Below are 56,968 nucleotides of genomic sequence, written 5' to 3' on the forward strand. Positions count from 1 at the left end.
TCTGACCTGGCCCGCGCCGGGAGGGGAACCGTCGAGGATCCGGCCGGTCTCCTCCACCAGGTGCCGGGTGGCGTCGGACGCGGCGTTCATCGTCGTACGGACGGCGAACTCGCGGTGGCCCGGCCAGCGCACGGTGTCGTAGCGGCTCCGCCATTCCACGAACAGGGCCCGGACCTCGGTGGCGATCAGGTGCGCCGCCTCCATGTCCGCGCGGGGGACCGTGCGGGTCTCCCGTTCCCGCAGCCGCTCCGCCCGGTTCGGGCTCCGGTCGATCTCGTCCTGCTCCGCCGCGGTGACGCCACGGGCGAGCATCACCGCGTGCTTGTAGGAGGTGAGTGCCTCGGCGACCAGTCCCCAGCGCACCTCCTCGGCCCGGACGGCCACGGTCTCAGGCTCCGCTGCCCAGGTCGGAGCCGATCTCGATGTCGGTGCCCGAGGACGGGGTGTACTCGTTCCACTCGGCGATCAGCGCGCCCTTGGTGCCGGGCTGCAGCACGGTGAACGGGGTCACCGAGCCGTCGTGGGCCCGCTCCAGCCGGGCGACCGTGACGCGGAAGGCGTCGGGGATCGCAGTGATCAGCTGGCTCTCCTGTACCACCCTGCCGTCGGCGGGGTCGGTCCTGTCCGCGGAGTCGATGACGACCTGGGCGCCGACCAGGAAGTCCTTGCTCGAGTCCACCCTGATGGTCACCGGGTTGGCCGACTTGCCGAGGACGTCCTTGGAGGTGGCGTAGACGGCTTCCTCCAGCCGGACCGCGGTGCGGGCCGGGTTGGCCGGCGGGATGCCCGGGTAGTTGCGGTCGTCGTAGGCGGCGATCTCCCGCGCGATGGTGAGGTACTGCGAGTTCGGCGTGGCCGGCGGGGACTTGAAACCGCCCTCGGCGAACCTCACCCAGTCCTCCTCCCAGCCCTTGCGGACCGTCAGGACGACACGCGCGCTGCCGGACCGCAGGAACGCCTGCCGGTTCGCGTCGGGATGCCGGAGCCGGCGGACGAAGTTCCAGCTCTGCGGCACGTCCCAGAAGTACGAGTAGAGGAACGTCACCACGTTCTCCCACTCGATGGCCTGGTTGACGAAGCGGACGACGTCCTCGTGCTCGCGCACCGTGGCCCATGCCGTGGCGTCCAGGCCGAGGCCGTTCTCGTCGAAGCCGATGCCGTGCTCCAGGTCGACGCGGGCCCTGAGGAAGGCGTCGACGACCTCCGGCGGCATGAAGGCGAAGTCCGGGCCGAGCAGGAACCGCAGCACCCCCTTCATGACCTCCTCGCTCTCCTCCCGGCGGAGGGTGAGCGTGTCGACCTGCTCGATCTGCTCCTGGAGCGCCGCGGCCCTGGTGGCGATGTCCTGCTGACGCTCGTAGTACTGGGTCTGCGCGGCGTCGCGCAGCAGGTTCCAGACGTCCGACCGCCACGTGTCCCGGACGCGGTCGCTGTGCGCCGGCTTGTCCGGGTCCGGGTCGGGCTGGGTGGGGATCGGCTCGATCTCGGAGACGACCCTGATCGTCGTGTTCCGGTTGTTGATCATCTCGAACGAGAGGGAGACCTTCCCGGTCGCGTGCAGCATGTACCGGCCATAGGCACCGGAGGTCAGCTCCATCGGGCCGTACTCGCCCTGATCCTGCTCCTTGATGTACAGCGGGGTACCCAGCACCTTGAAGCTGAACTTGTTCTCGCTGCCCGTCTTGCTCGTGGTGGCGAACCACAGGTTCAGGGTCTTGACGCGGTAGCCCTCCGGGATCTCCAGCGGGTCGGGGGTGAAGATGTGCCACCCCTCCTCCTGCGAGGGGGCGCTCACGCTGAACTGCGGGGCCGACGGCACGAGCGGCGGGTCCGGCACCACCGCGCCGTACCGCTCGGCCAGCACCCGGTGGTGCGGCTGGGTCTCGCCCGGCAGGACCGCGTCGGTGATCTCCGAGTGCGGCAGGCCGAACAGGAAGGGGCCCAGCTGTCCCTTGAGGTCGGCGAGTTCCTTGTGCGTCCGGCGCAGCCCGGCCCCGGGCTCCGGGATCACCAGGTCGTAGGTGAGCCGCAGTCCGTGCCGGTACAGCCGCACCCGCCACTTGCGCATCAGGCTGAAGTAGTCGACCCGCATCACCGAGACCTGGCTGGGGTTCTTCAGCACCCGGGTCGAGGTCTCCTCGCTGCCGGTGACCGTGGTCGTGGAGATGGTGACCTTGTGTTCCTGTGTGGCGCGCGCGGAGGCCTTCCGGGTCAGCGACGTGGCGTGCTTGGTGCTGTCCGTCGCGGACTGCGACCTGGAGTCCTGCGAGGAGAAGCCGGACTGGGCGGAGCCGTTGATCACCGGGATCCCGCCGGTGACGGTCGGGGTGACGTTGAACTGGTTGGAGTGCTGCGCCTGCGACGTCGTCGACTGGGACAGCTCGGTGTTGTCGGTCACCCCGGTCTCGCTGACCGTCTCCAGGGCGTCGGTCACGATGGAGGTGAACTCCTTGCTGCGGACCGACCATTCCTTGTGACTGACCGCCGTCTCCTCCAGCGGGGCCAGCGGGACGGTGGCGATCAGCTCGCCCCGCTCCAGTCCGGCGGGCACCATCTCCAGGCGCTCCAGGTTCAGCATGCCGAGGGGGGTCGCCTGTGTGTTGGCCATCAGCCCGCGGACCGCCACGACGGCGTCGCGCACGTCCTGTTCGGCCGGTCCCCGCGGGTCCGGTGACGCCGCCCCGGCGGTCGCGGTCCCGTGGTCCGCGGACAGCCGTACGGCCCGCTGCCGCCGCAGCTCGATCAGCGCGTCGCCGAACGCCTTCAGCGCCGCGACCGGTACGTCCACGAAGGCGCTCGGCGGCGGCAGCAGCGCGGGCTGTGACGGCCGGGCGAACTCGGCCAGCAGCTCGATGAGTTCGTCGGAGGCCTCGCCGGTGTGCCGCAGGTGGTCACGGACGGTGTGGGCCTCGTCCGGTCGCAGCCTGAGCCGGCGGACGTACGCCGACTTGATCAGGGCCTGCCCGGCCGGGGGCGCCGGCAGCCGCAGCTGCACCAGGGTCGCCTTGGGGATCTCCCGGGCGGACCCCGTGAGCGGCTGCGGCGCGGCCGGAGGGGTCGTCGGTCCGATGTGCTCAGCACCCGATGCGTCCAGCTCGCTCAACTCGGCCTCCGTGCAGCGCTAGTCGCGATCTTTCGCTCACTGAGCGTGAGGCACCGGAACGACAAACTCGACATGAGCGGCGAAACATTTACAGAAAACGCTCATTGCGGCATCCGCGAGAAATGTGTACGGAGCACTTCGGCCGCGCTCCTTCGTGGCGGGGGTGCGTGGGGCGGCAGGGTGGACACGGACGCGGCTCAGACACGCAGCCAGGCCGCCGTGTCCCGCGGCAGCCGGCCCGCGGCGTCCAGCGGGCCGCTGCTGAGCAGGAGCCGGGAGTGCGCGGGCAGGTCGGCCGGTGGGTCCGCGAGGTTCACCACGCACAGCGCGCCCTCCGCGCGGGCGAAGGCGAGCACGCCGTCGGGCGCGGGCAGCCAGGTCAGGGGGCCGTCGCCGAACTCCGGGCGCAGGGCGATGGCCTCCCGGTAGAGGGTGAGCACCGAGTGGGGGTCCCGCTGCTGGCGGTCGACGGCGTACGAGGGCCAGTCGGCCGGCTGCGGCAGCCACGGCTCCTTGCGCGAACCGAAGCCCGCGTACGGCAGCCCGGCGGCCCACGGCAGCGGCACCCGGCACCCGTCGCGGCCGGGGTCGGCGCCCTGCGAGCGGAAGTACATCGGGTCCTGGACGTGCTCCGCCGGGATGTCGGCCTCGGGCAGCCCCAGCTCCTCCCCCTGGTAGACGTACACCGCGCCGGGCAGCGCCAGGGACAGCAGGGCGGCGGCGCGGGCCCGGCGGGTGCCGAGCGCGAGGTCGGCCGGGGTGCCGAAGGCCTTGGTGGCGAAGTCGAAGGCGGTGTCCTCGCGGCCGTACCGGGTGACGGTGCGGGTGACGTCGTGGTTGCACAGCACCCAGGTGGCCGGGGCGCCGACCGGCGCGTGCTCGGCGAGGGTGGTGTCGATCGAGGCGCGCAGCCGGCCGGCGTCCCAGGGGCAGGCCAGGAAGGAGAAGTTGAAGGCGGTGTGCAGCTCGTCGGGGCGCAGGTAGCGGGCGAAGCGCTCGGCGTCGGGCAGCCAGACCTCGCCGACGAAGACGCCGTCGTACTCGTCCGCCACGCGCCGCCAGGCACGGTAGACGTCGTGGAGTTCGTCGCGGTCGATGAAGGGGTGCGGACCAGGGTGCCCGGCGAGGTCGGGCAGGCCCGGGTCCTTGGCGAGCAGGGCCGCCGAGTCGATGCGGACGCCGGCGACGCCCCGCTCGAACCAGAACCGCAGGATGTCCTCGTGTTCCTGGCGGACGGCGGGGTGCGCCCAGTTGAGGTCGGGCTGTTCGGGTGTGAACAGGTGAAGGTACCAGTCTCCGTCGGGCAGGCGGGTCCACACCGGTTCGGTGGAGCCGGCGAACTGCGAGGGCCAGTCGTTGGGCGGGAGTTCGCCGTCCGGGCCGCGGCCGGGCCGGAAGTGGAACAGCTCGCGCTCCGGGCTGCCCGGTCCGGCGGCGAGCGCGGCCCGGAACCAGGGGTGCTGGTCGGAGACGTGGTTGGGCACGATGTCGACGATGGTGCGGATGCCCAGTTCCCGTGCCTCCGCGATGAGTTTCCCGGCTTCGGCGAGGGTGCCGAAGGCGGGATCGACGGCACGGTAGTCGGCGACGTCGTAGCCGCCGTCCTTCAGCGGAGACAGGTACCACGGGGTGAACCACAGGGCGTTGACGCCGAGTTCGGACAGGTACGGCAGTCGGGCGCGGACGCCCGCGAGGTCGCCGGTGCCGTCGCCGTCGCCGTCCGCGAAACTGCGGACGTAGACCTGGTAGATGACGGCGGAGCGCCACCAGTCGGAGTCCTTCTGGGCAGGGGTGGGCTGTCCCACGGAGCGTGCCTTTCTGTAGACGGGGCGTCGGCGTCAGCCCTTGGTGCTGCCCGCGGTGATCCCGGCGATGATGTGCCGCTGGAAGACGAGGAACAGCAGGACCATCGGGATGCTGGCGATCACCATCGCGGCGATGAGCACGGTGAGCTGGATGTTCTGCGACAGCTGGACCAGGGCCACGCTGATCGGCTGTCTGCCGGTGTCGGAGAAGACCATCAGCGGCCACAGGAAGTCCTGCCAGACCGCGACCAGCGCGAAGATCGACACCACGCCGAGCACCGGCCTGGACATGGGCAGGACGACGGACCACAGGGTCCGCAGCCGGCCGGCGCCGTCGATCTCGGCGGCTTCCAGCACATCGCGCGGCAGCTGGTCGAAGAATCGTTTGAGCAGATAGAGGTTGAAGGCGTTGGCGACCGCCGGCAGCCAGATGGCGAGGGGGTCGTTGAGCAGGCTGGTGTGGATGAGCGGCAGGTCGGCGACGGTCAGGTACCTGGGCACGACCAGCGCCTGCGCGGGGACCATCAGGGTGGCCAGGATGCCTCCGAGGATCACCTTGCCGAAGGCGGGCCTCAGCCTGGACAGGGCGTAGGCCGCCGCGGTGCAGAAGACCAGCTGCAAGGCCCAGGCGCCGGCCGCCTGGACGACCGTGTTCAGCAGGTGCTGCGGGAGCTGCATCAGGTCCCAGGCGTCGGTGTAGCCGTCGGTGCGCCACTGCTCGGGCACCGGTGTCGGTGGGGTCCGGGCCACTTCGTCCGGGGACTTCAGCGCGCCGGTCACCATCCAGTACACCGGGAAGAGGAAGGCGAGCGTGAAGAGGAGGACGACGGCCGTGAACACCGTCCAGTAGGCGGCTTTTCCGCGCGGGCGGGCGAGGGTGGCCGGGGAGATCAGGGTGCGGGTGGCGCTCATGCGTCCCCCTCCGAGCGGGTGAGCCGCAGATAGACCGCGGAGAAGGCGCCGAGCAGGAGCAGGAGCATCACGCTGAGGGCGCACGCGCCGCCGAAGTCGTTGTAGAGGAAGGCGTACTTGTAGATGAGGTAGAGGACGGTGACGGTGGCGTTCTCCGGTCCGCCGCCGGTGATGACGAACGGTTCGGTGAACACCTGCATGGTGGCGACGATCTGAAGCAGCATCAGCATCAGGATCACGAACCGGGTCTGCGGGACCGTGACGTGCCGGACGCGCTGGAGCAGGTTCGCGCCGTCCAGTTCGGCCGCCTCGTACAGCTCGCCGGGGATGGACTGGAGGGCCGCCAGGTAGACGAGGACGGTGCCGCCCATGTTGGCCCAGGTCGCGACGACGACCAGGGAGACGAGGGCGGTGTCGGCACCGTTGGACCAGTTGGACGTGGGCAGGTGCAGGAAGCGCAGGGCTTCGTTGGCCAGGCCGGCGCCCGGATCGTAGAACCACTTCCACAGCAGGGCGCTGACCACCGGCGGGATCATCACCGGCAGATAGACCACGACCCGGAAGAACGCCTTGGCGTGCCGCAGTTCGTTGAGCACGAGGGCGAGCACGAAGGGGACCGCGAAGCCGATGAGCAGGGCCAGCAGCGTGAAGGTGAGGGTGTTGCGCCAGGCGGCGGAGAACTCGGGGTCGTGCCAGACGCGGGTGAAGTTGGCGGTGCCGACCCACTCCGGATCCGAGCCGGGCGTGTACTTCTGGAAGGCGATGACGACCGCGCGGATCGCCGGGTACCAGGAGAAAAGCGCGAAGCAGAGCAGGCCGCCGAGGAGGAAGCCGTAGGCGCGGGCCTGGTCGGCCAGGCGGCGCCGCCTGAGGTCCCCGGCCGGGGGCGGCGCGGGGAGCGGATGGGCGGCGGCCTTCGTCACGGGCCGCCGCTCGGCCGTCTTCGTCATCGTGGTCAGCTCCGGGCCAGAATGCCGTCGATCTTTCCGGACGCGTCCTTCAGCAGCTGGTCGATGTCGGCGTCCTTCTCGGTCAGGACCGCGGAGACGACGGAGTCGAGGACGGAGTAGATCTGCTGCGCGTTCGGCGGCTCGATCTTCAGCCGGAGCTGCCCGTTGCCGTCGAGGAACGCCTGGTAGTTCTCCACCGGCACGTTGGCGTTGGCCTTCTTGGCCTGCTGGTCCGTGGTGTCGGCGGCGCCGGTGAACAGGCGCGGCTCGGGCAGGCCTACGGGGGCGTCGTTCTTCTTGGCGCGGGCGTAGTCGCCGAGGAAGCCCTTGCCGGGGGTGAGGAACATGTGGTCGAGCCACTTCAGGCCGGCGCGGATCTGGGCGGGCGTGTCGTGCCTGTTGAACATGTAGCCGTCGCCGCCGATGAGGGTGCCTTCGCCGCCGGGCATGGGGGCCAGGGCGAGGTCCTTGTAGTCACCGCCCTTCTCCTTGACCAGGATGGGGATGTTGTCGGGGGCGGCGAGGTACATGCCGAGCTTGCCCGAACCCATCAGCTGCTGCACGTCGTTGATGACGAGGAGCTGCTTGCTGCCCATGGAGTCGTCGGTCCACCGCATGTCGTGCAGGTTCTGGAGGACGGCGTGTGCCTCGGGGGTGTCGACGGTGGCCTTCTCGCCGTCCGCGTCGACGACGTCGCCGCCCTGGGAGTACAGCTCGGCCGTGAAGTGCCAGCCGCCCTGGTTCTGCGCGCTGTAGTCGGCGTATCCGACCGTGCCGTCGCCGAGGGCGGCGATCCTCTTCGCGGCGGCGCGGACCTCGTCCCAGGTCGCCGGGGGCTTGTCGGGGTCCAGGCCGGCCTTCCGGAAGAGGCCGCGGTTGTAGATCAGCCCCATCGAGTATCCGGTGCGCGGGATGCCGTAGACCTTGCCGTCCGCGGTGTAGATGTCCCGCAGCTGCTTCTGGATGGTGCCGTAGCTCTTCAGTTCCTTCAGGTACGGCGTCAGGTCGGCGGCCTGGTTCACGTCGACCACATGCTTCGCGTCCGTGAAGTACGTGTAGAACACGTCCTCCATCTGGCCGCCGGCGAGTTTGGCGTCGAAGGTCTTCGGGTCCTGGCAGGGGAAGGCGTCGTGCGCGACGACGTCGATGTCCGGGTTCTGCCGCTCGAAGGAGGCGACGTCCTCCTCGAAGAACCCGCGGTCGACCTTGGCGCTCCTGGGCGGCTCGCAGTTGACGGTGATGCGCGTCCTGCCGCTCGCCGTTCCGTCGTCACCGGACCCGCAGGCGGCGGCGGCGAGGGCGAGGGAGGAACAGACGCCGATCGTGACGACGGTACGGCGGAACCCGGTGTGTCTCATCGGTGGACCCCTATGGCACTCATGGCAGGAGCGGTGGGCGAGGCACACTCAAGCACCGCCGACATCGGGACCGCAAGATGTCGCGCAGAATCTGTAATTATTCGACAGGCGACTGAATGCTCCGACGTTCAGTCGCGCGGAGCTTGCGCGGTGGAGCCGCGCACCACCAGTTCCGGCTCGAACAGCAGCTCCTCGGCGGGTACGGCGGTGCCGCCGATCTGCGCGTTCAGCAGTTCCACGGCCGCGCGGCCCATGGCCTCGATCGGCTGGCGGACGGTGGTCAGCGGGGGTTCGGTGCAGTTCATGAACGCCGAGTCGTCGTAGCCGACGACCGAGATCCGGCCCGGCACGTCGTGCCCCTTGCGGCGGGCCGCCCGGATCGCGCCGAGCGCCAGCGGGTCGGAGGCGCAGATGATGCCGGTGACACCCCGGTCGATCAGCCGGGAGGCGGCGGCGTGACCACCCTCGATGGAGAACATGGCGCGCGCGACGAACTCGTCCGGCAGGTCGCCGGCGACGGCCCGGGCCGCGGCCAGTTTGCGGGCCGAGGGCACGTGGTCGCCGGGGCCGAGGACCAGGCCGATGCGCTCGTGGCCGAGGGAGGCAAGGTGCCGCCAGGCCTGCTCGACGGCGACGACGTCGTCGCAGGAGACGGCCGGAAAGCCGAGGTGTTCGATGGCCGCGTTGACCAGCACGACCGGGATGTTGCGCTCGGCGAGCAGCCGGTAGTGGTCGTGCGGCGCGTCGGCCTGGGCGTACAGGCCGCCGGCGAAGACGACGCCGGAGACCTGCTGGTGGAGCAGCAGCTCGACGTAGTCCGCCTCCGACACCCCGCCCTTGGTCTGTGTGCACAGCACCGGGGTCAGCCCGAGCTGGGCCAGGGCGCCGCCGATGACCTCGGCGAACGCCGGGAAGATGGGGTTCTGCAGCTCGGGCAGGACGAGGCCGACCAGGCGCGCGCGTTCGCCGCGCAGCTGGGTGGGGCGCTCGTAGCCGAGGACGTCGAGGGCGGTCAGGACCGCCTGCCGGGTGGCGTCGGAGACTCCCGGCTTGCCGTTGAGCACCCGGCTGACCGTGGCCTCGCTGACCCCGACCTTCTTAGCCACTTCCGCAAGTCGTCGCGTCATGACCGCAAGCGTAGCGCAAGTTACGCAAGCTGCTTGCATAAAGGGAGGCGGGCCGGGGCCGCGGCAGCCGGCCCGGCGCCGTCGGCGACCTGAACGCCGACGGTGCCGGGTCAGTTCTCGGACGCCGGGACGACCGAGAGGTGGGAGACCGTGCCCCGCGAGCGGCGCGGGCGGCGCACCGCCGCGGCGGGCCGGCGGGGATCGCGCAGCACCATCGTCAGATGCCGGTAGCCGAGCTCCCGCAGCGGCCGCGGCGCGTCCTCGACGATCCGGCACTCGGTGCGCCCGCGGCGCTGGTCCGGGTGGTGCAGGAGGCGTACGGCGCCGTCGAGGCGGGTTCCGGCCTCGCCGACGGCCCGGATCCAGTGCGGCAGGCCCTGCCGGTAGGCGGCCTCCATGAGCGGGTCCTGGGCGATGTCCCGGCGGACCGCCTGGAGCTCGGGGTCGTGCCCGAAGGACTCCAGGGCGGACCGGAGCTGGGCCAGCATCGGCAGGCACCAGCCGGGCTCGTGCTCGCCGAGGACCTCCCCCGCGTCGGGGTGGAACAGCACGAACCGCAGGAAGTTCTCCCCCGGCATGGCCGTCGGATGGGGGCGCACGCCGCGGAAGAGCGTCTCGAACGCGTGGTTCGCCATGACCACGTTCCACTGGCGGTCGACGACCAGGGACGGGCAGGACAGGTACTCCAGCAGCGCACCGTAGTCCTGAAGGTATGCCTGGTTCTCGCAGGTGTCGGGGACGGGCCGCGGTGCCGGCCGCTGCCCTCCTGCCTGATGTGCCATCGGGAGGTCACCCCTCTTGCCTCTGCGGCCTTTCACGCGGCGATGCGATCCTGCTGCCCAGGCCGGAGTCGTGTCAACTATCGTGGCATTTCATGCCGGTTGACGGCCGAAATTCGCCACAGTTGTGGCGACACCTGGATGTGGGTTCGAGACACCGGCTACTCTCCGGGAAGTTCACGGCGATCGCTCGTGAGAAGCACGGACGCATCTGAAGCCCTCTCAAGACGTAGGAGTTCTGTCGGTGACGGATGGCTACGAGGATCCGGGCGCCTCGGCGACCGCCCAGCTGCCGGCCGTCGTCGCCCGCGTCACCGCGCTCGCCGACCGCCTCGGCGTCCCGTTCGCCGAGGTCTTCGACGTCGGGCGGCTCTCCATCGCCTGCGGCGTGCCTGAGCCGGTGGTCAGAGCCCTGCTCAGCGGCCGGCCCGCGGGCGAGCCGGACGTCCAGGCCCGCTTTCTGCAGCGCCTGGACCTGCTGCGCCGCACCCGGCTGAAGCCGGGCGGGCGCCGCTACACCCAGCAGGAGATCGCCGACGGCGCGGGCATGTCCCGGCAGCAGGCCGGCGCCCTCATCAACGGCGACCGGCGGCCCACCATGGAGCACTGCGACGCCCTCCAGCGTTTCTTCCGGGTGCACGCCGGCTTCCTCACCGCGGAGGACCCCGAGGCGCTGGCGGGCGCGCTGCAGCGCACCGAGCAGGAACTGCTGCAGAAGCTCGCCGACCGGGAACGGGCCGCCGCCGAGACCGCGCAGGATCCGCTGGAGCGGCTGCTGCAGGACCACGGAGTGCGCGGAATCGCCTGGCGGGCCGCGCAGTTGCCCACGGACCAGCACCGGGACAAGGTCGCGGAGTGGCTCGACATGCTCCTGGAGAGCGTCAAGCGGCCCGAGTCGTGATCCGGGGGAGGACGGTGGGCATCGGCAGGGACATGCGCCGGCTGTGCAACGAGCTGGTGAGCGGCCTGACCCTCCCCGTGCCCGCGCCGCCGGACGAGCTGTGCCGGGCACTGTGCGAGGTGATGAGCCGCCGCCGGGGCCGTCCGGTGCGCTTCCGCACGGCCGTCTTCCCGCCCGGCACGGCCAGCGGTCTGTGGCTGGGCCTGACCGACCGGGACGTGGTCGTGGTGGAGGAACGCACCGCGCCCGACCACCAGTTGGTGATACTCGGTCACGAACTGTGGCACATGCACGCCGACCACTGCGGGCTCCGCCTGGAGGGGGCCGACGCCGCCACCCGGCTGCTGCCGGACAGCACCGCCCAGGCGGCGCTGCAGGCGACGGTGCGGCGGGTCGCGGCCCGTACCCGCTTCGACCTCGCCGAGGAACGGGACGCCGAGACCTTCGGGCTGCTTCTCGCCAGCAAGTGCCGTACCTGGCTGCCTCGTTCGGCACGACCGGTGCCGGTGCAGCGGGACGGCGTGGCCGGCCGCATCGAGGCCTCCCTGGGGTATCCGGGACCGCAGGGCTGAACCGGGGTCGCCGTCCGCCGGTGCGCCGGGAAGGCGCCCGGGCACCCGTGCCGTCCCGGCGGCGAGTCCCCGTCCCTTTCCGCGCACCCGGCCGGACCAGGCGTTTCGGGTGCGCCGGTGTCTCGGCCAAGCGGGCGAACCGGGGCCGAGCCGGACGGCGTTGTCAGTGGTGGGCGGCAAGCTGGGGGTGTGCGCCGTGCGACGCGGTGCACGGCGCCGCAGGGCGCGTGACCGTGACGCCTACTCGGGGAGAGCCGACCGATGCCCACCGCCGTACTGACCGACCGTGAGCGCACCGCCGTACAGGCCTACCTGCGGCTGCTGCATACGGTGCGCGCCGCCTTCGACGGCCCACCGGACGACGGCCGGCCCGTCCTCGTCCCGCCCGCCGTGCTCGCCGAGGCGGAACAGGCACTGGACCGGGCGGGACTCGCCGGTAACGAGGAGGAGTTCTTCCGGCTGCTGCGCGACTGGTGCCCGCCCGCCTGAGCGTCCCCACGGGTCCGCGCCACCGCCGCCCCCGGGCGGGGGGGGCGGGGCGGCGGGGGGGGCCGGGAGAAGCGGCGCCGGGAGACGCCGGCTCCGGACGGGGCACGCCGGTGGGTGGCCGGCCGCGCGCCGCGGCGGGCCGCCGCCGGGCCGTCAGGGGGCGGGCGCCGGGCCGTCAGGGAGCGGGCGCCGCGGCGGGGATGTGCGGTATGACGACGGACGTGGCCACCACTCCGTCGCGTACGACCCACCGTCCCTCGAAGACCTGGAGCCGGTGACCGCCGACCAGGGGGCCGGGGACGAGCAGCTCGGCGCGCAGGGTGCCGCGCGAGGCGCCGTCGGTGTCCGGCCGCAGGGTGATGTCGGCCTCGGAGAAGTCCAGCCATTTGCGGGTGAGCGGGAACCACGCCTTGTAGACCGACTCCTTGGCGCTGAACAGCAGCCGGTCCCAGTGCAGGGCGGGCCACCGCGCGGCCATGCCGTCGAGCCGCGTGGACTCGGCGGGCAGGAAGACGGAGGCGCCGACGCCCTCGGGGAGCGGCCCGTGCGGCTCGGCGTCGATGCCGATGGAGGCGAGGTCTGCGGCGCGGACCAGCGCGGCGGCGCAGTAGCCCTCGCAGTGGGTCATGCTGCCGACGAGCCCGGCCGGCCACTGCGGGGCGCCCCGCTCGCCGCTGACCACGGCCTGCGGGGGCACGCCGAGCTTCTCCATGGCGCTCCGGGCGCAGCCGCGGACGGCGGCGAACTCGCGGCGCCGCTTGGCGACGGCGCGCTCGACGAGCGGCGCCTCCGCCGGATAGAGCGGGGCGTCCCACAGCGGGTCGTCAGCGTGCGCCTCCACGGCCACGACCGACTCCGGGAGCAGCTCCTCGATCACCTGCTTCGACCTCCATCGGCAGAACGCGGCGCAGCCTTCCCGGGGGATCCGGGCGCTTGCCCCACTCGCGGGGATATCCCACGGAGACCTCCATGAAGCGGACTCCGTCGTGCCAGGTGGTACGGGGGATGTGGAGATGACCGTAGACCATGGTGGCGACCCGGAACCGGCGGTGCCAGTCGGCGGTCAGCCCGGTGCCGCACCACATGGCGAACTCGGGGTACCAGAGGATCTCCATGGGGTGCCGGTCCAGCGGGTAGTGGCCGGCCAGCACGGTCGGGAGGTCCTCGGGCAGCTCGGCGAGCCTGCGCTCCGTCTCGGCGACCCGCGCCCGGCACCAGTCCTCACGGGTCGGGTAGGGGTCGGGGTGCAGCAGGAACTCGTCGTTGCAGACGACGCCCGTGCCGTGCGCGTAGGCCAGGCCCTCCGCCTTGGTGGCGCAGCCGGCCGGCAGGAACGAGTAGTCGTACAGCAGGAACAGCGGGGCGACGACGGCCGGGCCGCCGGCGCCGCGCCACACGGGGTAGGGGTCCTCGGGGGTGACGACGCCCAGCTCCCGGCACATCTCGACCAGGTGCTCGTAGCGGGCGACACCGCGCAGGGTGACCGGGTCGCTCGGGTGGGTCCACAGCTCGTGGTTGCCCGGTGCCCACAGGACCTTGCGGAAGCGGCTCGCGAGCGTGCCGAGGGCCCAGCGCACATCGGCGACGGTCTCCGCGACGTCGCCGGCCACGATCAGCCAGTCGTCGTCGCTCTCCGGTCGCATGTCCTCGACCAGTGCGCGGTTCTCCGGGTAGCTGATGTGCAGGTCGCTGATGGCCAGCAGCTGTCCGGCCCCGGCCGTCGACTCCACTTCGGCGCACCCCTTCCGATCATCCGATGCCACCACAAGAACACATCCATGCGGTCCGGGACAAGAGTCATCTGGCCGAGTGTCAGCTTCCGGCGTAAGCGGAGTGGTTGCCCCCGCCGTGCCCCCCGGAGGCGGCCCCGGCTCGGCCGCCCCGCCCCGGTTTCGCCGGCCGGCCGGACCGAGCGCTCGCTCACGCCCCGTCCGCGGTCGTGCACGCCCGGTCCGCGCTTCCGCACGCCCGGTTCACGCTCGTGCGCGTCCGATTCGCGGTCGCGCACACCCGGCTCACCGCGCCCCGGCCGTCCGGCCGGCGTGGGCATGGCCGAAACGCTACGGCCCCGCTTCCTCGAAGTTCGACAGTACGCAAACATACGAACTATCGAACCGATCCGGGCACGCGTGGGGCGGGGCCGGGGCCGGCGGGGTGAGCGTCGGCGCGCTGCCGGGCGGCGTGCTCACCCAGACCTTCGGCCAGCCGCCCGTGTGCTTCGTCAATGTGCCGCCGGCCGGCATCGTCGCCCTGGCCGTCCTCACCGCGCTCGCCGACGCGGCACCGACGGCAGGACCGGCCCGGCGCTGCGGCCGCCACCGCGGACGGGGAGTTCCGCGTCGTCCTGCCCACCGCCCTCGGCATGGCCGCCGGCCTGCTCATCGCGCTCCGCCTGCCCCGCGGACAGGCCCGGCCCGCCCCCGTCACCGGCTCGCCGGACGCGCCACGGGCCTCCTCGGCGGGGCGGGGAGAACCCGGCGTCCCGGACCGGGCGGGGTCCGGAAATCCGTAACACCCGCGTTGCACGAGGCGGTCTCCGATAGCCGTATGATCGCCCCGACACCGGCGCCCAGACTCCCCCTTGAACAGGGCCGCTTGGTGACCCTTCCTCCCTCCTGCCCGGGCACGGGCCGCTCCGCCCTGCCCGCACACCGTGAAAGGCGGCCTGCATGGTCTCTCGCGTACGCGTCTGGCTCAACCGCACGTACGCGGAGAACGTGTTCTTCATGGATCAGCTGCGGAGAAATCCCGGCGACCGCGCGGTCGAGATCCATGCGACGCACGGCGACCCCGACTCCCCCGTACTGGCCGCCGCCGACACCTCCGAGCTGGAGCCGGAGGGCCTGTCCCCGGCGGCGTACGTCGAGTACGCCCTCGACCAGTGCGTCCGGCGCGGCATCGACGTGTTCGTGCCCCGGCTGCACCAGGCGGCCGTCGTGGCGCACCGGGCCGAGTTCGCGGCGGCCGGTACGGCACTGCTCGCGCCGACGCCCGAGGCGGTCGCCGTGTTCGAGGACAAGGCGGTCGCGTACGAGGCGGTGCGCTCGGTGGGCGTTCCGGTGCCGCCGTGGCACCGGGTCCGGAACGCGGACGAACTCGTCGATGCCGTGGAGGAGTTGGAGGCGGCCGGGCACCTGGCCTGCTTCAAGCCGGCCGTGGGCGCGGGCGGGGCGGGCTTCCGGGTGATCACCCGGTCGCCCTTCTCACTCCTGCACCTGACCGGCTTCCCGGGCCCGCACGTCCAGCTGGACGTGGTCGTCGAAGCGCTGCGGCGGGCCGAGGAGCCCGTGGACTGGCTGGTGATGCCGCGCCTGGAGCAGCCCGAGGTGTCCGTGGACTGCCTGACGGGACCGGACAACCGGGTGCGGCTCGCGGTGGGCCGCACCAAGCACGGCCGGCGCCGGGGTTTCACCCTGGACGAGCGGTGGCTGGCGCCGGCCCGGCTGATCGCGGAGGGCTTCGGGCTGCACTACCTGTCCAACATCCAGTTCCGGATGCTCGGCGACCGTCCGGTGCTGCTGGATGTCAACTCCCGGCCCGCCGGCGGCCTGCACCAGCTGTCGCTCTGTGGGGTGAACGCGCCCTGGGCGGCCGTGCGGCTGGCTCTGGGCGAGGACCCCGGGGTGATCGAGCCGCCGTTCCTCGGTCAGGACTACACGGTGGTGTCGGGGCCGCGCCCGCTCGTGGCCGCGGCGCTCCCCCGGCAACGGACGGACTCGGCCGAGGCGTTGCTCCCTGCCGTGCCCTCGCCCGCGCAGCCGGCTCCGGCCCAGGTCCTGCCGCTGTAGGCGGTGTGCCGGGTGCGGGGGCCGGTGGCCGCCCGCACCCGGCGGTGAACCCGTTACGGATGAACTCCGCCTTTCTTCTTGACAGTCGTATTGGTCCATACCAAATTCGATGGCGCACCAGGTTCCGCACTCCCCTGCACGGCCCGACACCCCCGTCCCCACAGGGAGATCGCGTGCGCTTCACATTCGGGCGTTCCAGACGCCGGCTCCTCGCTCTTCTCGGTTCCGCGGCCCTCGCCCTCGGCGGGGCCGTCGCCCTTCCCGGTACGGCCCACGCGGCCAACCTCCTGACCAACCCCGGCTTCGAGTCGGGCGGTCTGTCCCCCTGGACCTGCACCGGGAACCTCGGTTCGGTCGTCGCCTCCCCCGTGCACGGCGGCGCCCAGGCGCTGCAGGGCGCGGTGACATCGAGCGACAACGCGCAGTGCGGCCAGACGGTCGCCGTCCAGCCGAACACCGCGTACACGCTCAGCGGCTGGGTGCGCGGCAGTTACGTGTACCTCGGCGTGAACGGCGGTGCCTCCACCTGGACGTCGTCCCCGTCGGCGTACACGAGGCTCAGCGTCTCCTTCACCACCGGCGCCGCGCAGACCAGCGCCACGATCTATGTGCACGGCTGGTACGCCCAGGGCACCTACCACGCCGACGACATCAGCCTGGACGGCCCGGGCGGCCCAGGCGGCGGCGACACCCGGGCGCCGACCGCGCCCGGCGGGCTGACCTCCACCGGCAAGACCTCGACGAGCGTGTCGCTGAAGTGGAACGCCGCCTCGGACGACGTGGGTGTGACGGCGTACGACGTCTACAGCGCCGGCAGCCGGGTACTGAGCGTCTCCGGCACCTCGGCCACCGTCGGCGGGCTGTCGCCGGGCACGGCCTACACCTTCACCGTGAAGGCGCGGGACGCGGCCGGGAACACCTCACCCGCCTCCGGCTCCGTGACCGTGACGACCGACACGGGCGGCGGTGGCGGCACCGGCTTCAAGCAGGCGGCGCCGTACCTGTACGAGGGCTGGGGAGATCCCCCGGATCCGGGCACGGTGATGAGCGCGACCGGGGTCAAGTGGTTCACGATGGCGTTCGTGCTGGACTCCGGCGGCTGCACCCCGGCCTGGGACGGCAGCCGGGCGCTGACCGGCGGGGTGGACCAGACGGCGATCAGCCGGATCCGGTCCGCCGGCGGTGACGTCGTCCCGTCGTTCGGCGGCTGGCAGGGCAGCAAGCTCGGCGCCAACTGCTCCTCCGCGAGCGCGCTCGCCGGGGCGATCCAGAAGGTGGTCGACGCCTACGGCCTGAAGGCCGTCGACTTCGACATCGAGAACACCGACGAGTTCGAGAACGAGGCCGTCCAGGCGAGGATCCTCACCGCCCTGAAGACGGTCAGGGCGGCCAACCCCGGCCTGCGGACCATCGTCACCTTCGGCACGTCCACCACCGGGCCGACGTACTACGGCAACCGGCTCATCGAGCAGGCGCAGTCGCTCGGCGCGAACATCGACGTGTTCACCATCATGCCGTTCGACTTCGGCGGCGGCCCGGACATGTACGGCAACACGGTGAACGCGGCCGAGGGGCTGAAGAACAAGCTGAAGTCCACCTTCGGCTGGGACGACGCGACCGCCTACGCCCATATCGGCATCTCGGGCATGAACGGCCTGTCCGACCAGCAGGAGACGACGACCCCGGCGATCTGGACGCAGATCCGCGACTGGTCGAACGCGCACCACATCGCGCGGCTCGCCTTCTGGGCGGTCAACCGGGACCGGCCGTGCGCGGGCGGCGGCGTGGTGAGCAACTGCTCCGGGATCGACCAGAGCACCTGGCAGTTCACCTCGATCACGGCCGGGTTCACCGGCTGACCCGCCGCGCCGGGTCACGGCGGAGGGCCGCTCGGCGGAGCGGCCCTTTCGTTCTCACCTCAGATAGGCCAGGCCGGGGTGGACCCCGGTGTAGCCCTCGACGAGCCTGCGGGCCACGGTGACCGAGTCGACCAGCGGATGCAGCGCGAAGGCCGTCACGGCTCTCGCCCGGGAACCCGACTCGGCGGCGGCGAGCACCTCGCGCTCCACGGCCTTGACCGAGCACACCAGGCCGGTGGCGTGGCCGGGCAGCGGATCGGCGGCGAGCGGGTGGGCGCCGCTCGCGTCGACCAGACACGGCACCTCGACGACCGCGTCGGCGTCGAGGACGGACAGGGTGGAGCGGTTGCGGACGTTGAGGATCAGGGTGGTGCGTTCGTCGCGGGCGATGGCCCGCATCAGGGCGAGGGCGACCTTCTCGTAGCCGCCGGACAGATCGTCGGCCTCGCGTTCGCCGGCGCCGGCGCTCTCCCGGTTCTCGGCCATGTAGGTCGCCTCCCGCTCCGCGCGGGTGCGGTCCCAGGCGAGCAGTGCGGACCCGCCGGGGCCGGCGGCCTCCTGGTAGAAGCCGGCCTGCTGGTCCCGCAGGAAGGCGCCGCGGGTCCGGGCGGCGGACCGGTACGCCTGGACCGTCTCCCGGTTGTAGTAGTAGTAGTGCAGGTACTCGTTGGGGATCGCGCCGAGCGACCGCAGCCAGTCGGCGCCGAACAGCCTGCCCTCCTCGAAGGAGCCGAGCAGCGCGGGGTCGGCGAGCAGCCGGGGCAGTTCGTCGCGTCCGGCGACCCGCAGGCCGCGCACCCAGCCGAGGTGGTTGAGGCCGACGTAGTCGACGAAGGCCGCCTTCGGGTCGGCGCCGAGGACCCGGGCGACTCGGCGGCCGAGGCCGACCGGCGAGTCGCAGATGCCGATGACCCGGTCGCCCAGGTGACGGGACATGGCCTCGGTGACCAGGCCGGCCGGGTTGGTGAAGTTGATGACCCAGGCGTCCGGGGCGAGCCGGGCCACGCGCCGGGCGATCCCGGCCGCGACGGGGACCGTGCGCAGACCGTAGGCGATCCCGCCCGCGCCGACGGTCTCCTGGCCGAGTACGCCTTCGGCGAGGGCCACCCGCTCGTCGTCCGCCCGCCCCTCCAGGCCGCCGACGCGGATCGCGGAGAAGACGAAGTCGGCGCCGCGCAGCGCCGCGTCGAGGTCGGTGGTGGCGGAGACCCGGGGCGCGTCGGGGATCCCGGCGGCCTGTTCGGCCAGCACCCGGGACACCGCGCGCAGCCGGCGGTCGTCCACATCGTGCAGCACGACCTCGGTGACCCGCCCCTCGGCGCGGTCGGCCAGCAGCGCGCCGTACACCAGCGGCACCCGGAACCCGCCGCCGCCCAGAATCGTCAGCCTCACGCCCGCACCCCTTCCCGCGACTCCCGCCACGACCACCTCGGCGAAGGGCCGGTCGCCCGCCTCCGCGACGCCGGCCCGACTGGGACCTTACTCGTCGACGTCCCACCGCCTCCCGCGCAGCGGCACGACGGGCCCCGGCCGCGTCGCGACGGCAGCGCACGGACCGCCGGGCGCCCCCGCCGTGGCAACGGCGGCACGCGTATCGCTACGGCAGCACGCGCATCCCGACGGCGGCACGCGCATCGCGACGGCGGCACGCGAACCGCCGGGCGCCCCCGCCGTCGCAGGGGCGGCACGCGAACCACCGCGCGGTCATCGAGTCCTCGTCCGCGCTTCAGAGCGGCTTCATCCGGGGCTCGCGCCGCCACGGAATCGTGCGGGGGGTGAGCGAGGGAAGCCCGGCCCCGGGGCCGGACCGGAACCAGCGGCGGCGGACCACGCCGGCGGTCGGCATCCGCTGCCACCGGCACGAGGGGATGGTGGTCGCCAACCACCAGCGCGTCCGTGGCCTCGCCTGGCTGGCGGCCGCCTGGGAGCCGGCCCTGGCCGACGGCCGTATCCTCACCGCCCCGGCTGAGCTGCCCGATCTGCGGCCCGGCGAGACCGCGGCCGTGCCGCTGGGGTTCCCGCTGCCGGCGGACGGCGGTGAGGCCTGGCTGACGCTGCGCGTGACGGCGGCCGAGAAGCAGCCGTGGGCGCCGCCCGGCAGCGCGGTGTGCGCCCCGCGGATCCGGCTCCGGGCGGACACGGACACCCCACGGCCCGCCGGAGACCTCGGGTCCGCCGAGCCCGGCCGCCGGGGGACCCGGACCGCCGTCGCCCCCGGCCGTACCGGTTCACACCTTGCCGCCGAAGAAGACCCGCACCTCCCGGATGAGGCCGTCCCGCACGGTGACGGCCTCGACGTTGCGGTACCGGCCGCCGGAGGCCGGCTCGTACTCGTAGTGGACGAGGACCAGTTCCTCGTCCACGGCGACGAGGTGCAGGACCCGCTGTTCGGTGAAGCGGCCGGCGGTCGGGAAGCAGCGCTCGAAGAAGGCCGCCCTGTCGATGTGCTCGTCCTGGGGACTGGTGAAGGTGAAGTCGTCGGCGTAGAGGGGAAGGGCCGCCTCGCGGTCCTGTGACCGGTAGTGGCGGATGGCCGCCTCGACGACGCCGGCCGGAGAGCCGTTCATACGCTGTCCTCGGTCGGAGGGGGTGACCGTACCCCCGCCACGATACGACCGGGCCCGGGCCCCGGCGCGGTCGGCGCCGGTACGGGCGGCTTCAGTCCCTGAACTTCCGTTCGCCGTATGGACTTTGCTTGTTTCAAGTCTTGACGGCCGCGCGAGCGGGGAGCACATTGGCCGCACCGTGAGAGCGCTCTCAGACTTCCATGGGAGCGCTCTCACGATCCCCGCGTCCCTCCCGTACCGAGAGGCTCCCCATGAGCGCAACCTCCGGCATGCCCAGACCCCGCCCCCTGCGGCGCGCACTCGTCGCCGTCGCCGCCACGCTCGGCCTGGCGGCGGCCGCCGCCACGGCCGCCACCGTACCCGCGGACGCCTCCGCGCCCGCCCCTCCCTCGGGCTGGACCCAGGTCTTCGCGGACGACTTCGACGGCCCGGCCGGCTCCGGCGTCGACACCGCCGACTGGCAGTACGACACCGGTACGTCGTATCCCGGCGGCGCCGCCAACTGGGGCACCGGCGAGGTCGAGACGATGACGTCCGGCACCGGCAACGTCTCGCTGGACGGGAACGGCAACCTGCTCATCACCCCGCGCCGCGACGCGTCCGGCAACTGGACCTCGGGCCGGATCGAGACCAGGCGCACCGACTTCCAGCCCCCGGCCGGCGGGAAGCTGCGCGTCCAGGCGCGGATCCAGATGCCCAACGTCACCGGCGGCGCCGCCAAGGGCTACTGGCCGGCGTTCTGGATGCTCGGCGCCCCGTTCCGCGGCAACTACTGGAACTGGCCGGGCGTCGGCGAGCTGGACATCATGGAGAACGTCCAGGGCCTGAACACCGACTGGGCCACCCTGCACTGCGGCACCAGCCCGGGCGGCCCGTGCAACGAGACCTCCGGCATCGGCGGCAACACCACCTGCACCGGGAGCACCTGTCAGGCCGGCTTCCACACCTACGCGATGGAGTGGGACCGCTCGACCGGCACCGAGGAGATCCGCTTCTACCTGGACGGGGTCAACTTCCACACCGTCAGGGCGAACCAGGTCGACGCGACGACGTGGGCGAACGCGACGAACCACGGCTACTTCATCATCTTCGACGTCGCGATGGGCGGCGGCTTCCCGGCCGCGTTCGGCGGCGGCCCCGACGGCGGGACCGAGCCGGGCCACCCGATGACCGTGGACTACGTACAGGTCCTGCAGACCTCCGGCGGCGGCACCACTCCCCCGCCGTCCGGCAACCGGGACGCCTACAGCGCCATCCAGGCCGAGTCCTACGACAGCCAGTCCGGGACCGGCACCGAGACCACCACGGACACCGGCGGCGGGCAGGACATCGGGTACCTCGCGAACGGTGACTGGGCGCTGTACAAGGGCGTGAACTTCGGCTCGACGGCGGCGAGGCAGTTCTACGCCCGGGTCGCCAGCGGCGCGGCGAACGGGGTCAGCGGACTGGTGGAGGTGCGCCTGGACAGCCGGGGCAACGCGCCCGTCGGCAGCTTCGCCGTCGGTGACACCGGGGGCTGGCAGTCCTGGCGGACGGTCCCCGCCAACGTCGGCGCGATCACCGGCACCCACGACGTCTACCTCACCTTCACCAGCGGCCAGCCGGCCGACTTCGTGAACGTGAACTGGTTCGACTTCGGACACTGAGCCCGGACCGGGCGACGCCGGCGGCCGGCCCGACGGGGCCGTCCGCGCCCCCCTGCCCCCCCCACCACTCGACGGCGGGGCCGCCCCCAGGGGCGCGGGGAACTGCGCGACCGGCCAGGACGGCGCCGCACCGGCACCGCGACCGCACCCCGCGCCCCGCACCCCGCACCCCGCACCCCGCACCCCGCACCGGCGGTCTGACGGCGCGTCGGCCGGGCCGGTCAGCGCAGTTCCGCCCGGAAGGCCACCGGGGACCGGCCGGTGTGCAGATGGAAGAACTTGGAGAAGTTCGCCGCGTCGGGAAAGCCCACGGCCGCCCCGACGCGGCCGATCGTCAGGTCCGTATGGGCGAGGAGGCGTTTGGCCTCCAGGACGACGCGTCTGTCGATGAAGCCCTTCGGTGTCCCGCCGGTGGCCGCGCGGACGGCGCGGACCAGGGTGCGGCGGGAGTAGCCGAGGGCGTCGGCGTAGGCGCTGACGCTGTGGTTGGTGGCGAAGCCCCGCTCGACGGCGTCCCGGTAGCGGGTGAAGGTGCTGTCGGTCTGCTGCCGCGAGGCCGGTGCCGAACTGGCGGCGAGATGGGCGAGGCGCAGCAGGAACGCGGTCAGCGTGTGCCTGAGCACGGCCGTGTGCAGGGTGAGCGGGAGCGTGGCGGTGTCCTCGTACTCGCGCCGGAGCTGGTCGAGGGCCGCCTGGAGCGCGGTGAGCCGGTCCGGGCCGGGGCGCAGCAGGGGCGGCAGGTCGTAGCGGTACAGGCCGGTCGCCTCGACGGTGGAGCGGGGCAGGAAGCCGGGCTGCATGGTCAGGACGGTTCCGCGGTACACGGAGTCCCGGGAGAAACGGTGGACCTGTCCGGGGCGGATCCACAGCAGGTCGCCGGCGGTGGCCTCGTACTCGGCGAAGTCGATCATGTGCCGCACGGGGCCGCCGGTGAAGAGCATGACCACGTGGAAGTCGATGCGGTGGACGCGGTGCAGCGGGGCGTCGGCGTGCCAGGTGCGGTCGCCGCCCATGGGGCCGATCTGCATGCCGACGCCGCCGACGGCCAGTTCGGCCGGGAAGGGGAAGGTTCTGATCCTGTCGCGGTCCGCGTTCCCGTCGCCGCCGGAGTCACCGGTGCCGGTCCCGGCGTCCGCTCCGGTGCCGGTTCGGGTGGCGCCGGTGGCGTCGTCCGCGGCGCCACCGGCGGCTCGCTGCGTTCTGTCGGTCATGTCCTTTTCGTGCCGCCCCTGTCGCGTGATCGCTGTCCCAGATTCACCACAGGCTGACACACCCCGACCTTTCCTTGAAAAAGTCAGACTTTTAAGTTTGAACGCGTCAGGCCAGCCAACCGCACTGAACGAGGACTTCTTGAAGATGACTCCGAGGACTTCCGACGGCTTCGAGTGGACCGACCTCGACCGGCGCGCTGTGGACACTGCCCGACTTCTGGCGGCCGACGCGGTGCAGAAGGTGGGCAACGGACACCCGGGCACGGCGATGAGCCTGGCGCCTGTCGCGTACACGATCTTTCAGAAGGTGATGCGACACGACCCGGCGGACCCCGAGTGGGCCGGCCGTGACCGTTTCGTCCTCTCCCCCGGACACACCTCGCTGACCCTCTACACGCAGCTCTACCTCGCCGGGTACGAGCTGGAGCTGGACGATCTGAGGGCCTTCCGCACGCACGGCTCGAAGACGCCGGGCCACCCCGAGTACGGGCACACCGCGGGCGTGGAGACCACCACCGGCCCCCTCGGCCAGGGCGCCGCCAACGCCGTCGGCATGGCCATGGCCGCCCGTTACGAGCGCGGCCTGTTCGACCCGGACGCCCCCGCGGGCACCTCCCCGTTCGACCACACGATCTGGGCGATCGTCTCCGACGGCGACCTGGAGGAGGGCGTCTCCGCCGAGGCGTCCTCGCTGGCCGGCCACCAGAAGCTCGGCAACCTGGTCTTTCTCTACGACGACAACCACATCTCCATCGAGGGCGACACCGCGACCGCCTTCTCCGAGGACGTGCTGAAGCGGTACGAGGCGTACGGCTGGCACACCCGGCGCGTCGAGCCCACCGCCGACGGCGACGTCGACGTCCCCGCCCTGTACGCGGCGCTGAAGGCCGCCCGGGCCGAGACCGGGCGTCCCTCGCTCATCGCGCTGCGCACGGTCATCGCGTGGCCCGCCCCGAACGCGCGGAACACCGAGGCCTCCCACGGCTCCGCGCTCGGCGAGGCGGAGATCGCCGCCACCAAGCGCCTCCTCGGCTTCGACCCGGAGCAGACCTTCGAGGTCGCCGACGACGTCCTGGCCCACACCCGCGGGGCCCTGGACCGGGGCGCCGAGGCCCACGCGGCCTGGGACAAGCGGATCGCCGAGTGGCGCGCGGACCGGCCGGAGCGCGCCGAGCTGTTCGATCGCGTCAGCAGGGGCGAGCTGCCCGAGGGCTGGCAGGACGCGCTGCCCGTCTTCGAGGAGGGCGGGCCGGTCGCCACCCGTGCCGCCTCCGGCAAGGTGCTGCAGGCGCTCGGCCCGGTGATCCCCGAGCTGTGGGGCGGCTCCGCCGACCTCGCCGGCTCCAACAACACCACCATCGACGGGTCCGCCTCCTTCCTGCCGGAGGGCAACCCGCTGCCCGGGGCCGACCCGTACGGCCGTACCGTCCACTTCGGCATCCGCGAGTTCTCCATGGCCGCGGAGATGAACGGCATCGCCCTGCACGGCAACACCCGGATCTACGGCGGCACCTTCCTGGTGTTCTCCGACTACATGCGCAACGCCGTGCGGATGTCGGCCCTGATGCAGCTGCCGGTGACGTACGTGTGGACGCACGACTCCATCGGCCTCGGCGAGGACGGTCCCACTCACCAGCCGGTCGAGCACCTGGCCTCGCTGCGCGCGATCCCGGGCCTGAACGTCGTCCGCCCGGCGGACGCCAACGAGACCGCGATCGCCTGGGCCGAGATCCTGAAGAGGCACGCCACGCACCCCGCCCCCCACGGGCTCGCGCTGACCCGCCAGGGCGTGCCGGTGTACGCGCCGAACGAGGACGCGGCCAAGGGCGGCTACGTACTGCGCGAGTCGTCGACGGAGGTCCCGGAGGTGGTCATCATCGCGACGGGCTCCGAGGTGCGGCTGGCCGTGGCCGCGCGGGAGCGGCTGGAGGCCGAGGGCATCGGCACGCGCGTGGTGTCGATGCCGTCCGTGGAGTGGTTCGAGGAGCAGCCCCGCGCGTACCGCGAGCGGGTGCTGCCGCCGGCCGTGCGGGCCCGGGTCGCCGTCGAGGCCGGCATCGGCCTGACCTGGTACCGGTACGTGGGCGACGCCGGACGCGTCGTCTCGCTCGAACACTTCGGCGCCTCCGCCGACGCCCAGACCCTGTTCGCCGAGTTCGGCTTCACCCCCGAGAACGTCGCCGCGGCGGCCCGCGACTCGCTCGCCGCCGCCCGCGCCTGACACCCGACGCACCACCGACGCACGATACCGACGCAAGAGGAAAGACTGATCACTGTGACCGAAGCAATCGCGACCCCGGGAGCCCTCAAGCGCCTCGCCGACGAGGGCGTGTCGATCTGGCTCGACGACCTGTCGCGCGGGCGGATCACCTCGGGCGGCCTCGCCGAGCTGGTGGCGAGCGGAACCGCCGTCGGTGTCACGACGAACCCGTCCATCTTCCAGGCCGCCATAGGCTCCGGGGAGGGCTACGAGGAGCAGCTGGCCGACCTCGCCGTACGCGGTGTCACGGTCGACGAGGCCGTACGGATGATGACGACCGCCGACGTGCGCGACGCCGCGGACATCCTGCGCCCCGTGTACGACACCACGGGCGGCCGCGACGGCCGGGTCTCCATCGAGGTCGACCCGCGCCTGGCGCACGACACCAAGGCCACCGTCGCCGAGGCCAGGCAGCTGGCCTGGCTGGTGGACCGGCCGAACGTGATGATCAAGATCCCGGCGACCAGGGCGGGCCTCCCGGCGATCACCGAGGTCATCGGCCTCGGCATCAGCGTCAACGTGACCCTGGTCTTCTCCCTGGACCGCTACCGCGAGGTCATGGCCGCCTACCTGGCCGGCCTGGAGAAGGCCCGCGAGCGCGGCGTCGACCTCTCCACCGTCCACTCGGTGGCCTCCTTCTTCGTCTCCCGGGTGGACTCCGAGATCGACAAGCGGCTGACCGCCCTCGGCACCGACGAGGCCCTCGCCCTCAAGGGCCGCGCGGCCCTCGCCAACGCCCGCCTCGCTTACGAGGCGTACGAGGAGGTCTTCGCCTCCGGCCGCTGGCAGGCGCTGGCCGGGGACGAGGCGAACGAGCAGCGCCCGCTATGGGCGTCCACCGGGGTGAAGGATCCCGCGTACAAGGACACCCTGTACGTGGACGAGCTGGTCGCGCCCGGCACCGTCAACACCATGCCGGAGGGCACCCTGAACGCCGTCGCCGACCACGGCGAGATCACCGGCGACACCGTGACCGGCGGCTACCCGCAAGCCCGCGCCGACCTGGCCGCCGTCGAGCGGCTCGGCATCTCCTACGACGAGGTCGTCCAGCAGTTGGAGGACGAGGGCGTCGCCAAGTTCGAGGCGGCCTGGCAGGACCTGCTGGACGCCGTCGCCACGTCCCTGAAGAGCAAGGGAGTTGACGCCTGATGACCGAGAACGCCCCCGCCCAGGCACCCGCACCCGAGGTGGTGCGGGTCCCGGTGGCCCCGGCCGCCGACTGGGTGAACCCGCTGCGGGACACCCGCGACCGCCGGCTGCCCCGCATCGCCGGGCCCTCGGGCCTGGTCATCTTCGGGGTGACCGGTGACCTGTCCCGCAAGAAGCTGATGCCGGCCGTCTACGACCTGGCCAACCGGGGTCTGCTGCCGCCGGGCTTCTCCCTCGTCGGGTTCGCTCGCCGGGACTGGGAGGACCAGGACTTCGCGCAGGTCGTGCACGACGCGGTGCGCGAGCACTCCCGCACCCCGTTCCGCGAGGAGGTGTGGCAGCAGCTCGCCGAGGGCATGCGGTTCATCCCCGGCGACTTCGACGACGACACCGCCTTCAAACAGCTGAAGGACGCCGTCGACGAGCTGGACGCCTCCCGCGGCACCGGCGGCAACTTCGCCTTCTACCTCTCGGTGCCGCCGAAGTTCTTCCCCAAGGTCGTGCAGCAGCTGAAGAAGCACGGCCTGGCGAGCCCACCGGAGGGCTCCTGGCGGCGCGCGGTCATCGAGAAGCCGTTCGGGCACGACCTGGACAGCGCGCGCGAGCTGAACGCGATCGTGCACGAGGTGTTCGAGCCGGACCAGGTGTTCCGCATCGACCACTACCTCGGCAAGGAGACCGTCCAGAACATCCTGGCGCTGCGCTTCGCCAACCAGATGTACGAGCCGATCTGGAACCGGTCGTACGTCGACCACGTGCAGATCACCATGGCCGAGGACATCGGCATCGGCGGCCGGGCCGGCTACTACGACGGCATCGGCGCCGCCCGTGACGTCATCCAGAACCACCTGCTCCAGCTCATGGCCCTCACCGCCATGGAGGAGCCCATCGCGTTCGACGCGGAGGCGCTGCTCACCGAGAAGCTGAAGGTGCTGAAGTCGGTCCGGCTGCCGCACGACCTGGGCCAGAGCACCGTGCTCGGGCAGTACTCGGAGGGCTGGCAGGGCGGCGAGAAGGTCGTCGGCTATCTGGAGGAGGACGGCATCGACCCCAAGTCGAAGACCGACACCTTCGCCGCGATCAAGCTGGGCATCGACAACCGCCGCTGGGCGGGCATCCCGTTCTACCTGCGCGCCGGCAAGCGGCTCGGCCGCCGGGTCACCGAGATCGCGGTGGTCTTCAAGCGGGCCCCGCACTCACCGTTCGACTCCACCGCCACCGAGGAACTGGGCCAGAACGCGATCGTCATCCGCGTCCAGCCGGACGAGGGCATGACCGTGCGGTTCGGGTCGAAGGTGCCGGGCACCTCGATGGAGATCCGGGACGTGTCCATGGACTTCGCCTACGGCGAGTCGTTCACCGAGTCGAGCCCGGAGGCGTACGAGCGGCTCATCCTGGACGTACTGCTCGGCGACGCCAACCTGTTCCCCCGTCACCAGGAAGTGGAAGAGTCCTGGAAGATCCTCGACCCGATCGAGGAGTACTGGGCGGCGCACGGCAGGCCGGCGCAGTACGCGTCGGGCAGCTGGGGACCGAGGGAAGCCGACGAGATGCTCGCACGAGACGGACGGAGCTGGCGCAGGCCATGAAGATCGACCTGACCGACACCACGGCAAGCAAGATCAACAAGGCGCTGGTGCGGGGCCGCCGCGCCATCGGCACCCCGGCCGTGGGCATGGTCCTGACGATGATCATCGTCACGGACGAGGAGAACGCCTACGACTCGATCAAGGCCGCCGAGGACGCCTCGCGCGAGCACCCCTCGCGGACCCTGGTCGTCATCAAGCGGCACGCCCGCACCCTGCGCGACCGCACCCACTCGCGGCTGGACGCCGAGGTACGGGTCGGCTCCGAGGCCGGCACCGGCGAGACGGTCGTGCTGCGCACCTACGGCGAGGTCTCCGACCACGCCGACTCGGTCGTCCTGCCGCTGCTGCTGCCGGACGCCCCGGTGGTCGTGTGGTGGCCGGTGGACGCCCCCGAGACCCCCTCCAAGGACCCCCTGGGCGCGCTCGCCCAGCGCCGGATCACCGACCTGTACGCCGTCGAGCGGCCCCTGGAGGTCCTCGACACCCGCGCCCGCAACTACGCGCCCGGCGACACCGACCTCGCCTGGACCCGGCTGACGCTGTGGCGTTCGATGCTGGCCGCGGCCCTGGACCAGGCCCGCGCGCAGGTGACCTCGGCGGCCGTCGAGGCCGAGGCCGACAACCCCAGCGCCGAGCTCCTCGCGCGCTGGCTGGAGGCCCGTCTGAACGTCCCGGTGGAGCGGGTGCACAGCGCCGGCCCGTTCGTGACGGCCGTGCGCCTCGGCACCGCGAACGGCGAGGTCGTCGTCGACCGGCCCGAGGGCCCGCTCGCCACGCTGACCCTGCCCGGCCAGCCGCCGCGCACCCTCGCCCTGAAGGTCCGCCCCACCTCCGAACTCATCGCCGAGGAGCTGCGCCGCCTCGACGCCGACGAGATGTACGCCATCGCCCTCCAGGGCGAGGCCCCCAAGGAGAACGCCTGAGATGGCCCAGTTCCCGAAGCTCACCGACCGGCCCGAGTGGGCGGCCCTCGCCGACCACCGCGACCGGGGAAGGCCGCACCTGCGCGAGCTGTTCGCCAAGGACCCCGGGCGCGCCGAACGGTACGTCGTGCGGGTCGGCGACCTGCACATCGACTACAGCAAGCAGCTGGTCACCGACGAGACGCTGGCCCTGCTCCGGCAACTCGCCGCCGCCACCGGCGTGTCCGCCCTGCGGGACGCCATGTTCCGCGGCGAGAGGATCAACGTCACCGAGAAGCGGGCGGTCCTGCACACCGCGCTGCGCGCCCCGCGGGACGCGGTGGTCGAGGTCGACGGCGAGAACGTCGTGCCGAAGGTGCACGCGGTGCTGGACCAGATGGCCGGCTTCGCCGAGCGGGTCCGCTCGGGCGAGTGGACCGGCCACACCGGCAAGCGGATCCGCAACGTCGTCAACGTCGGCATCGGCGGCTCCGACCTGGGCCCCGCGATGGCCTACGAGGCCCTGCGCCCCTTCACCGCACGAGACCTGACGTTCCGCTTCGTGTCGAACGTGGACGGCGCCGACCTGCACGAGGCCACCCGGGACCTGGACCCGGCGGAGACCCTGTTCATCGTGGCGTCCAAGACGTTCACCACGATCGAGACGATCACCAACGCGACCTCGGCCCGGTCCTGGCTGCTGAAGGCGTTCGACGGCGACCACAAGGCGGTGGCCAGGCACTTCGTGGCGCTGTCCACGAACGCGGAGAAGGTCACCGAGTTCGGCATCGACCCGGACAACATGTTCGCGTTCTGGGACTGGGTCGGCGGCCGGTACTCGTACGACTCCGCGATCGGCCTGTCCCTGATGATCGCCATCGGCCCGGACCGCTTCCGGGAGATGCTCGACGGCTTCCGGCTGGTCGACGACCACTTCCGCACCGCGCCCGCCGAGGCCAACGCGCCCCTGCTGCTGGGCCTGCTGGGCATCTGGTACGACAACTTCCTGGACGCCCAGACCCACGCGGTGCTGCCGTACTCCCACTATCTGTCGAAGTTCACCGCGTACCTCCAGCAGCTGGACATGGAGTCCAACGGCAAGTCGGTGCAGCGGGACGGCAATCCGGTGGAGTGGCAGACCGGACCGGTGGTGTGGGGCACGCCCGGCACCAACGGCCAGCACGCCTACTACCAGTTGATTCACCAGGGCACCAAGCTGATCCCGGCGGACTTCATCGGCTTCGCCCGCCCGGTCGCCGAGCTGAGCGGGGAACTCAAGGCCCAGCACGACCTGTTGATGGCCAACTTCTTCGCCCAGACCCAGGCGCTCGCCTTCGGCAAGACGGCGGAGGAGGTCCGAGCGGAGGGCGTGCCCGAGGAGCAGGTGGCGCACCGCACCTTCCACGGCGACCACCCCACGACCACGATCCTCGCCACGGAGCTGACGCCGTCCGTCCTCGGCCAGCTGGTCGCCCTCTACGAGCACAAGGTGTTCGTGCAGGGCGCGGTGTGGAACATCGACTCCTTCGACCAGTGGGGCGTGGAGCTCGGCAAGGTCCTCGCCAAGCGCGTCGAACCGGCCCTCACCGAGGGGGCGGACGTGCCCGGTCTGGACCCGTCCACCACGGCCCTCGTCGCCGCCTACCGCACTCTCAAGAACGCATCGGAGAACTGATCATGCAGCTCGGTCTCATCGGTCTCGGCAAGATGGGCGGCAACATGCGCGAGCGGATCCGCCGCGCCGGCCACACCGTCATCGGCTACGACCGCAACCCGGAGGTCTCCGACGTCAAGAGCCTCGCCGAACTGGTCGAGAAGCTGGACGCGCCCCGCCAGGTGTGGGTGATGGTCCCGGCCGGTACGGCCACGCAGGGGGTCATCGACGAGCTCAAGGACCTGCTGTCCGAGGGCGACACGGTGATCGACGGCGGCAACTCCCGCTGGACGGACGACGAGAAGCACGCCGCCGAACTCGGCATCAAGGGCATCGGCTTCGTCGATGCCGGTGTCTCCGGCGGCGTGTGGGGCCTGCAGAACGGCTACGCGCTCATGGTCGGCGGCGACAAGGAGCACGTGGACCGGCTCCGTCCCGTCTTCGAGGCGCTCAAGCCGGAGGGCCCGTACGGCTACGTGCACGCGGGCCGGGTCGGCGCGGGGCACTTCTCGAAGATGGTCCACAACGGCATCGAGTACGCCATGATGCAGGCGTACGCCGAGGGCTGGGAACTGCTGGAGAAGGTCAAGTCCGTGGACAACGTCCGCGAGGTGTTCCGCTCCTGGCAGGAGGGCACCGTCATCCGGTCCTGGCTGCTCGACCTCGCGGTCAACGCGCTGGACGACGACGAGCACCTGGAGAAGCTGCGCGGTTACGCGGAGGACTCCGGCGAGGGCCGCTGGACCGTGGAGGCGGCCATCGACAACGCGGTGCCGCTGCCCGCGATCACCGCCTCCCTCTTCGCGCGGTTCGCCTCCCGCCAGGACGACTCGCCGCAGATGAAGATGGTCGCCGCGCTGCGCAACCAGTTCGGCGGCCACGCGGTCGAGAAGAAGGGCTGACCCGCCGTGGGGGACCTCCTGCTGGTCCGCCACGGTGAGACGGAGTGGAGCAGGTCGGGACAGCACACCAGCTGGACCGACCTGCCCCTGACCGGGAACGGCGAGGAACAGGCCAAGTCCCTCGCCCCGCTCCTCACCGGCCGGACCTACGCCCTCGCCCTGGCCAGCCCGCTCGGCCGCGCGCTGCGCACCGCCGAACTGGCGGGCATACCCGGGGTCGTGCCCGATCCCGACCTGCACGAGTGGGACTACGGCGGCTACGAGGGCATCACCACCGTCGAGATCCATCGCACCCGGCCGGACTGGGACCTGTGGACCGACGGCGTGCCGCCCGGCCCCGAGGGGCACCCGGGCGAGTCACCGCGGCAGACCGGCGCCCGCGCGGACCGGGTCCTGGCCCGCGTCGACGCGGCCCTCACCGAGGACGCGGGCGACGTGATCCTCGTCGCCCACGCCCACTTCCTGCGGGTCCTCACCGCCCGCCGCCTGGGCCTGCCGCCCGCCGAGGGCCGGCTGTTCCAGCTGGCCACGGGCACCATGAGCCGGCTGTCCATGGAACACGGCCGCCCGGTGATCGCGGAGTGGAACGTCCGGCCCTAGGGTTCCCCGGGCCGACGCCCGGCACGATCGGCGGGACACCTCCCGCGGCGCGTTGCCGGGGCCCGCGCAGCGGGTGGCGAGGGCGGCGGCGCGGTCGCGCAGGAAGGTGCGCGGCCACCGCGGGGACAGGGCGCGGTCCGCGCCGGACCGGGTGGCCGGCAGGTGGCCCCGGCCGGCCGATCCCGGTTCCGGGGCCCGGTGGTGGATTGACAGCGTCTTCCGCCTCGGGTCAGAGTCGCGCTGGTGGAGATCAACGAGCTGACGGCGGCCGAGGAGCGGGTGTGGCGGGCGTTTCCGCGGGGGCGGGCCGTGGACTTCCGGGAGGGCTCCGATGACGATCCCGCCGCGGGCGGCGACTGGGGCCCCGAACGGACCGTGCGGGCCGAGGTGTTGCGGGCGCTGCTGCTCGACGGGCCCCGGCAGGAGGGGGAGATAGCGTCCCTCGATCTGGCGGGCGCCCGGATCACGGGCCGCCTCGATCTGCAGTACGCGACGATCGACCACCCGCTGCGGCTGCGGAACTGCCACTTCGACGAGGCCCCGCGCTGCTACGCCGCCCGGCTGCGCGAACTCAACCTCAGCGAGTCGGTCCTGCCCGGGTTCACCGGCCACGCCATGCACGTCGACGGCGTCGTGCGGCTCACCCGCACCCGGTGCCGCGGGGTGCTGCGGCTGGGCGGGGCCCGGATCGGCGGCAGTCTGTACCTGGAGAGCGCGGAGGTGACCGCGCCCGCCGCCGGGGTTCCGGTGCTCCAGCTCAACCAGGTGGACGTCGGCGACGATCTGCGGGCGCCCGGGCTGCGCACGCACGGGCAGACACGGCTCAACGGCGCCACCGTCGCCGGGTCGGTCAACCTCAACGAGGCGCGGCTCAGCCACCCGGAAGGCGCCGCGCTGGACGCCGAGACGTTCGCCGTCCAGGGTGACATGCTGCTCCGGCACGCCGAGGTACGCGGCTGGATGGGCCTGCGCGGCGCCCGCGTCGGAGGGCGGCTCGACCTGTCGTACACCCTGCTGTCGCATCCGGGCAGTTCGGCGCTCCGGGCGGCCAGCGCGACCATCGGTGAGCTGTGGCTGCGCCGCAGCCTGCCCCTGGAGGGCGCCCTCAACCTGCGCCGCGCCCAGCTCGAAGTCCTCTTCGTGGAGCCGGGGTCGGTGCCCGAGGAGGTGCTGCTCGGCGACCTGACGTACACCTCGCTCATCCCGCACGAGCCGGCCGAGCGCCGCCTGCCCATGCTGGAGCGCGAGCGCGACGGCTATGTCCCGCACGCCTACGAGCAGTTGACGGCCGCCTACCGCCGCGTCGGCGACGACCACGCGGCCCGGCTGGTGCAGCTGGCCAAGCAGCGCCGGCACCGCCGCACCCTGCCCTGGTACGGCCGGGTGTGGGGCCTGGTCCAGGACGTCACCGTCGGCTACGGCTTCCGCCCCCTGCGCGCCGCCGGCTGGCTGCTGTCGCTGCTCGCGGTGGGTTCCGTCACCTACGCGCTGCACCACCCGCAGCCGCTGAAGGCGGGCGAGGCACCGCCCTTCGACCCGGTGTTCTACACGCTCGACCTGCTGCTGCCGGTGATCTCCTTCGGGCAGGACTCCGCGTTCGCCCCGCACGGCGGGTACCAGCTGCTCGCCCACGTCCTCGTCCTCACCGGCTGGATCCTGGCCACCACCGTGATCGCGGGCGTCACCCGCACGGTCAGCCGTTCCTAGCCGCGGCCCGCATCCCGGCCGCCGCCGCACCGGCGCCGCGGCAGCCGTCCGGGATGTGACGAACATCCCGGCTGCGCCCGGCGGCCCTGCTTCTACAATCACCGGCACGCGAACGAGCGCGCCGTCCAGGCGCCTCACGGGCCCGAAGGACACCGATGACGAGCGTCGAAGAACCGGCACGAGCCGGCGCGCGCCTGCGTGACGCCGCCCGCACCAGGGCCGAGATCCTCGACGTGGCCACGCAGGAGTTCGCCCGGGCCGGCTACGACGGGGCCCGCGTCGACGAGATAGCCGCCCGGACCCGCACCACGAAGCGGATGATCTACTACTACTTCGGCGGCAAGGAACAGCTGTTCACGGCCGTGCTGGAGCGGGCGTACGGCGTGATCCGGGACGCCGAGCAGCAGCTGGACGTCGAGCACCTGGACCCGGTGGCGGCCATCCGGCGGCTGGCCGAGCTGACCTTCGACCACCATGAGCGGCACCCGGACTTCATCCGCCTGGTCAGCATCGAGAACATCCACGGCGCCGAGCACATAGCGGCCTCCGAGAAGCTCGGCCGGATCGGCTCCCCGGCGCTGGACGTGATCCGCCGCATCCTCGCCACGGGGCAGGAGTCGGGGCTGTTCACGGCCGACGTGGACGCGGTCGACCTGCACGCGATGATCAGCTCGTTCTGCTTCTTCCGGGTCGCCAACCGGCACACCTTCGGCGCACTGTTCGGCCGGGACCTGGTGGACCCGGCCCGGCGGGAGCGCTACCGGGCCATGCTCGGGGACATGGTGATCGCCTACCTGACGGCGGAGCGGGCCGGGGGCTGAGGGGGTCACGCACGGGCCGGTGCCCGCCGCTCCCCCCTCTCAGCCGCTCACGAGCAGGTCCGTCCAGGCCGCCGCCACGCGGTCCAGCGCGTACGACTCCCGCACCTGGGCGCGGGCCGTGTCCGCGGCGGACCGCCAGGTCCCCTCGCTCTCGCCGAGCCCGGTGATCGCCTCGGCCATGGCCGGCGGGCCGTCGTGGATCCACCGCCGGTCGTAGATCTCGTCCGCGCCGGGCCACGGCAGCAGCGCCGGAACGGCACCGGAGGCCATGCCCTCGGCCGGGGCGAGGTGGAAGCTCTCGTCGTCGCTGGTGGACAGGACGTGCCCGATGCGGCGCAGCCAGCTCGCCACGTCGGCGCCGAAGTCGTCGAAGACGACCGCCCCCTGGAGCAGCGGGGAGGTCTGGACACGGCGCAGGATCGTCTCGTAGTGCGCGCGCTCCTCCGGCTTGTTCCAGATCCACCAGTACTCCCACGGCGGCTTGGACTTGACCGACAGGTGCCAGCGCCGGTCCCGGGCGCGCAGGGCTTCGAGCACGTCCAGGCCGAGGTCGAGGCGTTTGCGGCTGGGCGCGATGCCGATCATGCCGAGGCGGTGACGGGCACCGGGTGCCTTGGGCCGGTCGAGCTGGTCGGCGTCCACCCAGTTCGGGACGACGACGACCTTGTGCCGCGGCCAGCCCGTGTGCTCCAGGGTGCGGCGGGCGTAGTAGGGGCTGACGCAGATCACCCGGTCGACGGCGTCGATGTCGACCTGCCCCGGCCACTCGGCGTCCAGCTCGAACCGGTGCAGCCGGATCACGAGCCGGCTGCCGCGCCGCTTGTGGCGGCTGTACCAGACGGCGGCCGGGCCGCACCACTCGACGACCACCACATCGGCCCAGTCGGCGAGTTCACGGCTCGCGCCCGGGTCGTGCCGGGCCAGCGCGGGCCAGGCGTCGACGCGGACGTCGAGTCCGGGCACGGCGCGGAAGTGGTCCAGGAGCCGGGTGAGGAACTTCAGGTCGTGCCCCGCGACGCCGACCCGCAGCGGACGGGCGCGGTGGACGACACCGGCGGGTGCGGGCGGGAAGACCCGGTCGAGGTGGCCGCGCCAGCGGTCGGCGGCGGCCCGGAGGGTGTACCGGCGGGCGGCGTCGCGGCAGCGGGCGGCCGCGAGCCGGCGGGCCTCGGGGGCGCGGGCGGCGTGGGCCACGGCCTCGGCGGCGTCCTCGGGTTCGGCGCGGCCGGGGACGTAGAGGGGGTAGTCGGCGCCCAGCAGTGCCTCGTGCGCGGGTGTGCGGTTGAGCACGACGGGCAGCCCGAGGGCGCCGAACTCCATTACCTTGGTGGACAGTTCGAGGCTCGCGTCGAGTCCGGGGGCGCGCCAGCCCAGGCCGAGGTCGCAGTCGGCGGCGATGCGCATGGCCTCCTCGCGGGGCTGTCCGCCGTGGTGGTGGACGCCGAGGGTGCCGCCGTTGAGGGCCCGGAACATCGCGTCGTGGAACCCGGGGTGGGCGGGGTCGTCGTGGATCTTGTCGCCGACGGTGTGGAGTTCGGCCGCAACGCCCCGCTCGGCCAGCAGCGAGGGCAGCCGGGTCATGGGCAGCGTGTTCCACAGCGGCGCGAACTTGCCGGTGTAGACGAGCCGGAGCGGATCGTGCGGCCGGTCGTGGTCCGGCACCGGGAAGTCGGGTTCCGGCACGGAGGGCGGGCAGAGCACGCTGCGGCCGCAGGCCTCGGGCACCCAGGCCTCCAGGAAGCAGCGCAACTCCTCGGTCTGGCACAGCAGGCGCCGGGAGGCGGCGGCGATGCGGCCGAGTTCCGCGCGGGCCTGCTCGGTCATCGCGGCGGCGGACTGCGGGATGTCGGTGAGGTAGGCCCAGATCCGCCCGTCGAACCGGCCGTCGGCGACGACCCGGCCGACGAGCCGGCGCCCGCGCAGGACGAGCAGGTCGCAGGGCTCGTCCCGGTCGAGCCGGGCGAGCAGCCGGGAGGCCTGCACCGGGGACAGGGGCCGGTCGCCCTGTCCGGGGACCAGCCGTTCCTCGGCGGGCCGCACGAGGGTCACCCCGGGCAGCCCGGCCAGCGGATCGGTCAGCCGCCCGGTCAGCACCGGGGCCTTCAGCACCAGCCGGGTCTCGCACCCGGCCAGGGACAGCGCCTGCACGGTCGACTGGGCCCAGACGGCGGAGCCGTCGATGAGGTTGAGGTCCACGTCGCCGTAGACCAGTGCCCGTATCACGCGGCTCATGACGGCTCCTTCCCGCGCACGGCGAACAGTCGGTACCCGCGGCCGCACCAGCTCTCGGGCGGCGCGCCCGCGAGGTGCAGGGACCGGCGGACCAGCAGCGGACGCCGCAGCGCCGGCACGAACGTGTAGTCCTCGCCGGCCGCCGCGTGGCCCAGCGCGTCCGCGCCCGAGTACTCCTGGGCGCACATCAGGTCGAGCAGCAGGGTGTCCGGGCGGTCCTCGGTGAGGTCGGTCCAGTCGGCGACCCAGGCCGCGGTGGGCGGCCCGGTGCGGACGGCGACGCCCGCGGCGTCGAGTTCGTCGAGGCCGGCCGGGTCGGGGACGACCACCTCGGCGGGGCGGTGCTGCTGGCCCAGCACCTGCGCGGCCAGCCGGGCCACGTCGTGCCGGCCGCGGGGGGCGGCGAGGACGGCGACCCGGCGTCCGTCCAAGGGGTCCGGGGCGCCGGCCAGCCGGGCGAGTTCGGCCAGCCGGACGCGGGTGCTGTCCCACTGGAACGCCTCCCGCAACCGCTCCCTGCCGTCCCCGGCCGGGTCGAGCCGGGACAGCCGTACACCGGTGTCGGCGTCGAGGACGGCGTCCCAGGCCAGCTGGGCGAGGCCGGGTGCGGCGGACGGCGGGGCGTCCCGCCACAGTACGGCGGCCCGGCCCGACGCGCGGGCCTCGGTGAGGAGTTCGGCCAGCCTCCGGTCCAGGTCCGGTGCCAGGCCGGTGCCGGCGAGCGACCAGGGGCCGTCCTCCGTGCACGCGCTCACTTGCACCACGACCGCGTCGGGGTCGGTGCGCCGTACGAGCAGCGCGCCGTCGTGCGGGAGCGGCCGGTTCACGACGGCGTCCGCCGCGAAGTCCTCGGCGGTGTGGTCGGTGAGCACGCCGGCGATCACGAGCCGGTCGCGGGGTGTGCAGGAGAACGCGCGGTGCAGCAGGTGGAGGCGCTCGTCGGCGGCCATGGATGGGGCCCCGGCGGCGGCGGACTGGGAGGCGGGCGCCGCCCGCCGCTCGGCCCGCCCGCGCCACAGCCCGTACAGCTCCCGCGGCAGACGCGGCATCCGGTGCCGCGGCGACCGGGCCGCCGACACCAGTGCCTTGCCCACCCTCAGCGAGGTCGAGCCCTCCAGCATGGCCACCCGCGCCTGGAGCAGCTCGACCCGGCCGCGGGCCCCGCGCAGCGCGGACGCCAGCTGTTCCTTCTCCCGTACGGCGGCGGCCAGCCGGTCGGCGAGTCCGTCCTCGCGGACGTCGTCCCGGGCGCGTTCGGCCTCCTCGGCGCGGCGCGTCAGGTCCAGGTGGCGGGCGCGCAGGGAGCGGGAGACGAGGTCGCCGAGGACGTACTCGCCGGCCATCCGCAGGGCGGTGGTGAAGCCGCCGGGGGGCACCGCGCGCCCGAACCAGTCGTGCGGGGGCAGGAGTTCGTCCGAGGTGAGGCGGGTGAACACCGCGCCCGCGCGCAGGTGCACATAGTCGAGCGGGGTGGCGCGCAGCACCTGGCAGCCCTGGGCCACCAGGCCGTCCAGGAGCCGGTGATAGGGCGGTTCGGGCCCCGGGTGGCCGAACAGGAGCAGGCCGCGGCCGCCGGGCCGGACGCGTTCCAGCACCGCGAGGCAGTCGTCCTCGCCGCCGTGCAGGGCCGGGTCGGGGCCGTAGGACAGGAGCACCAGCTCTCCTTCTCCGACCGGCCGTTCGCCGTCGTCGCGGAGCAGGCGGACACCGTCGGGGAGGTGGAGGTAGGGGGCGAGGCGCAGGCCGCGGCCGGCCGCGTCCACGACCGTGGTGACGCCGTCCAGGTGCGGGTGGAGCAGATCGGTCAGACGCATCAGCGGATCCTCGTGAAGACGTGGAAGCCGACCTCGATCTCCCGGAAGCCGTACGGCCGGAACTCCGTGTGGCGCAGTCCGAGGGGTTCGAGTACGGCGCGGTAGGCGGCCGTGGGCCGGTGCAGGATGTAGTCGCCGCGTGCCCGGGGCCGGGCCGTGTCCTCGTCGGTGACGATCAGGCGGCCGGTGAGGCGGACCAGGGAGGCCAGGTTGCGCAGGGCCGCCGACCACTCCGCGTCGTCCAGGAGGTGGAAGAGCACGTCGACGCAGAGCACGATGTCGTACGGCCACGGGCTGCGCCACGCGTCGAGCCGGGACCGGCCGTAGCGGGGGCCGCCGCCGGCGGCGTGGGCCCGGTCGAGGGCCTCCTCGCTGGCGTCGAAGGCGTCCACGCGGTGGCCGCAGCGGGCCAGGGCGCGCGCGAAGTACCCCTTGCCGCAGCCCGCGTCGAGCACGAACAGCGGGGCCGCGGGGCTGGTGAGGTCGCCGACGAGGCCGAGCAGGGTGCCGAGCCGGAGCGCGTAGAAGAGTTCGTTGCCCGCCCGGTCGAGGCCGATGTGTCCGCCGGAGGCCAGCTCGTCCTGGTCGCGGTGGCGGGCGTCCCAGTAGTCGAAGGCGCCGTCGCCGCCGGCGGTGTCGTCGGGGGCGGGGGCGGGGCCGCCGTCGGGGGCGAGGGTGCCGTCAGCCATGGTGTTCCAGCCACCGGGTGACCACGCGGGCCGTCCGGATGCCCGCCTTGCCGTCCCACAGCGGCGGACCCTCCGCGGGCGCCCCCGGGCCGCCGTCGAGTGCCTTGCGCAGGGCGGGGACCAGCTCGTTGTGGGTGACCAGGCGGTTGGTGCCGTGGGTGACGGTGACGGGGCGTTCGGTGGTGGTGCGCAGCGTCAGACAGGGCACGCCGAGCACGGTGGTCTCCTCCTGCACCCCGCCGGAGTCGGTGATCACGGCGGCGGCGCCGCGCACCAGGCTCATGAACTCGACGTAGCCGAGCGGTTCGAGGAGGTGCACTCCGGGCGCGCCGTCCAGGCCGGCCGCGCGCAGGGCGTCCCGGCCGCGCGGGTGCAGCGGCACGGCGAGGTCCAGATGGCGGGCCGCCTCGGTGAGCGCGCGGGCGGCGGCGCGGGCGGCCTCGGGGTCGTCGACGTTGGCGGGGCGGTGCAGGGTGACGACGCCGTAGCGCTCGGGCAGCCCGTGGGCGGTGCGTGCCGCGGCCGGGTCGAAGAGGTCGAGGTGGGTGAGCAGGGTGTCGATCATCGGGTTGCCGACGAAGTGCACCCGGGCGGGGTCGGCGCCCTCGCGGGCGAGGTGGCCGACGGCCTCCGGGCTGGTCGCGAACAGCAGCACGGCCAGCTGGTCGACCAGGCGCCGGTTGACCTCCTCCGGCATCGTCATGTCGAAGCTGCGCAGGCCGGCCTCCACGTGCGCGACCGGGAGGCCCAGCTTGGCGGCGGCCAGGGCGGCGGCCAGCGTGGAGTTGACGTCGCCGTAGACCACGACGAGGGCCGGGTCGCGGGCGGTCAGCTCGGCCTCCAGCGCCACCAGCAGGTCGGCGGTCTGCCGGGCGTGGCCGCCGGAGCCGACGCCGAGGTCGGTGTCCGGCCGGGGCAGGCCCAGCTGGCGGAAGAACACGTCCGACATCCGGGCGTCGTAGTGCTGGCCGGTGTGGACCAGGGTCTGGTCGCAGCCGGCCACTCCGAGCGCGGCGACGACCGGTGCCGCCTTCACGAAGTTGGGCCGGGTGCCGACCACATGGAGTACTCGGCCGTTCATGTCCTCGCCTTCCGTCGGCGGTCGAACAAGGGGCAGCGCACAGGGAGACGAGGAGGAACGCCGTGCCCTCCCGGCACCGGCGCCCGGCGACGGCCGAGGCGTCCCGCGCCCGGTCGTCCTACCGTGACGGCATGTCCCGTCGTATTCCCCGCGCCGTCAGTCTGGCCGTATCCGTGGCCTGGGGCGAGTTGCGGCACGATCCCGCCCGGGCCGCGCTGCTGGGTGTACGGCTGCTGCCCGCGCCGGTACGGCGCCGGGTGCGGCCGGTGGAGGGGTGGCTGTCCGCCCGGGCCCGGGCGGCGGGGCCGGGTGCGACCCCGTCCGCCGTTCGGGTGAGCGCCCCCGCCGGGCGGCCGGTGCGGCCGGTGCCCGGGCGGGTGCTGCATCTGGTGACCAACTCCCTGCCGTTCGCCCACGCCGGCTACACCGTGCGCACGCAGAAGCTGGCCGAGGCCCAGCGGGCCGCCGGGCTCGATCCGCACGTCGTGACCCGGATCGGGTTCCCGGTGGCGCGCGGGGTGCTGGACGCCGGCCCGCTCCAGGTCGTGGGCGGAGTGCCGCAGCACCGGCTGCTGCCCGCCTGGCTGCCGTACGGGCAGGGGGCTCAGCTGGCCCGCAACGCCGAGCTGGCCGGGCGGCTGGTGGAGCGGTTGCGGCCGGCGGTGCTGCACGCGGCGACCGACCACGGCAACGGGCGGGTGGCCCTCGCCCTGCGGGAGGCGTACGGACTGCCGGTGGTCTACGAGGTACGGGGGTTCCTGGAGGAGACCTGGCTGAGCCAGGATGCGGCCCGCAGCCCGCGGGACCCCGTCTACCGAGTGCGCCGGGAGCTGGAGACCCACTGCATGCGGGAGGCCGACCTGGTGCTGACGCTGGGCGCCGCGATGAAGGCCGAGATCGTGGCGCGCGGGGTGCCGCGGGAACGGGTGCTGATCGTGCCGAACGCCGTGGACGGGATGTTCCTGGCGCCGCCGCCGGACGGGGCGCCGGTGCGCGCCCGCCTCGGCATCGGTCCGGACGAGTACGTGGTGGGCACGGTCGGCAGCCTCACCCCGCACGAGGGGATCGGCACATTGCTCCATGCGGGTGTAGAGCTGCGACGGCGCGGAGTGCCGCTGCGGCTGCTGATCGTCGGTGACGGTCCGGAGCGGGACCGGCTGCAGCGGCTGGCCGCCCGGCTGGGCCTGGACGACGGCACCGCCTTGTTCACCGGCCGGGTGCCGCACGCCCAAGTACGCGACTACTACGCGGCGTTGGATGTGTTCGCGGTGCCGCGCACCGACGAGCGGGTCTGCCGTCTGGTGGCCCCCCTCAAACCGGTCGAGGCGATGGCGAGCGGCCTTCCGGTCACCGCCAGTGACCTCACGGCGATGAGAGAACTGGTCGAACCCGAGGTGAACGGGCGGCTAATTCCAGTCGAGTCGCCACTTTCCTGGGCAGATGAACTCGAAATGGTGCTTTACAGTCATAAGCGGCGACTCGAATGGGGAGCCGCCGCCCGTGCGATGGTCGCGCGGGAACGCACCTGGGACCGGGTCGCCGCGACGACGCACGAGGCGTATCGATCGCTCGGCTGCGTCTGAGATCCCGCGGACCCCCCACCAGTCCAGCCGTGTAAGGCCGGGTGAATCCCTATGCAGGTCGAACGGACCCAACCGCTCGATGACAAGGTTCAACCGCTCGGGGACAACGAAGGGCGGGATCCGGCCGGTGAGGTCGAACTCGCCGTGATCGGTCTCGGATACGTCGGGCTGCCGCTGGCCCGGGAGGCGGCCTCGGTCGGCCTGCGCGTCGTCGGCCTGGACCGCGACCCGCGGGTCGTCGACGGACTCAACTCCGGCCGCTCGCACGTCGACGACGTGTCCGACGACGACGTGCGCCGGATGCGGGCCGCCGGTTTCACCGCGTTCACCGACGACGCCTGTCTGGCGCGCGCCCAGACCGTGGTGATCTGCGTGCCGACGCCGCTGAGCGAAGACGGCGGACCCGATCTGGGCGCGGTCGTCTCGGCCGCCCGCTCGGTGGCCGGCCGGCTGCGGAGCGGCCAGCTCGTGGTGCTGGAGTCGACCACCTACCCGGGCACCACCGAGGAGGTCGTACGGCCGCTGCTGGAGGAGTCCGGGCTGCGCGCGGGCGAGGACTTCGCCCTGGCCTTCTCCCCCGAACGGATCGATCCCGGCTCCACCGGGCACGGACTGCGCGAGACCCCGAAGGTGGTCGGCGGCTGCACCCCGTCCTGCGCGGTGCACGCGGTGGCCTTCTACGGCAAGTTCGTGAACACGGTCGTACAGGCGAAGGGCACCCGCGAGGCCGAGATGGCCAAACTGCTGGAGAACACCTACCGGCACGTGAACATCGCCCTGGTCAACGAACTGGCGGTCATCAGCCACGAGTTGCACGTGGACGTCTGGGACGCGATCCGCTGCGCGGGGACGAAGCCCTTCGGCTTCCAGGCCTTCCGCCCGAGCCCCGGAGTGGGCGGCCACTGCATCCCCATCGACCCCAACTACCTTTCCTACAAGGTGCGTTCGTCACTGGGCTACGAGTTCCGGTTCGTCGGGCTGGCCCAGGAGATCAACCGGCGGATGCCCGAGTACGTGGTGCGCCGCGCCCAGGACCTGCTCAACACCGCCGGCCGGCCGCTGCAGGGCTCCCGGGTGCTGCTGCTCGGGGTCACCTACAAGCCGGACGTCGCCGACCTGCGCGAGACGCCGGCGGAGCCGCTGGCCCGGCTGCTGCGGGAGCGCGGGGCCGAGATCGCTTTCCACGATCCGCACGTGCCGGCCTGGTCGGTCGAGGGGACGGCCGTCCCGCGCGTCGGCGACCTGACGGCCGCGCTGCGCGAGCACGACCTGACGATCCTGCTCCAGGACCACTCCGCCTACGACCTGCCGGCCCTCGCGGACACCGCACGGCTGCTGTTCGACACCCGCGGGCGGATCTTCAAGCCGGGCGTCGAGGTCCTGTAGGCCCACCCGCTCCGGCAACAGCCGGTGCTCCGCGCGGAGTTGAAAGGCACTGCCATGCGGATACTCGTCGTCACCGTCGTCCACCACCCGGAGGACGCGCGCATACTGCACCGGGAGATCGCCGCACTGCGGGACCGCGGCCACCACGTGGTGTACGCGGCCCCGTTCGCGGCCCGGGACAGCACGCCCCGGCCGTACGTCGAGGGCGTGGACCTGCCCCGCGCGGCGGGCCGGGACCGGGGCGCGGCGCTGCGCGCGGCGCGGGCGCTGCTGGCCGAGCGCGGACCGGAGGTGGACGTGGTCCTGCTGCACGATCCGGAACTGCTGCTGGCCCTCCCCGGCACCCTGCGCCGGCTGCGCCGGACCGGACCGGTCCCGGTGACCGTGTGGGACGTCCACGAGGACACGGCGGCGGCGCTGGTCATGAAGTGCTGGGTGCCGCGGCTGCTGCGGGCGCCGCTGCGTACGGCGGTGCGGGCGGCGGAGCGGCTGGCCGAGCGCCGGCTGCGGCTGCTGCTCGCCGAGTACGCCTACCAGGACCGCTTCCGCCGCGACCACCCGGTCATCCCCAACCTCGCCAGCCCGCCCGTCGATCCGCCCTCGCCGCCGGGCGACGACCGGGTGGTCTATCTGGGCCAGCTGTCCCGTGCACGCGGCGCGCTCGACCTGATCGCCATGGCGCGGCTGCTGGCCCCCGGCATCCGCGTCGAGGCGATCGGCACGGCGGACCCCGACGTGCGCGAGGCCCTCACGGCGGCCGACCGGGACGGGGTCCTGCGCTGGTACGGCTTCCTGCCCAACGACCGGGCCCTCGGCCGGCTCACCGGCGCCCTGGCCGGTCTGTCGCTCCTCCACGACCAGCCCAACTACCGGCACTCCCGGCCCACCAAGGTCGTGGAGTACATGGCCCACGGCGTTCCCGTCGTCACCACGCCCACCCCGCTCTCCGCGGAGCTGGTCGAACGGTACGGCTGCGGTCTCGTGGTGCCCTACGAGGATCCGCCGGCGGCGGCGGCCGCGGTCCGGCGGCTGGCCGGCGACACCGGACTGCGGCTGCGCGTCGCCCGGCTGGGCCGGGAGGCGGCCGTGTCGGAGCTCGACTGGCGGCAGTGGGCGGCCGCGTTCGTGGACCAGCTGGAGGCGTGGGTCAAGGAGGAGTCGGGCGGAGCCGTCTCGGTCGACGCGGAGATGACGGACTGATCCCGCCGGCCGGGGCGTACGACGGCGGTGCCGGTCAGGGGTGCACGGCGGTGCCGCTCAGGAGTGCACGGCGGCGTCGAGCAGGGGGCCGAGTTCGCGCACCACCGTGGTGAGGGGGCGTACGTCCCGTTCGGCCCGGGCCATCAGGATGGCGCCCTCCAGGGTGCTGATCATGAGGGTGGCCAGCGGCTCGGCGCGAGCGGCGGGCACGCCCATCCCCCTCAGGGCCTCGGCGAGGGGCGCCCGCCAGGTCGCGAACGCCGCTGCCGCCGCCTGCCGGGTCGAGTCGCCGGTGGAGGCGCAGTCGACCGTGGCGGCGGCGACCGGGCACCCCGTGGCGAAGCCCCCGTCCGCGTACTCGTCGGTCCACTGTGCCGCCATGGCGGCGAACAGACCGCTCGGCGTCGGCTGTTCGAGCCCCTCCAGGAACCGGCCGATCCGCCGGCCGGCGTACCGGCCGGCCCACTCGACCGCCTCGTTGACCAGCTGTTCCTTGCCGCCCGGGAAGTAGTGCTGGAGGGAGCCGCGCGGGGCCTGCGCGTGTTCGGCGACCTCGCGCATGCCGGTCGCGGTGACCCCGCCCCGCCGGATGAGCTGGGCCGCGCTGAAGACCATCCGCTCCCGCGGACCGCGCCGCGCCTCGGTCATCGTCGACCTCCGTTCCTCGCCCTCACCCTATGACCGCTGTCATAGCCGGCGCTACTATGACCACTGTCATAGTCGGCTCCTGACGCGAAGGGCGGCCCCGCCGTGCACGTCGGATTCATCGGTCTCGGAGTGATGGGCCGGCCCATGGCTCTGCGCCTGGCGTCGGCCGGCATCCCGCTGGTGGTCTGGAACCGGACCCCGGAACGCGCCCTCCCGCTGCGCGCGGCCGGGGCGGAGGTGGCGGCGGACGCCGGCGAGGTGTTCGCGCGGGCGGAGGTGGTGCTGCTGATGCTCGCCGACGAGGCCGCGGTGGACGCGGTGCTCGGCCGGGGCACACCCGGGCTGGCCGCGCGGGTCGCGGGCCGGACCGTCGTGCACATGGGCACGACCTCCCCGGAGTACTCCCGCACCCTGGAGGCCGACGTCCGGGCGGCCGGAGGCCGGTACGCCGAGGCGCCCGTCTCCGGGTCCCGGGTGCCGGCCGAGCAGGGGCAGCTGGTCGCCATGCTCGCCGGTGAGGAGGAGGCGGTGGCCGCCGTACGGCCGCTGCTCGCGCCGATGTGCCGGGAGACGTTCGTGTGCGGGCCCGCGCCGGGGGCACTGCTGATGAAGCTGTCGGTGAACCTCTTCCTGATCACCCTGGTGACCGGGCTGGCCGAGGCGTTCCACTTCGCCGAGCGGCAGGGCCTGGACCGGCGGCTGTTCCTGGACGTCCTGGACGCGGGCCCGATGGCCAGCGGCGTGTCCCGGATGAAGGCGCCCAAGCTGCGCGAGCGGGACTTCGCGGTGCAGGCGGCGGCGCTGGACGTGCTGAAGAACAACCGGCTGATCGCCGAGGCGGCCCGCGGGGCCCGGCTCGCCTCGCCGCTCCTCGACGTCTGCCACTCCCTGTTCGAGGAGACGGTGGCACAGGGGTTCGGCGGCGAGGACATGGTCGCCGTGCTCCGGGCCATCGAGACCCGCACCGCCGGGACGCCGTAGGCGGGACACGGGCCGCCGGGGCGCCCGGGCGCGGGAACGCGTCGCCGGTCAGCTCTTCGGGACGCCGTACGCCCGCTCGACGTGCAGCCGCAGCACCAGGCGCCGGTCGCGGACCATGGCGGCCCGGTACTCGTCCCAGTCGGGGTGTTCGCCGAGGACGTCGCGGTAGAGCCGGATCAGCTCCTCGACGGTCTCGTCGTGCGGGCCGGCGGCGACCGGGGTCAGCTCGGCGGTGCCCTCGGCGACGGTGTAGGCCCAGCGGTCGGCGCTGGTGACGTGGTACGAGGCGCGCGGGTCCCGGCGGAGGTTGCGGGTCTTGGCGCGGTCGTCGGTGACGGAGACGCGGATGATCCGCGCGTCCGGGTCGTAGGCGTGGCTGACGTTGGACAGCTGGGGGCGGCCGTCGCGCCGGAGGGTGACCAGTACGCCGCCGTGGCCTTCGGAGAGCAGCCCGAGCAGCGCGTCCTGCGTGGAGTCCTGAGTCATGACCGGATCAACCCCCTTCGCCCTCCGGCGCATTCCCCCGCCGGCCATCCGTCCGTAGACACTGTCTACGAACGAGTGGTAGACAGTGTCTATGAACGAGTCCGACACCAGCCTGCGCGACCGCCTCGTCGACGCCGGTGTGGCACTGCTGGCCGCCGAAGGCCCGGGGGCGCTGACCCTGCGGGAGATCGCCCGGCGCACCGGCGTCTCCCACGGGGCGCCGCGCCGCTACTTCCCCACCCACCTGGAGCTGCTCTCCGCCATCGCCGGGCGCGGCTTCGCCGACCTGGCCGGCCGGGTGCACGGCGCGCTGGAGCGGGAGACCGGCGGGCCCCGCGCGCAGGTGGCCGCGCTGGCACGGACCTATCTGGAGTTCGCGCTGGAACACGCAGGCATGTACGAACTGATGTTCCGTCACGATCTGCTGGAGAGCGGCCGGCTGGGGCTGCGGGACACGAGCCTTCCGCTGTTCTCGCTGTTCGCGGACCTGATCGGCGACGCGGTCCCCGGTGCCGACGCCCGGCGGGCGGCGGGCGCCCTGTGGGCCGCTCTGCACGGCGTGGCCCAGCTGTGGCGCTGGCGCAGTCTCCAGCTCGCCACCGGGGACGAGGACTTCGGACCCCTGCTCGACACCGTCCTGGCCGCGCACCTGGGCCCCGAGGGCGCCCGGTGAACCGGCCCTGGACGCTGGCGGGCAGCGTGGCGGGCGCGGTGGTCGTCGCGCTGGACGGCACGGTCCTCACCGTCGCGCAGCCGCGCCTGCAAAGGGAGTTGCACGCGTCCTTCGCCGAGGTGCAGTGGACCAGCACCGCCTACCTCGTCGCGGTGGCGAGTCTGCTGGTGTTCGCGGGGCGGCTCGGCGACCGCTACGGGCAGCGGCGGGTGTTCGGGCTCGGCATGCTCGGGTTCGGCGCCGCCTCGGCGGCCGTCGCCCTCGCGCCCGGGGTGGGGTGGGTGATCGGACTGCGCGCGGTGCAGGGCGTGTTCGGGGCGCTGCTGCAGCCGGCCACGCTGGGCATGCTGCGGGCCGCCTATCCGCCGGACCGGCTCGCGTCCCCCCTGGCCGTGCGGACCGCCGCGATCGGGCTCGCGGCGGCGGCGGGCCCACTGCTGGGCGGAGCGCTGGTGACCGGCCTGGGCTGGCGGGCGGTGTTCCTCGTCAACGTGCCGGCCGCGCTCGCCTTCGGCCTGCCGGCGCTGCTGCGGCCCGGCCGGCGTCCGGCGCCCGCCCGGGCCCCGCTGGACCTGCCCGGGGCCGTCCTGCTCGCCGTCACGCTCGCCTGCCTGGTGTACGCGCTCACGGCCCGGCCCGTCTCCGGCGCGGGCCTCGCCGTCGCCGTGCTCACGGCCGCCATCCTGGTCCGGCACGAGCGGCGCACGGCGAGCCCGCTGCTGCCGCCGGAGGTGATCGGCTCCCGCTCGGCAGGGGCCGCGCTCGGCATCCTGGTCGCCGTCTCCGCCTCCCTGTTCGGCACCCTGTTCCTGGCCACCTACGTCCTCCAGCGCCACCTCGGCCTCGACCCGTTCGACAGCGCACTGTGCAGCCTGCCGCTCGCCGTGCTGATGGTCGCGTCCGCGGCCCTGAGCCCCGCGCTGCTGCGCCGGTACGGTGCGCGCGCCACGACGGCGGGGGCGACGGCGGCGCTCACGCTCGGCGTCCTGCTGCCGGCCCGGACCACCTCCCTGCCGGGTCTCGGCTGCGGGTTCGCGCTGCTCGGCGCCGGTTTCGGCACGGTGATGGTGGCGGCCACCCAGGTGATCGTGCGGCGCGCGGAGGTGACGACCGCCGGGGTGGCGGGCGGCCTGCAGCAGACCGCGCTGAACATCGGCCCCGCCATGGGCGTGGCCGCTGCCGCCGCGCTGCTGGGCGCGGGCACCGGCCCGGCGCTGCTCGCCCTGGCGGCCGTGGCCGCGCTCGCGCTGCCCGCGGCCCGCGCGCTGCCGGGACCGGCCGCCGCCGAGCCGGACCCACACATCCCGGACGAGCCGGTGCCGGCCGGTGCTCCTGCGCGACGATGAGAAGCGGACACGGGCGGGCGGGGCGGGCCCGCGGCGACGCGACCGGAGGAGAGCGATGGCACAGCTGCGACAGGACGTCGAGGCGGCGGAGGCGGGGCTGGACGCCGAGGCGCTGCACCGCCTCGACCGGCACTTCGCGCGGCACGTGGACGAGGGGCGCCTGCCCGGCTACCTGGTGGCGGTGGCCCGCGGCGGCCGTGTCGCCCATCTGACCGCCTACGGCCTGCGGGACGTCGCGGCCGGGCTGCCGGTCGAGCCGGACACGCTGTGGCGGATCTACTCGATGACCAAGCCGGTCACCGCGGTCGCGGTGCTGCTGCTCGCGCAGGAGGGGAGGCTGTCCCTGGACGACCCGGTCGGCCGCCATCTGCCCGCGTTCGCGCACCCCCGGGTGTACGAGGGCGGATCCGGTACCGGCGTGCGCACCCGGCCGGCCGCCGGCCCGGTGCTGGTCCGGCACCTGCTCACCCACACCGCGGGCCTGACCTTCGGCTTCTACCACCGCCACCCCGTGGACGCCCTCTACCGCGAGGCGGGCCTGGAGTACTCGGTGCCGCCCGGCAAGGACCTCGCCGAGACCGTGGACCTCTACGCGCGGCTGCCGTTGCAGTTCGACCCGGGCACCCGGTGGAACTACTCGGTCGCCTCCAACGTGCTCGGGCGGCTGATCGAGGTGGTCTCCGGGCAGCCGCTGGACGTGTTCTTCGCGGAGCGGATCCTCGGCCCGCTCGGCATGACCGACACCGGCTTCCACGTCACCGCCGGGCAGGAGGACAGGCTGGCCGAGTTGTACGGCGAGACGGACGAGGGCGGGATCGAGCCGGTACCGGGGCTGCCGGTGCGCGGCCGGCCGCGGTTCCTGTCCGGCAGCGGCGGCCTGGTCTCCAGCCCCCACGACTTCCACCGCTTCATGGAGCTGCTGCGCCGGGGCGGCGAGCTGGACGGCGTACGGCTCCTGACGCCGCGGGCGCACGCCGCGATGACCCGCAACCAGCTGCCCGGCGGAGCCACCCTGCGCTCCTTCGGCGCCCCGGTCCACCAGGAGCCCGCCATGGACGGCCTCGGCTTCGGCTTCAACGTCTCCGTGGTCACCGACCCCGCCCGTACCCCGGCGCCGTCCCACACCGGCACCTACGGCTGGACCGGTGTGGCCACCACCGCCTTCTGGGTCGACCCCGGCCACGATCTGACCGTGCAGTTCATGACCCAGGTGCGGCCGAAGAGGCTGAAGGTCTTCCCCGAGCTGCGACGGCTGGTGCACGCGGCCCTGCCGGACTGACCGCCGGCCCGCTACTGGCCCAGCGTCAGCGTGAACTCCAGTCCGTCGTCCGCCAGTTCCGCGAGCCACCGGTCCGACCGCTGGGCGGTCCGCGCCGCCCGGTGCAGGCCCGCGGGCAGGCCCCCGTCCAGGATGTGGCGGACGCCGAGGGCGAGCGGGCGGGAGACGCAGCGGGCCATCGCGGACTCCCCGGCGTCACCGGTCAGGTCCAGCAGGTACGCGCCGGTCCAGGTACGGCCTTCACCCGCGTCGACGTCCAGGGAGACGGAGAGCACCACCCGGTCGCGGTCCGCCTCCGTGGTCGGGTGGGCCGCCGCCAGCTCCCGGGCCAGCGCGGCGATCCGCTCGTCGTCGCCCGTCGTCAGCTCCTCGAACACCGGCTGCCAGGCCTTCAGCCAGCCGTCCAGCCGGAGGGTGCCCCGTACGAAGGTGCGCGGGGTCCAGGCCGCGGGCAGCTCGTACTGGTCGATGAAAGGGATGCTGTCGCGGTTGGGGTAGGCCTCGAAGGTCTCGCCGCCGAGGACCAGCGGCCGGGTCGCCTCCCAGGGGCGGCCGGCGACGGTCTCGGCGCCGTCCTCCAGATAACGCGCGGGCGAGCGCAGGGCGCCCAGGACGCCCAGCGGGGCCCAGCTGAAGCGGTACCGGAAGTCGTTCGGCACGGCCGGGACGCCCCCGCAGTACGAGGTGAGCCGGTAGGAGGCCGGGGTGTGCCCGCCGATCCGCGCCCGGGCCCGGCCGATCAGGCTGTGCGCGAAGAGGTGGTCGAGGCCCGGGTCCAGGCCCGCCTCGGTGAGCACCACGAGACCGGCGGCCCGCGCCCGCTCCGCCTCGGCCGACAGCTCCGGCGACACATAGCTGGAGCAGGCGAAATGCGCCCCGGCGCGTACGCAGGCGGCGAGCAGCCCGGCGTGCCGCGGTGCCGGCAGCATCGACACCACGACGTCCCCGGGCGCCGGCGCGGCGTCGAGGGCGCCCGCACCGGTGAGGGCGCGGGGCTCGGCGCGTCCCGTCAGCCCCAGGCCGGCCAGGGCCTCGGCCGCGCGGTCCTCGGTGCGGTGCCACAGCAGGACCCGGTCGGCCGTGGCGCACAGGGCGGCCAGGCCGCTGCCGGTGGACAGTCCGGCGCCCACCCAGTGGACGGTACCGCTCGCCGGGACACGGTCAGTCATGACGGAACTCCCCTTCCGCGATGCCGTGTTCACGGCATGCCTGGTGGAACCGGTCGAGACAGCGGCCCCAGGCGCCGGTGCCGAAGGCGAGCAGCTGCGGCAGCAGGGCCGCCGAGAAGTCGGCGCTGGACTCCCGGGGCAGCAGGGACGGCAGGTTGTCGATGGCGATCAGGTCCAGCGGGGGCTCTTCGCGCAGCCGGCGCACGGGCTCCGTCCAGCCGGTGGTGCGGTCGTAGACCGGCAGCACGTTGAACGGGGAGCCGACGTCGCAGGTGACGTCGCACAGGGTGCGCAGCCGGCGGGCCGGCGAGTCCAGGTCCTCCTCGCGCAGGAAGGGCGGGGCCGGGGCGGTCGCGAGGACCGCGTTCACCAGCACGTCGTGTCCGAGCAGGGCCGGCCGGTCCAGGTCGCGGGTCTCGGCCAGGTCCCAGCGGGTCGCGTCGACGCCCGCCGTGCGGAAGGCGGTTCCGGCGCCGCGTCCGCTGCGGCCCAGGGCGCCGATCACCAGCGCCGTGAACTCCCCCTCGCCCGCGGCCGGCCGGAGCGCGGCGTCCAGTTCGTCCTTCGTGGTGGGCGCCAGCGGTGCCGGAAGCCGGCCCCGGTGCCGGAGCACGGCGAGCGCGGCGCCCAGATAGCCCGCCCAGAAACCGAAGGCTGCGAGCCGGCGGCCCGCGTCGTCCACCAGGTACTCCAGGTCGAGCAGGGCCCCGCCGCCGGCCGCGAACCGGCCGAGCAGCCCGGCGGCGCCCGGCTGCTGCCGGTAGGCGTGCGCGAAGAAGACATGGCGGTGCGACAACGCGACCGGTTCGTCGGGGAGTTCCTTGAGGCCGAGGACCACCGTGTCCGGGGACGCCGACGCCCAGGAGCCCGCCGGGGCACGGCGGCAGCCCGCCGCCTCGTACTCCTCCACCGGGAAGATCCGCTGCGGGGACTCCTCGACGGTCAGGACCACCCCGCTGTCGACCAGGCGGCGGGCGTCGGAGGGGACCACCGGCGTACGCCGTTCGGTCGTACGGGGCTCGTGGCGCAGGCACAGGCGGAGCGCGGTCATACCAGGTTGGCCTCCGGGCGCGGGGCGTCGGCCGCGAACCGGCCGGCGCTCAGCGGGCTGATGTCCAGGAAGGGTACGCGGCCGAGGTACAGATCACGGACGACCTCGCCGACGGCCGGTCCTTGCAGGAAGCCGTGCCCGGAGAAGCCGGTCGCGTACAGAAACCGGGACACCGTCGGCGCCTCGCCGATCAGGGCGTTGTGGTCCGGGGTGTTCTCGTAGAGGCCGGCCCAGCCGCCGGTGCGGCGCAGGTCGAGCAGGGCGGGCGCGCGCCGCGTCATCGCCTCGGCGAGCCGCGGGATCCAGCGGTCGTGGGTGCCGGTGTCGAATCCCGGTCTCTCGTCCGGGTCGGACATGCCGAGCAGCAGGCCGGGGCCCTCGCCGTGGAAGTAGAGGCTGGTGGTGAAGTCGATGGTCATGGGCAGGGTGGGCGGCAGGCCCGGCACCGGCTCGGTGACGGCGATCTGCCGGCGCAGCGGCCGTACCGGCAGCTCCACGCCCGCCATCGCGCCGACCGCCCGGGACCAGGCGCCGGCCGCGCAGATCACCGTGTCCGTCTCGATCCGGCCCGAGGTGGTGGTGACGGCGGTGATGGTGTCGCCGTCCAGTTCGATGCCGGTGACCTCGGTGTGGCGCAGGATGCGGGCGCCGTGGGCGCGGGCGGCGCTCGCGTAGCCGTGGACGACGGCCTCGGGGGCGCAGTGGCCGTCGTCCGGGGAGTACGCGGCGGCCAGCAGGCCGTCGGTGGTGATCAGCGGGGAGAGGTCGCGGGCCTCCCGCGGGGTGATGGGGCGGCTGGGAACCCCGAGGGTGTTCTGCAGCCGCACGCCCGCCTCGAAGGAGGCCACCTGCTCCGGTGTGGAGAGAAGGAAGAGATAGCCGACCCGGTGCAGCCCGATGTCCTGGCCGACCTCCTGTCCGAAGCGGCCGAACGCCTCCAGGCTGCGCGCGCCGAGCCGGATGTTCAGTTCGTCCGAGAACTGCGCCCGCACTCCGCCGGCGGCCCTGGAGGTGGAGCCGGCGGCGAGTTCGTCCCGTTCGACGAGGACGACGTCCCGCACTCCGGCGCGGGCCAGGTGCCAGGCGATGCTCGTGCCCATCACCCCGCCGCCGACGATGACCACCCGGGCCCTGAGGTTCACGCCGCCGCCTCCTTCGCCGCTCCACCGTCTCACCGCGCGGACCGGATCGCCTTCTGATCCTGTCCACCCGGCCGCCCGCCGAACCGGGGATCCGGCGTCAGGAGCCGTGGGCGACGGCGTCCAGATGCGGCAGGTGGTGGTCCATCCGCTCCCGCTTGGTCCGCAGATACGTGATGTTGCTCTCGCACGGCTCGATCAGCAGCGGCACCTGCTCGGCGACCTGTACACCGTGCCGGACCAGCGCCTCCCGCTTGCGCGGGTTGTTGGACATCAGCCGGACCGAGCGCACCCCGAGGTCGCGCAGCATCTCGGCGGCGACCCCGTAGTCGCGGGCGTCGACCGGCAGGCCCAGGGCGAGGTTCGCCTCCACCGTGTCCAGGCCCTCCGCCTGCAGGGCCATCGCGCGCAGCTTGGCGAGCAGTCCGATGCCGCGGCCCTCGTGCCCCCTCAAGTAGACGACGACGCCGCTGCCTTCGGCGACCACCGCGCGCATGGCGGCCTCCAGCTGGTCGCCGCACTCGCAGTGCCGGGAGCCGAACGCGTCCCCGGTCAGGCACTCCGAGTGCAGCCGGACGAGCACGTTCTCGGAGCCGATCTCGCCGTACACCAGGGCCACTTGTTCGTCACCGCGGTCATGGTCCAGGTATCCGACCGCCTGGAATTGACCGTACACGGTGGGCAGCGGTGTATTCACGACGCGTTCCGCACCCGAACGCCGCGGGGACTTCTTGCCGAGTACGCCGATGTTGACGCCGGTGTTTTCTGTCATGATCTGATTCCTAAGCAGAGACGAAAGGCCGTGAAGAGATGAGTGGTTCGGGCGCGCGGATGGCGGCAGACGCGGTGGCGAGCGGCGTGGTGCCGACGGACACCACGGAAGACGTACGGACGCGGGGGGCGGGCGTTTCAGCACAGGTGGCCGTCCTTCCCGTCGGGAGCTTCGAACAGCACGGTCCGTACCTTCCGCTGGCGACCGACACGCTGGTGGCCTGCGCCGTGGCGCGGGAGATCGCCGCCGCGTACCCGGTGCACCTCCTCCCTCCGGTGACGGTCTCCTGCTCGCACGAGCACGCGGCCTGGCCGGGGACCGTCAGCATCTCCGCCGTGACCCTCCACGCGGTGGTCTCGGACATCGCGGCGTCGCTGCGCCGCTCGGGCGTCGAGGCGCTGGTCGTGGTCAACGGGCACGGCGGCAACTACGTGCTGGGCAACGTCGTCCAGGAGGCGTCCGCGCGCGGCGAGCGGATGGCGCTGTTCCCGGCCGCCGAGGACTGGGAGGCCGCGCGGGAGCGGGCCGGGGTGGTCACCTCGCTGCTCACCGACATGCACGCGGGAGAAATCGAGACCTCGATTCTGCTGCACGCTCACCCCGAATTCGTCCGCCCTGGTAACGAGTCCGCCGATTTCACCGCCGACGACCGCCGGCATCTGCTCACCGTGGGAATGTCCGCCTATACCGAATCGGGCGTCATCGGCCGTCCTTCCCTGGGTTCGGCGGAAAAGGGAAAGAAACTGCTGGCGAGCCTGGCGGAATCCTTCGAGCCGTATTTCGCGCTGCTCGGCCCGGCGGCGGGCGAGGAGTAGCCCGAAGCGCCCTGCCGGCCGGGACCCGTGGGGGCGGCCCCGGCCGGCGGGGCGTCACCGGGCGGCTGGTGGGGGGCGGGCACGGCCGGCAGGTCCGCACCCGACGGCCGGTGGGGGGCGGGCGCGGGGCCGGGGGGCGGTGCGGGGGACGTGGTGCTCGGGGTCGCGTACCAGCGCCGGACCAGGACGGCGGCGCCGGGCAGGCTCGCCACGAGGCTCAGGACGCCGTACACGACGGCGACCGCGACGCCGGTGTCCGCGCCGAGCCCGGCCGCGCCGAACGCCCACGCGGTGACGCCCTCGCGGGGGCCGAAGCCGCCGACGTTCAGCGGCAGGCCCATGGCCACCAGGGCGAGCACGGCAAGCGGCAGCAGCACCGCCACCGGGGCGGCGGAGCCGGCGACCCGGGCCGCCACGACGAACGTGGCCAGATGCCCGGCCAGGACGATCGCGGAGGAGAGCGCGACACCGGGGCCGCTCTGCCGGGACGCCAGGCCCTGGCGGGCCTCGCCCAGGGTCCGGCGCAGTGCGCCGCCGCGGCGGGCGGGGCGGTTCATCCGTACGGCGAGTACGACGGCGAGCGCCCCCGCGGCGGCCAGTGCCACCAGCGGCGCGAAGCCGCGGACCTGGGCGCGCACCGGGGACGGCAGGGTGAGCAGCAGTACCGCCCCGGCCACGGTCAGCGCGATCTGTCCCGCGACCCGCTCCAGGACGACGGCCTTGACCCCGCGCCGGACGTCGCCGGCGCTCTGCCCGTGCCGGACCGCGCGGTGCACATCGCCGAGGATGCCGCCGGGCAGGGCCGCGTTCAGGAAGAGCGCGCGGTAGTAGTCGGCGACGGCCGGTCCCAGCGGCAGCCGCAGCCGCAGGCCACGGGCGACCAACTGCCAGCGCCACGCGCTGAACGCCGTGGTGACCGCGCCGATTCCCAGCGCGGCCAGCACCGTCCCGGCGTCGATCCGCCGCAGCCCGTCGAGCAGCACACCGGTGCCGAGCCGCCACAGGAGGGCACCGAGGATGACGACACCGGCGAGCGTGCCGAGGTGGGTGCGCAGGGCGCGCGAGTCCGGGCGCCGGGTGGCGGAGGGCTGCGCGGGACCGGCGGTGGGGAGCGTGCCGGCGCTCGGCACGGGGGCGGGGGGTGCCTCGGCGGAAGGTGCCGGCCCGGTGGAAGGTGCCTCGGTGGCGGGCGCTTCATCGGCGGGCGCCCGCGTGTGGCTCCCGGGCGCGGGCGTCACGCGTGTCCGGTGCGCTTCCGCCTCGGTGCCGCGCGGACGGACCACGCCCCCCGGCGCGACCCGCACGCGCGCGGGGCCGGGCCCCGGTGCCGCCTCGGCGCGTGACGGGTCCGTCGGGTTCGTGCGGGAGGGTGTGCCGGTGGCGGCCGGCGGGGCCGCTCTTGTCGCGGCTGTCGCCGCGTTCGCGGTCACGGCGTGCCGCCCGTCGGCCGGGGCAGCGCCAGCAGGTCCGTGTGGTGGACGGTGGCCCGGAGCGTGCCGGCCGCCAGGGCGGCGAGCCGTGCGTCCAGGTACCGCTCGGCGGGCCGGCGCAGTTCCGGACGCTCCTCCACGGCCGCGCCCACCCAGCCGCGCAGCCACTGCTCGGTCAGCGCGGCCTCCTCGGGGCCGAGGCGCCACGCGCTCGGGTGCAGCCGGACCGTCGCCCCGCGCTCGGAGAACGCCTCGCAGGCCACGGTGACCGCGTCGGGGCCCAGCAGTCCGGTGCGCCGCTGGTGGTCGTTGAACGCCTCGGCGAGCTCGGCGTCCAGCGGGTCCGCCGGGGTGAGTTCGACGCGGCCCGCGACGGACAGGGTGAGCAGGGCCGCGCAGCCGGCTCCCACGCAGGCGCCCGCCAGGGTCTCGACCTCCTCGCGGGTGAGGACGTCGAGCAGCGCGGACGCGGTGACCAGGGACGCCCCGCTCAGCGCGTCCGGGGTGAGCCGGGAGACGTCACCGCGCCGGGTCTCCACCGTG

Annotated in this window: 47 protein-coding genes and 2 pseudogenes (2 of these 49 only partly in view); 24 read left to right on the plus strand and 25 right to left on the minus strand. The window is 73.4% G+C overall.

Annotated elements, in window-relative coordinates:
- From FHS34_RS25025 to FHS34_RS25060, 8 genes are all read right to left on the minus strand, one after another.
- Positions 1–384, minus strand: partial view of a hypothetical protein gene (locus FHS34_RS25025; RefSeq protein WP_184969229.1) — the 5' portion only. The gene continues 1,191 nt to the left of window position 1, outside the view; 384 of the gene's 1,575 nt are visible here — the first part of the coding sequence; its start codon is at positions 382–384; its stop codon lies beyond the left edge, outside the window.
- A gap of 4 nt (positions 385–388) precedes the next feature.
- Positions 389–3,103 carry a hypothetical protein gene (locus FHS34_RS25030; RefSeq protein WP_221509414.1) on the minus strand — a complete coding sequence of 905 codons (2,715 nt, stop codon included), beginning with the start codon at positions 3,101–3,103 and terminating at the stop codon, positions 389–391.
- Between the two features lie 197 nt (positions 3,104–3,300).
- The gene (locus FHS34_RS25035) at positions 3,301–4,908 is read right to left on the minus strand and encodes a glycoside hydrolase family 13 protein (protein WP_184969231.1); all 1,608 of its coding nucleotides are present in this window, start codon (positions 4,906–4,908) and stop codon (positions 3,301–3,303) included.
- A 33-nt stretch (positions 4,909–4,941) separates the two neighbouring features.
- Positions 4,942–5,820 carry a carbohydrate ABC transporter permease gene (locus FHS34_RS25040; protein WP_184969233.1) on the minus strand — a complete coding sequence of 293 codons (879 nt, stop codon included), beginning with the start codon at positions 5,818–5,820 and terminating at the stop codon, positions 4,942–4,944.
- Positions 5,817–6,770: a carbohydrate ABC transporter permease gene (locus FHS34_RS25045; RefSeq protein ID WP_184969235.1), complete on the minus strand. Its 954-nt coding sequence runs from the start codon at positions 6,768–6,770 to the stop codon at positions 5,817–5,819. The genes FHS34_RS25040 and FHS34_RS25045 overlap by 4 nt, the downstream gene beginning before the upstream one ends.
- 5 nt (positions 6,771–6,775) lie before the next feature.
- On the minus strand, positions 6,776–8,128 hold the full coding sequence (locus tag FHS34_RS25050) for an extracellular solute-binding protein (RefSeq protein ID WP_184969237.1): 1,353 nt from the start codon (positions 8,126–8,128) through the stop codon (positions 6,776–6,778).
- A 128-nt stretch (positions 8,129–8,256) separates the two neighbouring features.
- Entirely contained in the window at positions 8,257–9,255 is a 999-nt protein-coding gene (locus FHS34_RS25055) for a LacI family DNA-binding transcriptional regulator (RefSeq protein WP_184969239.1), read from the minus strand.
- A 110-nt stretch (positions 9,256–9,365) separates the two neighbouring features.
- Positions 9,366–10,037: an MmyB family transcriptional regulator gene (locus FHS34_RS25060; protein ID WP_184969241.1), complete on the minus strand. Its 672-nt coding sequence runs from the start codon at positions 10,035–10,037 to the stop codon at positions 9,366–9,368.
- Between the two features lie 241 nt (positions 10,038–10,278).
- Between FHS34_RS25060 and FHS34_RS25065 the strand changes: the two genes are divergently transcribed.
- From FHS34_RS25065 to FHS34_RS25075, 3 genes are all read left to right on the plus strand, one after another.
- Positions 10,279–10,935: a helix-turn-helix domain-containing protein gene (locus FHS34_RS25065; RefSeq protein WP_184969244.1), complete on the plus strand. Its 657-nt coding sequence runs from the start codon at positions 10,279–10,281 to the stop codon at positions 10,933–10,935.
- A gap of 14 nt (positions 10,936–10,949) precedes the next feature.
- A complete protein-coding gene (locus FHS34_RS25070; RefSeq protein WP_184969246.1) occupies positions 10,950–11,507 on the plus strand; it encodes a toxin-antitoxin system, toxin component in 558 nt (185 codons plus the stop codon).
- 261 nt (positions 11,508–11,768) lie between these two features.
- Entirely contained in the window at positions 11,769–11,996 is a 228-nt protein-coding gene (locus tag FHS34_RS25075; protein WP_184969248.1) for a hypothetical protein, read from the plus strand.
- Between the two features lie 175 nt (positions 11,997–12,171).
- On the opposite strand, the gene FHS34_RS25080 is transcribed toward FHS34_RS25075, so the two are convergent.
- Together FHS34_RS25080 and FHS34_RS25085 are read right to left on the minus strand one after the other, a co-directional pair.
- Positions 12,172–12,873 carry a 4'-phosphopantetheinyl transferase family protein gene (locus tag FHS34_RS25080; RefSeq protein ID WP_184969250.1) on the minus strand — a complete coding sequence of 234 codons (702 nt, stop codon included), beginning with the start codon at positions 12,871–12,873 and terminating at the stop codon, positions 12,172–12,174.
- Entirely contained in the window at positions 12,821–13,726 is a 906-nt protein-coding gene (locus FHS34_RS25085) for a metallophosphoesterase family protein (protein ID WP_184969252.1), read from the minus strand. The genes FHS34_RS25080 and FHS34_RS25085 overlap by 53 nt, the downstream gene beginning before the upstream one ends.
- Positions 13,727–14,665: 939 nt before the next feature.
- Here FHS34_RS25085 and FHS34_RS25090 point away from each other — a divergent pair.
- Entirely contained in the window at positions 14,666–15,784 is a 1,119-nt protein-coding gene (locus FHS34_RS25090) for an ATP-grasp domain-containing protein (RefSeq protein ID WP_184969254.1), read from the plus strand.
- A 173-nt stretch (positions 15,785–15,957) separates the two neighbouring features.
- Positions 15,958–17,643 (plus strand): carbohydrate binding domain-containing protein, encoded by a 1,686-nt coding sequence (locus tag FHS34_RS25095; protein ID WP_184969256.1) that lies wholly within the window; start codon positions 15,958–15,960, stop codon positions 17,641–17,643.
- Between the two features lie 54 nt (positions 17,644–17,697).
- Here FHS34_RS25095 and FHS34_RS25100 read toward each other — a convergent pair whose 3' ends face one another.
- Positions 17,698–19,035, minus strand: a complete 1,338-nt coding sequence (locus FHS34_RS25100; protein ID WP_184969258.1) for a 6-phospho-beta-glucosidase — start codon at positions 19,033–19,035, stop codon at positions 17,698–17,700.
- A 476-nt stretch (positions 19,036–19,511) separates the two neighbouring features.
- Here FHS34_RS25100 and FHS34_RS44200 point away from each other — a divergent pair.
- Positions 19,512–19,751: pseudogene (locus FHS34_RS44200) on the plus strand (DUF4981 domain-containing protein); the annotation flags it as partial.
- A gap of 120 nt (positions 19,752–19,871) precedes the next feature.
- On the opposite strand, the gene FHS34_RS25105 reads toward FHS34_RS44200, so the two are convergent.
- The gene (locus FHS34_RS25105) at positions 19,872–20,210 is read right to left on the minus strand and encodes a nuclear transport factor 2 family protein (protein WP_184969261.1); all 339 of its coding nucleotides are present in this window, start codon (positions 20,208–20,210) and stop codon (positions 19,872–19,874) included.
- 251 nt (positions 20,211–20,461) lie between these two features.
- On the opposite strand from FHS34_RS25105, the gene FHS34_RS25110 reads away from it, so the two are divergent.
- Positions 20,462–21,856 carry a glycoside hydrolase family 16 protein gene (locus FHS34_RS25110; RefSeq protein ID WP_184969263.1) on the plus strand — a complete coding sequence of 465 codons (1,395 nt, stop codon included), beginning with the start codon at positions 20,462–20,464 and terminating at the stop codon, positions 21,854–21,856.
- A 221-nt stretch (positions 21,857–22,077) separates the two neighbouring features.
- On the opposite strand, the gene FHS34_RS25115 is transcribed toward FHS34_RS25110, so the two are convergent.
- A complete protein-coding gene (locus FHS34_RS25115; RefSeq protein ID WP_184969266.1) occupies positions 22,078–23,067 on the minus strand; it encodes a helix-turn-helix domain-containing protein in 990 nt (329 codons plus the stop codon).
- Positions 23,068–23,212: 145 nt separating this feature from the next.
- Here FHS34_RS25115 and tkt point away from each other — a divergent pair, with 145 nt between their 5' ends.
- From tkt to FHS34_RS25160, 9 genes are all read left to right on the plus strand, one after another.
- Positions 23,213–25,288, plus strand: coding sequence for a transketolase (gene tkt / locus FHS34_RS25120; RefSeq protein WP_184969268.1), 2,076 nt, complete (start codon positions 23,213–23,215; stop codon positions 25,286–25,288).
- 45 nt (positions 25,289–25,333) lie between these two features.
- Positions 25,334–26,476 (plus strand): transaldolase, encoded by a 1,143-nt coding sequence (tal, locus tag FHS34_RS25125; protein WP_184969634.1) that lies wholly within the window; start codon positions 25,334–25,336, stop codon positions 26,474–26,476.
- On the plus strand, positions 26,476–28,065 hold the full coding sequence (zwf, locus tag FHS34_RS25130) for a glucose-6-phosphate dehydrogenase (RefSeq protein WP_184969270.1): 1,590 nt from the start codon (positions 26,476–26,478) through the stop codon (positions 28,063–28,065). Before tal ends, zwf begins: the two co-directional genes overlap by 1 nt.
- Complete coding sequence (gene opcA, locus FHS34_RS25135; RefSeq protein WP_184969272.1) at positions 28,062–28,988, plus strand: glucose-6-phosphate dehydrogenase assembly protein OpcA; 927 nt, start codon at positions 28,062–28,064, stop codon at positions 28,986–28,988. Before zwf ends, opcA begins: the two co-directional genes overlap by 4 nt.
- Before the next feature lies 1 nt (position 28,989).
- Positions 28,990–30,642, plus strand: coding sequence for a glucose-6-phosphate isomerase (gene pgi / locus FHS34_RS25140; RefSeq protein ID WP_184969274.1), 1,653 nt, complete (start codon positions 28,990–28,992; stop codon positions 30,640–30,642).
- 2 nt (positions 30,643–30,644) lie between these two features.
- The gene (gnd, locus tag FHS34_RS25145) at positions 30,645–31,523 is read left to right on the plus strand and encodes a phosphogluconate dehydrogenase (NAD(+)-dependent, decarboxylating) (protein ID WP_184969276.1); all 879 of its coding nucleotides are present in this window, start codon (positions 30,645–30,647) and stop codon (positions 31,521–31,523) included.
- A 6-nt stretch (positions 31,524–31,529) separates the two neighbouring features.
- On the plus strand, positions 31,530–32,123 hold the full coding sequence (locus tag FHS34_RS25150) for a histidine phosphatase family protein (protein WP_184969278.1): 594 nt from the start codon (positions 31,530–31,532) through the stop codon (positions 32,121–32,123).
- A 243-nt stretch (positions 32,124–32,366) separates the two neighbouring features.
- Positions 32,367–33,830 carry a membrane-associated oxidoreductase gene (locus FHS34_RS25155; protein WP_184969280.1) on the plus strand — a complete coding sequence of 488 codons (1,464 nt, stop codon included), beginning with the start codon at positions 32,367–32,369 and terminating at the stop codon, positions 33,828–33,830.
- Positions 33,831–33,985: 155 nt separating this feature from the next.
- Positions 33,986–34,651 carry a TetR/AcrR family transcriptional regulator gene (locus FHS34_RS25160; protein WP_184969282.1) on the plus strand — a complete coding sequence of 222 codons (666 nt, stop codon included), beginning with the start codon at positions 33,986–33,988 and terminating at the stop codon, positions 34,649–34,651.
- A 39-nt stretch (positions 34,652–34,690) separates the two neighbouring features.
- Here FHS34_RS25160 and FHS34_RS25165 read toward each other — a convergent pair whose 3' ends face one another.
- Genes FHS34_RS25165 through wecB form a run of 4 tightly spaced genes read right to left on the minus strand, consistent with a single transcriptional unit; the run spans position 34,691 to position 40,467 of the window.
- The gene (locus tag FHS34_RS25165) at positions 34,691–36,883 is read right to left on the minus strand and encodes a glycosyltransferase (protein WP_184969284.1); all 2,193 of its coding nucleotides are present in this window, start codon (positions 36,881–36,883) and stop codon (positions 34,691–34,693) included.
- Positions 36,880–38,697 carry an amino acid adenylation domain-containing protein gene (locus FHS34_RS25170; protein ID WP_184969286.1) on the minus strand — a complete coding sequence of 606 codons (1,818 nt, stop codon included), beginning with the start codon at positions 38,695–38,697 and terminating at the stop codon, positions 36,880–36,882. Before FHS34_RS25170 ends, FHS34_RS25165 begins: the two co-directional genes overlap by 4 nt.
- A complete protein-coding gene (locus FHS34_RS25175; RefSeq protein ID WP_184969288.1) occupies positions 38,697–39,386 on the minus strand; it encodes a class I SAM-dependent methyltransferase in 690 nt (229 codons plus the stop codon). The genes FHS34_RS25170 and FHS34_RS25175 overlap by 1 nt, the downstream gene beginning before the upstream one ends.
- Positions 39,379–40,467, minus strand: coding sequence for a non-hydrolyzing UDP-N-acetylglucosamine 2-epimerase (gene wecB, locus FHS34_RS25180; protein ID WP_184969290.1), 1,089 nt, complete (start codon positions 40,465–40,467; stop codon positions 39,379–39,381). Before wecB ends, FHS34_RS25175 begins: the two co-directional genes overlap by 8 nt.
- 131 nt (positions 40,468–40,598) lie before the next feature.
- On the opposite strand from wecB, the gene FHS34_RS25185 reads away from it, so the two are divergent.
- The 3 genes from FHS34_RS25185 to FHS34_RS25195 are packed head-to-tail and all read left to right on the plus strand — an operon-like array spanning position 40,599 to position 44,636.
- Entirely contained in the window at positions 40,599–42,050 is a 1,452-nt protein-coding gene (locus FHS34_RS25185; RefSeq protein ID WP_184969292.1) for a glycosyltransferase, read from the plus strand.
- Positions 42,051–42,101: 51 nt separating this feature from the next.
- On the plus strand, positions 42,102–43,436 hold the full coding sequence (locus FHS34_RS25190) for a nucleotide sugar dehydrogenase (protein WP_184969301.1): 1,335 nt from the start codon (positions 42,102–42,104) through the stop codon (positions 43,434–43,436).
- A 54-nt stretch (positions 43,437–43,490) separates the two neighbouring features.
- Positions 43,491–44,636, plus strand: coding sequence for a glycosyltransferase (locus FHS34_RS25195; RefSeq protein WP_184969303.1), 1,146 nt, complete (start codon positions 43,491–43,493; stop codon positions 44,634–44,636).
- A gap of 57 nt (positions 44,637–44,693) precedes the next feature.
- On the opposite strand, the gene FHS34_RS25200 is transcribed toward FHS34_RS25195, so the two are convergent.
- Entirely contained in the window at positions 44,694–45,284 is a 591-nt protein-coding gene (locus FHS34_RS25200; RefSeq protein ID WP_184969305.1) for a TetR/AcrR family transcriptional regulator, read from the minus strand.
- A gap of 102 nt (positions 45,285–45,386) precedes the next feature.
- Between FHS34_RS25200 and FHS34_RS25205 the strand changes: the two genes are divergently transcribed.
- The gene (locus tag FHS34_RS25205; protein ID WP_184969307.1) at positions 45,387–46,265 is read left to right on the plus strand and encodes an NAD(P)-dependent oxidoreductase; all 879 of its coding nucleotides are present in this window, start codon (positions 45,387–45,389) and stop codon (positions 46,263–46,265) included.
- 48 nt (positions 46,266–46,313) lie between these two features.
- On the opposite strand, the gene FHS34_RS25210 is transcribed toward FHS34_RS25205, so the two are convergent.
- On the minus strand, positions 46,314–46,751 hold the full coding sequence (locus FHS34_RS25210) for a PPOX class F420-dependent oxidoreductase (RefSeq protein ID WP_184969309.1): 438 nt from the start codon (positions 46,749–46,751) through the stop codon (positions 46,314–46,316).
- Positions 46,752–46,842: 91 nt separating this feature from the next.
- Between FHS34_RS25210 and FHS34_RS25215 the strand changes: the two genes are divergently transcribed.
- Genes FHS34_RS25215 through FHS34_RS25225 form a run of 3 tightly spaced genes read left to right on the plus strand, consistent with a single transcriptional unit; the run spans position 46,843 to position 50,049 of the window.
- On the plus strand, positions 46,843–47,424 hold the full coding sequence (locus tag FHS34_RS25215; RefSeq protein WP_184969311.1) for a TetR/AcrR family transcriptional regulator: 582 nt from the start codon (positions 46,843–46,845) through the stop codon (positions 47,422–47,424).
- A complete protein-coding gene (locus tag FHS34_RS25220) occupies positions 47,421–48,770 on the plus strand; it encodes an MFS transporter (RefSeq protein ID WP_184969313.1) in 1,350 nt (449 codons plus the stop codon). Before FHS34_RS25215 ends, FHS34_RS25220 begins: the two co-directional genes overlap by 4 nt.
- A 55-nt stretch (positions 48,771–48,825) precedes the next feature.
- Positions 48,826–50,049, plus strand: coding sequence for a serine hydrolase domain-containing protein (locus FHS34_RS25225; RefSeq protein ID WP_184969315.1), 1,224 nt, complete (start codon positions 48,826–48,828; stop codon positions 50,047–50,049).
- A gap of 11 nt (positions 50,050–50,060) precedes the next feature.
- Here FHS34_RS25225 and FHS34_RS25230 read toward each other — a convergent pair whose 3' ends face one another.
- The 4 genes from FHS34_RS25230 to ribA all read right to left on the minus strand — a co-directional run bounded on the left by FHS34_RS25230 (position 50,061) and on the right by ribA (position 54,180).
- Positions 50,061–51,218, minus strand: a complete 1,158-nt coding sequence (locus FHS34_RS25230) for a saccharopine dehydrogenase family protein (protein ID WP_184969317.1) — start codon at positions 51,216–51,218, stop codon at positions 50,061–50,063.
- Positions 51,211–52,269 carry a saccharopine dehydrogenase gene (locus FHS34_RS25235; RefSeq protein WP_184969319.1) on the minus strand — a complete coding sequence of 353 codons (1,059 nt, stop codon included), beginning with the start codon at positions 52,267–52,269 and terminating at the stop codon, positions 51,211–51,213. The genes FHS34_RS25230 and FHS34_RS25235 overlap by 8 nt, the downstream gene beginning before the upstream one ends.
- Positions 52,266–53,411, minus strand: a complete 1,146-nt coding sequence (locus tag FHS34_RS25240) for an NAD(P)/FAD-dependent oxidoreductase (protein ID WP_184969321.1) — start codon at positions 53,409–53,411, stop codon at positions 52,266–52,268. The genes FHS34_RS25235 and FHS34_RS25240 overlap by 4 nt, the downstream gene beginning before the upstream one ends.
- A 97-nt stretch (positions 53,412–53,508) precedes the next feature.
- A complete protein-coding gene (gene ribA / locus FHS34_RS25245) occupies positions 53,509–54,180 on the minus strand; it encodes a GTP cyclohydrolase II (protein WP_184969323.1) in 672 nt (223 codons plus the stop codon).
- Positions 54,181–54,218: 38 nt separating this feature from the next.
- Between ribA and FHS34_RS25250 the strand changes: the two genes are divergently transcribed.
- Positions 54,219–54,995 carry a creatininase family protein gene (locus tag FHS34_RS25250; protein WP_184969325.1) on the plus strand — a complete coding sequence of 259 codons (777 nt, stop codon included), beginning with the start codon at positions 54,219–54,221 and terminating at the stop codon, positions 54,993–54,995.
- Positions 54,996–55,252: 257 nt separating this feature from the next.
- On the opposite strand, the pseudogene FHS34_RS43840 reads toward FHS34_RS25250, so the two are convergent.
- Positions 55,253–56,425 (minus strand): annotated as a pseudogene (locus FHS34_RS43840) (lysylphosphatidylglycerol synthase transmembrane domain-containing protein); the annotation flags it as partial.
- Positions 56,422–56,968, minus strand: partial view of a class I SAM-dependent methyltransferase gene (locus FHS34_RS25260; protein WP_184969636.1) — the 3' portion only. 440 nt of this gene lie beyond the right edge of the window; the window shows 547 of its 987 coding nt (coding positions 441–987); the start codon falls outside the window, past its right edge; its stop codon occupies positions 56,422–56,424. The pseudogene FHS34_RS43840 and the gene FHS34_RS25260, both read right to left, overlap by 4 nt.

This window comes from Streptomyces echinatus (assembly GCF_014203595.1).
GTDB lineage: Bacteria > Actinomycetota > Actinomycetes > Streptomycetales > Streptomycetaceae > Streptomyces > Streptomyces echinatus.

Excerpts from the sequence above, each read along its gene's own strand:
- pgi (WP_184969274.1), top strand. The coding sequence starts at position 28,990 with ATGGCCCAGTTCCCGAAGCTCACCGACCGGCCCGAGTGGGCGGCCCTC.
- ribA (WP_184969323.1), bottom strand. The coding sequence starts at position 54,180 with ATGACAGAAAACACCGGCGTCAACATCGGCGTACTCGGCAAGAAGTCC.
- FHS34_RS25050 (WP_184969237.1), bottom strand. The coding sequence starts at position 8,128 with ATGAGACACACCGGGTTCCGCCGTACCGTCGTCACGATCGGCGTCTGT.
- FHS34_RS25250 (WP_184969325.1), top strand. The coding sequence starts at position 54,219 with ATGAGTGGTTCGGGCGCGCGGATGGCGGCAGACGCGGTGGCGAGCGGC.
- FHS34_RS25090 (WP_184969254.1), top strand. The coding sequence starts at position 14,666 with ATGGTCTCTCGCGTACGCGTCTGGCTCAACCGCACGTACGCGGAGAAC.
- FHS34_RS25215 (WP_184969311.1), top strand. The coding sequence starts at position 46,843 with ATGAACGAGTCCGACACCAGCCTGCGCGACCGCCTCGTCGACGCCGGT.
- FHS34_RS25165 (WP_184969284.1), bottom strand. The coding sequence starts at position 36,883 with ATGAGCCGCGTGATACGGGCACTGGTCTACGGCGACGTGGACCTCAAC.
- FHS34_RS25105 (WP_184969261.1), bottom strand. The coding sequence starts at position 20,210 with ATGAACGGCTCTCCGGCCGGCGTCGTCGAGGCGGCCATCCGCCACTAC.
- FHS34_RS25115 (WP_184969266.1), bottom strand. The coding sequence starts at position 23,067 with ATGACCGACAGAACGCAGCGAGCCGCCGGTGGCGCCGCGGACGACGCC.
- FHS34_RS25045 (WP_184969235.1), bottom strand. The coding sequence starts at position 6,770 with ATGACGAAGACGGCCGAGCGGCGGCCCGTGACGAAGGCCGCCGCCCAT.
- FHS34_RS25190 (WP_184969301.1), top strand. The coding sequence starts at position 42,102 with ATGCAGGTCGAACGGACCCAACCGCTCGATGACAAGGTTCAACCGCTC.
- FHS34_RS25200 (WP_184969305.1), bottom strand. The coding sequence starts at position 45,284 with ATGACCGAGGCGCGGCGCGGTCCGCGGGAGCGGATGGTCTTCAGCGCG.
- FHS34_RS25210 (WP_184969309.1), bottom strand. The coding sequence starts at position 46,751 with ATGACTCAGGACTCCACGCAGGACGCGCTGCTCGGGCTGCTCTCCGAA.
- FHS34_RS25055 (WP_184969239.1), bottom strand. The coding sequence starts at position 9,255 with ATGACGCGACGACTTGCGGAAGTGGCTAAGAAGGTCGGGGTCAGCGAG.
- FHS34_RS25040 (WP_184969233.1), bottom strand. The coding sequence starts at position 5,820 with ATGAGCGCCACCCGCACCCTGATCTCCCCGGCCACCCTCGCCCGCCCG.
- FHS34_RS25075 (WP_184969248.1), top strand. The coding sequence starts at position 11,769 with ATGCCCACCGCCGTACTGACCGACCGTGAGCGCACCGCCGTACAGGCC.
- FHS34_RS25170 (WP_184969286.1), bottom strand. The coding sequence starts at position 38,697 with ATGCGTCTGACCGATCTGCTCCACCCGCACCTGGACGGCGTCACCACG.
- FHS34_RS25060 (WP_184969241.1), bottom strand. The coding sequence starts at position 10,037 with ATGGCACATCAGGCAGGAGGGCAGCGGCCGGCACCGCGGCCCGTCCCC.
- opcA (WP_184969272.1), top strand. The coding sequence starts at position 28,062 with ATGAAGATCGACCTGACCGACACCACGGCAAGCAAGATCAACAAGGCG.
- FHS34_RS25185 (WP_184969292.1), top strand. The coding sequence starts at position 40,599 with ATGTCCCGTCGTATTCCCCGCGCCGTCAGTCTGGCCGTATCCGTGGCC.
- gnd (WP_184969276.1), top strand. The coding sequence starts at position 30,645 with ATGCAGCTCGGTCTCATCGGTCTCGGCAAGATGGGCGGCAACATGCGC.
- FHS34_RS25110 (WP_184969263.1), top strand. The coding sequence starts at position 20,462 with ATGAGCGCAACCTCCGGCATGCCCAGACCCCGCCCCCTGCGGCGCGCA.
- tkt (WP_184969268.1), top strand. The coding sequence starts at position 23,213 with ATGACTCCGAGGACTTCCGACGGCTTCGAGTGGACCGACCTCGACCGG.
- FHS34_RS25175 (WP_184969288.1), bottom strand. The coding sequence starts at position 39,386 with ATGGCTGACGGCACCCTCGCCCCCGACGGCGGCCCCGCCCCCGCCCCC.
- wecB (WP_184969290.1), bottom strand. The coding sequence starts at position 40,467 with ATGAACGGCCGAGTACTCCATGTGGTCGGCACCCGGCCCAACTTCGTG.
- FHS34_RS25230 (WP_184969317.1), bottom strand. The coding sequence starts at position 51,218 with ATGACTGACCGTGTCCCGGCGAGCGGTACCGTCCACTGGGTGGGCGCC.
- FHS34_RS25195 (WP_184969303.1), top strand. The coding sequence starts at position 43,491 with ATGCGGATACTCGTCGTCACCGTCGTCCACCACCCGGAGGACGCGCGC.
- FHS34_RS25160 (WP_184969282.1), top strand. The coding sequence starts at position 33,986 with ATGACGAGCGTCGAAGAACCGGCACGAGCCGGCGCGCGCCTGCGTGAC.
- FHS34_RS25235 (WP_184969319.1), bottom strand. The coding sequence starts at position 52,269 with ATGACCGCGCTCCGCCTGTGCCTGCGCCACGAGCCCCGTACGACCGAA.
- FHS34_RS25225 (WP_184969315.1), top strand. The coding sequence starts at position 48,826 with ATGGCACAGCTGCGACAGGACGTCGAGGCGGCGGAGGCGGGGCTGGAC.
- zwf (WP_184969270.1), top strand. The coding sequence starts at position 26,476 with ATGACCGAGAACGCCCCCGCCCAGGCACCCGCACCCGAGGTGGTGCGG.